The organism is Pseudomonas sp. LSJ-87 (genome assembly GCF_032971465.1).
Taxonomy (GTDB): domain Bacteria; phylum Pseudomonadota; class Gammaproteobacteria; order Pseudomonadales; family Pseudomonadaceae; genus Aquipseudomonas; species Aquipseudomonas putida_Z.
Genome location: NZ_JAWJYQ010000012.1, coordinates 56,888 through 110,641, shown reverse-complemented (window position 1 = coordinate 110,641; position 53,754 = coordinate 56,888). Strand labels below are relative to the sequence as shown.

Annotated in this window: 57 protein-coding genes (2 of these 57 only partly in view); 23 read left to right on the top strand and 34 right to left on the bottom strand. The window is 64.7% G+C overall.

From position 1 onward, the window contains the following. Together RYH74_RS09450 and RYH74_RS09445 are read left to right on the top strand one after the other, a co-directional pair. A protein-coding gene (locus RYH74_RS09450) for a hypothetical protein (protein WP_015271749.1) crosses the window boundary here: on the top strand, positions 1–135 show its 3' portion. It extends 330 nt beyond the left edge of the window; 135 of the gene's 465 nt are visible here — the last part of the coding sequence; the start codon falls outside the window, past its left edge; the stop codon is at positions 133–135. Positions 136–286: 151 nt separating this feature from the next. Continuing rightward, complete coding sequence (locus tag RYH74_RS09445) at positions 287–1,099, top strand: SDR family oxidoreductase (RefSeq protein ID WP_286918969.1); 813 nt, start codon at positions 287–289, stop codon at positions 1,097–1,099. 130 nt (positions 1,100–1,229) lie between these two features. On the opposite strand, the gene RYH74_RS09440 is transcribed toward RYH74_RS09445, so the two are convergent. From RYH74_RS09440 to RYH74_RS09420, 5 genes are all read right to left on the bottom strand, one after another. Next, positions 1,230–2,024: an SDR family NAD(P)-dependent oxidoreductase gene (locus tag RYH74_RS09440; RefSeq protein WP_075046294.1), complete on the bottom strand. Its 795-nt coding sequence runs from the start codon at positions 2,022–2,024 to the stop codon at positions 1,230–1,232. A 123-nt stretch (positions 2,025–2,147) separates the two neighbouring features. Next, complete coding sequence (locus RYH74_RS09435; RefSeq protein WP_075046295.1) at positions 2,148–3,599, bottom strand: efflux transporter outer membrane subunit; 1,452 nt, start codon at positions 3,597–3,599, stop codon at positions 2,148–2,150. Further along, positions 3,596–4,657, bottom strand: a complete 1,062-nt coding sequence (locus tag RYH74_RS09430) for an HlyD family secretion protein (protein ID WP_075046296.1) — start codon at positions 4,655–4,657, stop codon at positions 3,596–3,598. Before RYH74_RS09430 ends, RYH74_RS09435 begins: the two co-directional genes overlap by 4 nt. A gap of 27 nt (positions 4,658–4,684) precedes the next feature. Continuing rightward, on the bottom strand, positions 4,685–6,226 hold the full coding sequence (locus tag RYH74_RS09425) for an MFS transporter (RefSeq protein ID WP_025340593.1): 1,542 nt from the start codon (positions 6,224–6,226) through the stop codon (positions 4,685–4,687). A 236-nt stretch (positions 6,227–6,462) separates the two neighbouring features. Continuing rightward, positions 6,463–7,371 (bottom strand): LysR family transcriptional regulator, encoded by a 909-nt coding sequence (locus RYH74_RS09420; RefSeq protein ID WP_015271755.1) that lies wholly within the window; start codon positions 7,369–7,371, stop codon positions 6,463–6,465. Positions 7,372–7,642: 271 nt separating this feature from the next. On the opposite strand from RYH74_RS09420, the gene RYH74_RS09415 reads away from it, so the two are divergent. Then, a complete protein-coding gene (locus RYH74_RS09415) occupies positions 7,643–8,092 on the top strand; it encodes a universal stress protein (RefSeq protein WP_075046298.1) in 450 nt (149 codons plus the stop codon). Here RYH74_RS09415 and RYH74_RS09410 read toward each other — a convergent pair. From RYH74_RS09410 to RYH74_RS09390, 5 genes are all read right to left on the bottom strand, one after another. Continuing rightward, the gene (locus RYH74_RS09410; protein ID WP_237140956.1) at positions 8,089–8,571 is read right to left on the bottom strand and encodes a hypothetical protein; all 483 of its coding nucleotides are present in this window, start codon (positions 8,569–8,571) and stop codon (positions 8,089–8,091) included. The two genes, RYH74_RS09415 and RYH74_RS09410, sit on opposite strands and share 4 nt — an antisense overlap. Positions 8,572–9,017: 446 nt before the next feature. Beyond that, entirely contained in the window at positions 9,018–9,878 is an 861-nt protein-coding gene (locus tag RYH74_RS09405; protein ID WP_025340596.1) for an HlyD family secretion protein, read from the bottom strand. Between the two features lie 10 nt (positions 9,879–9,888). Continuing rightward, entirely contained in the window at positions 9,889–10,089 is a 201-nt protein-coding gene (locus RYH74_RS09400; protein ID WP_008097766.1) for a DUF1656 domain-containing protein, read from the bottom strand. A 4-nt stretch (positions 10,090–10,093) separates the two neighbouring features. Then, on the bottom strand, positions 10,094–12,271 hold the full coding sequence (locus RYH74_RS09395; protein ID WP_025340597.1) for an FUSC family protein: 2,178 nt from the start codon (positions 12,269–12,271) through the stop codon (positions 10,094–10,096). After that, positions 12,268–13,797: an efflux transporter outer membrane subunit gene (locus tag RYH74_RS09390; protein WP_317409313.1), complete on the bottom strand. Its 1,530-nt coding sequence runs from the start codon at positions 13,795–13,797 to the stop codon at positions 12,268–12,270. The genes RYH74_RS09395 and RYH74_RS09390 overlap by 4 nt, the downstream gene beginning before the upstream one ends. Positions 13,798–13,988: 191 nt before the next feature. Here RYH74_RS09390 and RYH74_RS09385 point away from each other — a divergent pair, with 191 nt between their 5' ends. Next, positions 13,989–14,936: a LysR family transcriptional regulator gene (locus RYH74_RS09385; RefSeq protein ID WP_317409312.1), complete on the top strand. Its 948-nt coding sequence runs from the start codon at positions 13,989–13,991 to the stop codon at positions 14,934–14,936. A gap of 179 nt (positions 14,937–15,115) precedes the next feature. After that, positions 15,116–16,090, top strand: coding sequence for a 2-hydroxyacid dehydrogenase (locus RYH74_RS09380; RefSeq protein ID WP_075046300.1), 975 nt, complete (start codon positions 15,116–15,118; stop codon positions 16,088–16,090). 133 nt (positions 16,091–16,223) lie between these two features. Here RYH74_RS09380 and RYH74_RS09375 read toward each other — a convergent pair whose 3' ends face one another. Next, positions 16,224–17,126: a DMT family transporter gene (locus tag RYH74_RS09375; RefSeq protein WP_317409311.1), complete on the bottom strand. Its 903-nt coding sequence runs from the start codon at positions 17,124–17,126 to the stop codon at positions 16,224–16,226. A 264-nt stretch (positions 17,127–17,390) separates the two neighbouring features. Here RYH74_RS09375 and RYH74_RS09370 point away from each other — a divergent pair, with 264 nt between their 5' ends. Further along, the gene (locus RYH74_RS09370; protein ID WP_075046302.1) at positions 17,391–18,266 is read left to right on the top strand and encodes a helix-turn-helix domain-containing protein; all 876 of its coding nucleotides are present in this window, start codon (positions 17,391–17,393) and stop codon (positions 18,264–18,266) included. 90 nt (positions 18,267–18,356) lie between these two features. Here RYH74_RS09370 and RYH74_RS09365 read toward each other — a convergent pair whose 3' ends face one another. The 6 genes from RYH74_RS09365 to RYH74_RS09340 form a co-directional block, all read right to left on the bottom strand. Continuing rightward, positions 18,357–20,744 carry a TonB-dependent receptor gene (locus RYH74_RS09365; protein WP_317409310.1) on the bottom strand — a complete coding sequence of 796 codons (2,388 nt, stop codon included), beginning with the start codon at positions 20,742–20,744 and terminating at the stop codon, positions 18,357–18,359. Between the two features lie 218 nt (positions 20,745–20,962). Continuing rightward, positions 20,963–21,946, bottom strand: a complete 984-nt coding sequence (locus tag RYH74_RS09360) for a FecR family protein (protein WP_286100555.1) — start codon at positions 21,944–21,946, stop codon at positions 20,963–20,965. Then, on the bottom strand, positions 21,943–22,500 hold the full coding sequence (locus tag RYH74_RS09355; protein ID WP_317409322.1) for an RNA polymerase sigma factor: 558 nt from the start codon (positions 22,498–22,500) through the stop codon (positions 21,943–21,945). Before RYH74_RS09355 ends, RYH74_RS09360 begins: the two co-directional genes overlap by 4 nt. A gap of 22 nt (positions 22,501–22,522) precedes the next feature. Beyond that, positions 22,523–22,849: a DUF3325 domain-containing protein gene (locus RYH74_RS09350; protein ID WP_317409309.1), complete on the bottom strand. Its 327-nt coding sequence runs from the start codon at positions 22,847–22,849 to the stop codon at positions 22,523–22,525. Continuing rightward, positions 22,849–24,426, bottom strand: a complete 1,578-nt coding sequence (locus tag RYH74_RS09345; protein ID WP_317409308.1) for a PepSY-associated TM helix domain-containing protein — start codon at positions 24,424–24,426, stop codon at positions 22,849–22,851. Before RYH74_RS09345 ends, RYH74_RS09350 begins: the two co-directional genes overlap by 1 nt. Then, positions 24,423–24,728: a DUF3649 domain-containing protein gene (locus tag RYH74_RS09340; RefSeq protein ID WP_317409307.1), complete on the bottom strand. Its 306-nt coding sequence runs from the start codon at positions 24,726–24,728 to the stop codon at positions 24,423–24,425. The genes RYH74_RS09345 and RYH74_RS09340 overlap by 4 nt, the downstream gene beginning before the upstream one ends. Before the next feature lie 232 nt (positions 24,729–24,960). On the opposite strand from RYH74_RS09340, the gene RYH74_RS09335 reads away from it, so the two are divergent. Continuing rightward, a complete protein-coding gene (locus RYH74_RS09335; RefSeq protein ID WP_003260689.1) occupies positions 24,961–25,308 on the top strand; it encodes an HPF/RaiA family ribosome-associated protein in 348 nt (115 codons plus the stop codon). 120 nt (positions 25,309–25,428) lie between these two features. After that, the gene (locus tag RYH74_RS09330; RefSeq protein ID WP_025340607.1) at positions 25,429–25,719 is read left to right on the top strand and encodes a DUF3509 domain-containing protein; all 291 of its coding nucleotides are present in this window, start codon (positions 25,429–25,431) and stop codon (positions 25,717–25,719) included. A 3-nt stretch (positions 25,720–25,722) separates the two neighbouring features. On the opposite strand, the gene RYH74_RS09325 is transcribed toward RYH74_RS09330, so the two are convergent. Then, complete coding sequence (locus RYH74_RS09325; RefSeq protein ID WP_025340608.1) at positions 25,723–26,193, bottom strand: phosphate-starvation-inducible protein PsiE; 471 nt, start codon at positions 26,191–26,193, stop codon at positions 25,723–25,725. 587 nt (positions 26,194–26,780) lie between these two features. Here RYH74_RS09325 and RYH74_RS09320 point away from each other — a divergent pair. After that, entirely contained in the window at positions 26,781–27,044 is a 264-nt protein-coding gene (locus RYH74_RS09320) for a YebG family protein (RefSeq protein WP_003260692.1), read from the top strand. Positions 27,045–27,311: 267 nt separating this feature from the next. Here RYH74_RS09320 and RYH74_RS09315 read toward each other — a convergent pair whose 3' ends face one another. Beyond that, positions 27,312–28,331 carry a Leu/Phe/Val dehydrogenase gene (locus RYH74_RS09315; protein WP_075046347.1) on the bottom strand — a complete coding sequence of 340 codons (1,020 nt, stop codon included), beginning with the start codon at positions 28,329–28,331 and terminating at the stop codon, positions 27,312–27,314. Positions 28,332–28,455: 124 nt separating this feature from the next. Between RYH74_RS09315 and RYH74_RS09310 the strand changes: the two genes are divergently transcribed. Continuing rightward, positions 28,456–29,262 carry a SirB1 family protein gene (locus RYH74_RS09310; RefSeq protein WP_085593040.1) on the top strand — a complete coding sequence of 269 codons (807 nt, stop codon included), beginning with the start codon at positions 28,456–28,458 and terminating at the stop codon, positions 29,260–29,262. Here the strand turns inward: RYH74_RS09310 and maiA are convergent. From maiA to hmgA, 3 genes are read right to left on the bottom strand one after another with little or no spacing between them, the layout of a single operon-like run. Continuing rightward, positions 29,256–29,888, bottom strand: a complete 633-nt coding sequence (gene maiA, locus RYH74_RS09305) for a maleylacetoacetate isomerase (RefSeq protein WP_317409306.1) — start codon at positions 29,886–29,888, stop codon at positions 29,256–29,258. The two genes, RYH74_RS09310 and maiA, sit on opposite strands and share 7 nt — an antisense overlap. Before the next feature lie 12 nt (positions 29,889–29,900). Further along, on the bottom strand, positions 29,901–31,193 hold the full coding sequence (fahA, locus tag RYH74_RS09300; protein ID WP_075046349.1) for a fumarylacetoacetase: 1,293 nt from the start codon (positions 31,191–31,193) through the stop codon (positions 29,901–29,903). A 3-nt stretch (positions 31,194–31,196) separates the two neighbouring features. Then, positions 31,197–32,498, bottom strand: coding sequence for a homogentisate 1,2-dioxygenase (gene hmgA / locus RYH74_RS09295; protein WP_075046350.1), 1,302 nt, complete (start codon positions 32,496–32,498; stop codon positions 31,197–31,199). 174 nt (positions 32,499–32,672) lie between these two features. On the opposite strand from hmgA, the gene RYH74_RS09290 reads away from it, so the two are divergent. Further along, positions 32,673–33,455, top strand: a complete 783-nt coding sequence (locus RYH74_RS09290; protein WP_025340615.1) for an IclR family transcriptional regulator — start codon at positions 32,673–32,675, stop codon at positions 33,453–33,455. A 351-nt stretch (positions 33,456–33,806) separates the two neighbouring features. Here the strand turns inward: RYH74_RS09290 and RYH74_RS09285 are convergent, their stop codons facing one another. From RYH74_RS09285 to RYH74_RS09270, 4 genes are all read right to left on the bottom strand, one after another. Then, positions 33,807–34,721, bottom strand: a complete 915-nt coding sequence (locus tag RYH74_RS09285; protein ID WP_317409305.1) for an SDR family oxidoreductase — start codon at positions 34,719–34,721, stop codon at positions 33,807–33,809. A gap of 220 nt (positions 34,722–34,941) precedes the next feature. Then, positions 34,942–35,847 carry an alpha/beta fold hydrolase gene (locus RYH74_RS09280; RefSeq protein WP_075046353.1) on the bottom strand — a complete coding sequence of 302 codons (906 nt, stop codon included), beginning with the start codon at positions 35,845–35,847 and terminating at the stop codon, positions 34,942–34,944. A gap of 176 nt (positions 35,848–36,023) precedes the next feature. Further along, on the bottom strand, positions 36,024–36,710 hold the full coding sequence (locus RYH74_RS09275; RefSeq protein ID WP_024087732.1) for an LrgB family protein: 687 nt from the start codon (positions 36,708–36,710) through the stop codon (positions 36,024–36,026). Next, positions 36,700–37,086, bottom strand: coding sequence for a CidA/LrgA family protein (locus RYH74_RS09270; RefSeq protein WP_075046354.1), 387 nt, complete (start codon positions 37,084–37,086; stop codon positions 36,700–36,702). Before RYH74_RS09270 ends, RYH74_RS09275 begins: the two co-directional genes overlap by 11 nt. Positions 37,087–37,182: 96 nt before the next feature. Here RYH74_RS09270 and RYH74_RS09265 point away from each other — a divergent pair, with 96 nt between their 5' ends. Further along, positions 37,183–38,079, top strand: a complete 897-nt coding sequence (locus tag RYH74_RS09265; protein WP_317409304.1) for a LysR family transcriptional regulator — start codon at positions 37,183–37,185, stop codon at positions 38,077–38,079. Between the two features lie 127 nt (positions 38,080–38,206). On the opposite strand, the gene RYH74_RS09260 is transcribed toward RYH74_RS09265, so the two are convergent. Beyond that, complete coding sequence (locus tag RYH74_RS09260) at positions 38,207–38,662, bottom strand: flavodoxin (RefSeq protein WP_075046356.1); 456 nt, start codon at positions 38,660–38,662, stop codon at positions 38,207–38,209. Positions 38,663–38,790: 128 nt separating this feature from the next. On the opposite strand from RYH74_RS09260, the gene RYH74_RS09255 reads away from it, so the two are divergent. Together RYH74_RS09255 and RYH74_RS09250 are read left to right on the top strand one after the other, a co-directional pair. Next, positions 38,791–39,219 (top strand): PAS domain S-box protein, encoded by a 429-nt coding sequence (locus RYH74_RS09255; RefSeq protein WP_054572763.1) that lies wholly within the window; start codon positions 38,791–38,793, stop codon positions 39,217–39,219. A 56-nt stretch (positions 39,220–39,275) separates the two neighbouring features. Beyond that, positions 39,276–39,893, top strand: a complete 618-nt coding sequence (locus RYH74_RS09250; RefSeq protein ID WP_025340622.1) for a hypothetical protein — start codon at positions 39,276–39,278, stop codon at positions 39,891–39,893. Here RYH74_RS09250 and RYH74_RS09245 read toward each other — a convergent pair. Further along, entirely contained in the window at positions 39,878–40,813 is a 936-nt protein-coding gene (locus tag RYH74_RS09245; RefSeq protein WP_274120974.1) for a MerR family transcriptional regulator, read from the bottom strand. The genes RYH74_RS09250 and RYH74_RS09245 overlap by 16 nt on opposite strands. 199 nt (positions 40,814–41,012) lie before the next feature. Here RYH74_RS09245 and RYH74_RS09240 point away from each other — a divergent pair, with 199 nt between their 5' ends. From RYH74_RS09240 to RYH74_RS09225, 4 genes are read left to right on the top strand one after another with little or no spacing between them, the layout of a single operon-like run. After that, positions 41,013–41,573, top strand: coding sequence for an antibiotic biosynthesis monooxygenase (locus RYH74_RS09240; RefSeq protein WP_317409303.1), 561 nt, complete (start codon positions 41,013–41,015; stop codon positions 41,571–41,573). A 33-nt stretch (positions 41,574–41,606) separates the two neighbouring features. Then, positions 41,607–42,344 (top strand): dihydromonapterin reductase, encoded by a 738-nt coding sequence (gene folM, locus RYH74_RS09235; RefSeq protein WP_075046361.1) that lies wholly within the window; start codon positions 41,607–41,609, stop codon positions 42,342–42,344. A 9-nt stretch (positions 42,345–42,353) separates the two neighbouring features. Continuing rightward, positions 42,354–42,650 carry a DUF1244 domain-containing protein gene (locus RYH74_RS09230; protein WP_003260708.1) on the top strand — a complete coding sequence of 99 codons (297 nt, stop codon included), beginning with the start codon at positions 42,354–42,356 and terminating at the stop codon, positions 42,648–42,650. Further along, the gene (locus RYH74_RS09225) at positions 42,643–42,984 is read left to right on the top strand and encodes a HopJ type III effector protein (RefSeq protein WP_003260709.1); all 342 of its coding nucleotides are present in this window, start codon (positions 42,643–42,645) and stop codon (positions 42,982–42,984) included. The genes RYH74_RS09230 and RYH74_RS09225 overlap by 8 nt, the downstream gene beginning before the upstream one ends. Positions 42,985–43,113: 129 nt before the next feature. Here the strand turns inward: RYH74_RS09225 and RYH74_RS09220 are convergent, their stop codons facing one another. The 3 genes from RYH74_RS09220 to RYH74_RS09210 all read right to left on the bottom strand — a co-directional run bounded on the left by RYH74_RS09220 (position 43,114) and on the right by RYH74_RS09210 (position 46,513). Beyond that, positions 43,114–44,022, bottom strand: coding sequence for an alpha/beta fold hydrolase (locus RYH74_RS09220; protein ID WP_317409302.1), 909 nt, complete (start codon positions 44,020–44,022; stop codon positions 43,114–43,116). A 167-nt stretch (positions 44,023–44,189) separates the two neighbouring features. Next, positions 44,190–45,401: an enoyl-ACP reductase FabV gene (gene fabV, locus RYH74_RS09215; protein WP_075046363.1), complete on the bottom strand. Its 1,212-nt coding sequence runs from the start codon at positions 45,399–45,401 to the stop codon at positions 44,190–44,192. 251 nt (positions 45,402–45,652) lie between these two features. Next, entirely contained in the window at positions 45,653–46,513 is an 861-nt protein-coding gene (locus RYH74_RS09210; protein WP_317409301.1) for a LysR substrate-binding domain-containing protein, read from the bottom strand. Between the two features lie 135 nt (positions 46,514–46,648). Between RYH74_RS09210 and RYH74_RS09205 the strand changes: the two genes are divergently transcribed. The 4 genes from RYH74_RS09205 to RYH74_RS09190 are packed head-to-tail and all read left to right on the top strand — an operon-like array spanning position 46,649 to position 50,783. Next, positions 46,649–47,689 (top strand): agmatine/peptidylarginine deiminase, encoded by a 1,041-nt coding sequence (locus RYH74_RS09205; protein WP_085664448.1) that lies wholly within the window; start codon positions 46,649–46,651, stop codon positions 47,687–47,689. Further along, positions 47,686–48,582: an N-carbamoylputrescine amidase gene (gene aguB, locus RYH74_RS09200; protein WP_025340629.1), complete on the top strand. Its 897-nt coding sequence runs from the start codon at positions 47,686–47,688 to the stop codon at positions 48,580–48,582. The genes RYH74_RS09205 and aguB overlap by 4 nt, the downstream gene beginning before the upstream one ends. 2 nt (positions 48,583–48,584) lie before the next feature. Next, positions 48,585–49,670: an extracellular solute-binding protein gene (locus RYH74_RS09195; protein WP_317409300.1), complete on the top strand. Its 1,086-nt coding sequence runs from the start codon at positions 48,585–48,587 to the stop codon at positions 49,668–49,670. 3 nt (positions 49,671–49,673) lie between these two features. Then, a complete protein-coding gene (locus RYH74_RS09190; RefSeq protein WP_317409299.1) occupies positions 49,674–50,783 on the top strand; it encodes an agmatine deiminase family protein in 1,110 nt (369 codons plus the stop codon). Positions 50,784–50,900: 117 nt separating this feature from the next. On the opposite strand, the gene RYH74_RS09185 is transcribed toward RYH74_RS09190, so the two are convergent. Then, positions 50,901–51,434, bottom strand: coding sequence for a cytochrome b/b6 domain-containing protein (locus RYH74_RS09185; protein ID WP_075046368.1), 534 nt, complete (start codon positions 51,432–51,434; stop codon positions 50,901–50,903). Beyond that, entirely contained in the window at positions 51,431–51,697 is a 267-nt protein-coding gene (locus RYH74_RS09180; RefSeq protein ID WP_025340633.1) for a PepSY domain-containing protein, read from the bottom strand. The genes RYH74_RS09185 and RYH74_RS09180 overlap by 4 nt, the downstream gene beginning before the upstream one ends. Before the next feature lie 175 nt (positions 51,698–51,872). On the opposite strand from RYH74_RS09180, the gene RYH74_RS09175 reads away from it, so the two are divergent. Beyond that, positions 51,873–53,051, top strand: coding sequence for an acetyl-CoA C-acetyltransferase (locus RYH74_RS09175; protein ID WP_238066925.1), 1,179 nt, complete (start codon positions 51,873–51,875; stop codon positions 53,049–53,051). A 135-nt stretch (positions 53,052–53,186) separates the two neighbouring features. Here the strand turns inward: RYH74_RS09175 and metE are convergent, their stop codons facing one another. After that, positions 53,187–53,754: the end of a 5-methyltetrahydropteroyltriglutamate--homocysteine S-methyltransferase gene (gene metE / locus RYH74_RS09170; protein WP_317409297.1), read on the bottom strand. It continues 1,724 nt past the right edge of the window; only the last 568 of its 2,292 coding nucleotides appear in the window; the start codon falls outside the window, past its right edge; its stop codon occupies positions 53,187–53,189.

Sequence of the window (53,754 nt, the reverse complement as noted above, 5' to 3'; positions counted from 1 at the left end):
TACCGTGGGCCGGGTGAGCTGCAGCCAGGGGCCGAGTGGAAAGACTGCCTGCCACTGCCGCCACTGCGCTCCGGGTACAGGCCGCAGACCCTGGAGTTTCGGGCAGAGCATCTGCAAGGTACGTTTGCCAACTAATGTATCGCCTGTGCCGGCCTCTTCGCGGGTAAACCCGCTCCCACAGGGACTACACAGGTCTCAAATTCTGTGGGGTACCTGTGGGAGCGGGTTTACCCGCGAAGAGGCCAGCACAGGAAAAACCAATCCTCCCTGACAACAGGCCCCAACCATGCCCACCGTCCTGATCACCGGTTGTTCCAGCGGCATCGGCCGCGCCCTGGCCGACGCCTTCCGCGATGCCGGCCACCACGTCTGGGCTACCGCCCGCAAACCTGAGGATGTCGAGCAACTGAACGCCGCCGGCTTCACCGCCCGGCAACTTGATGTGAACGACAGCGAGGCACTGGGCCGCCTGGCCGAGGAACTGGAAAACCTCGATATCCTGATCAACAACGCCGGCTACGGCGCCATGGGCCCGCTGCTCGATGGCGGTGTGGATGCCCTGCGCCAACAGTTCGAAACCAATGTCTTCGCCGTGGTCGGCGTTACCCGCGCATTGTTCCCACAGCTACGCCGCTCACGGGGCCTGGTGGTGAACATCGGCAGCGTATCAGGCGTGCTGGTCACGCCGTTCGCCGGCGCTTACTGCGCCTCGAAAGCAGCCGTGCATGCCCTGAGCGATGCCTTGCGCCTGGAACTGGCGCCGTTTGGTGTGCAGGTAATGGAAGTGCAGCCAGGAGCGATTGCCTCGCAGTTCGCCAGCAATGCCCAGCGCCAGGCCGAGCAGGTGCTGGCGACGGATTCGGCGTGGTGGCCGTTGCGCGAGCATGTGCAGGCACGGGCGCGGGCTTCGCAGGACAAGCCGACCTCGGCGGCGGTGTTTGCCCAGGGCGTGTTGGCTGCGGTCGGGAAGTCGCCGGTGCCAGCGGTGGTGCGGTTGGGGAACGGCAGTACGGCGTTGCCGTTGATGGCCCGGTTACTGCCGCGGCGGGTGCTGGATTGGGCGTTGCGCAAGCGGTTTGGCCTGCTGCGCCCGCTCTGATTGTTTGGTTGCCTGTGCTGGCCTCTTCGCGGGTGAACCCGCTCCCACAGGTACCCCACAGAATTTGAGTCCTGTGCCATCCCTGTGGGAGCGGGTTTACCCGCGAAGAGGCCGGCACAGGCAATACAGATCAGGCAATGGAACGCAGCACCCCGCCATCCACCCGCAAGGCAGCCCCGGTAGTGGCACTGGCCTGCATCGATGCCAGGTACACCACCATGTTCGCCACCTCCTCCACCGTCGCCAGCCGCTTGATCAGCGAGGTCGGCCGGTGCTCAGCCAGGAAGTTGGCTTCCAGCTCTTCAGTCGATACCCCCTGCTCCTCGGCCAGCTTGGCAAAGAAGTCGCCCACACCTTCCGAACGCGTAGGCCCAGGCAACACCGAATTCACCGTCACCCCGGTGCCGGCCAGGGTCTCGGCCAGCCCGCGCGACACCGCCAGCAACGCAGTCTTGGTCATGCCGTAATGAATCATCTCGGTCGGGATCTGCAGCGCCGACTCACTGGACAGGAACACCACCCGCCCCCATTTGCGCTCGGCCATGCCTTGGGCATAGTGGCGCGACAGGCGAACGGCGCTGAGCACATTGACGTCGAAGAAACGCTGCCAGTCATCATCCTCGATCTCGAAGAACGGCTTGGGCTCGAAGATGCCCAGGTTGTTGACCAGGATGTCGGTGTGCGGCACCTGGTTGAACAACTTCTGCGCACCGGCCTGGGTGCCCAGGTCGGCAGCGATGCCGATGATGCGCGCCTGCGGCAGGCGTTCGCGCACAACTTTGAGGGCTTCATCGACCCGGGCCTGGGTGCGACCGTTGAGGACCACTTCGGCCCCCGCCTCGGCCAGGCCGATGGCGATGGCCAGGCCGATGCCCGCGGTGGAGCCGCTGACGATGGCGCGCTTGCCGTTCAGGGAAATGTGCATCTGTGCCTCCTCATCTGTCTGGAAAATCGCTGGGGCTGCTCCGCAGCCCTTCGCGGGCACGCCCGCTCCTACAGGTTTAACTGTGGGAGCGGGCATGCCCGCGAAGGGCCGCTGGGCGGCCCCCTATGCCTTCTTCACAGGCTGCTCATCAAACGCCTGCCAGCCACCACCCAGGGCCTTATACAGCCCCACCAACGCCTGCGACACCGCCGCCGAACTGTCGATCCACTGCTCCTCGCTGGCTAGCAAGGCCCCCTGCACCGTCAGCACATTGAGAAAGTCCACCGCCCCTTCCACATACTGGCGCTGGGCAGTTTCCAGGGCGATGCGGTTCTGCCGCACCGCCTCGGCCAGGTGGTCGCGGCGTAGCTGGCTGGCGTTGTACAGGCGTAGCACATCGTCGATTTCATGCCAGGCACCCAGCACCACCTTGCGGTAGTTCAGCGCCGCTTCCTGCTGCTGCGCCTCGCGCAGTTCCAGGGTGCCCTTGAGCCGGCCACCCTCGAAGATCGGCAGCGACAGCTGTGGCCCGAAGGCGAACCGGCGTGAATCCCAGGCGCCGAAATCGGACAGCTGCATGGCCTGGAACCCGACACTGCCCGACAGCCGGATGCTGGGGTAGAAGTCGGCCTTGGCCTCGCCAATGCTGGCAGTGGCGGCATGCAGGCGGGCCTCGGCCTGGCGAATGTCCGGGCGGCGCTCGGCCAGTTCGGACGGCAGGCCAATGGCGAACTTCTGCTGCGGCGCAGGCAGTTCGCCGCCCTGCAGCAACTCGGCCTGCAGGCTGCGCGGTGGTTCGGCGGCAAGCAGGCTGAGGGCGTTGATCAAGTCGTCGCGCCGCGCTTCCAGGCTTGGCAGGCGCGACTCGATCGAGGCGACCTGGGCACTGGCCTGGGCCACATCCAGGCGCGTGGCGACACCTTCGGCCTGGCGGTTTTCGGACAACTTCAGGCTGTGCTGGGCGACCTTGAGGTTGTCGCGGGTCACGTCGATGGTGTGCTGCACGGCGCGCAGCTGGATGTAGTTGCCGGCGGTTTCCGAGAGCAATGCCAGCAGCACGCCGCGGCGGTCGTTCTCGGCCACTTCGACCGTGGCATCGGCAGCCTCGACCTGGCGCCGCACACGGCCCCACAGGTCCAGCTCCCAACCGGCCACCAGGTCGCCCTGCCAGAGGTTGAAGGCTTCCTTGCCCGCCTTGCCGGACGGGTCACTCAGGCCTTCGGCACTGTTGCGCGAGCGGCTGTAGCCAGCGTTCACATCCACCGACGGTACTTGGTCGGCAGCCACGGTGCTGCGCAGGGCGCGGCTTTGCAGCAGGCGGGCACTGGCCATCTGCAAGTCGAGGTTGCGCTCGGCAACGCGCTGGATCAAGGCACTCAGGCGGGCATCGTGGAAGCTCTCCCACCAGCGCAGTTCCAGCGGTTCGGCCTGCGGCTGGCTGGCCGCCGCTTCACCTTGCAGCGGCGCCCACTGTTGCGGTGCCTGGCTGTCAGGGCGCTGGAAGTCCGGCCCCAGGGTGCAGCCAGCCATCAATACGGCCAGCAGCAACGGGCTCAAGCGTAATGCCGGTTTCATCGTGCGCTTACCTCTTTGCCGTCCAGCTTGTCGCCACGGGTGTCGATGGTCGCTTCCACCGACATGCCCACGCGCAGGCGGGCAAGCAGCGGCTGGCCGTCATCGAAAACGATCTTCACCGGGATGCGCTGCACCACCTTGGTGAAGTTGCCGGTAGCGTTGTCCGGCTTGACCGCGGCGAAGGTCACGCCGGTGGCCGGGGCGATGCTTTCCACATGGCCTTGCAGCTTCTCACCGGCAAAGGTGTCGACGCTGATGCTCACGGCCTGGCCAGGCTGTACGTGGGTCAGCTGGGTTTCCTGGAAGTTGCCGACCACGTAGGCCTGCTGCAACGGCACCACCGACAGCAGGCGGGCGCCCGGGTTGACGTAGGCACCGACACGCAAGGCGCGCTCGCCGACCATGCCGTCCACCGGCGCGGTGATGCGGGTGTAGGACAGATCGAGCTGGGCCTTTTCCAGCCCTGCCTCGGCCCGCTTCAGTTGGCCGTCGGCACTGGCTACCTGAGCGGTAAGGATATCCACCTGCTTGCGCGCCGCTACCAGCGCCGCCTGGGCATTGGCCAGGCGTGCGCGGGCCTGGTCGACACCGCTGCGCGCCTGCTGGGCGTTCTGCACGGTGCCGGCGCCCTGCTCGGCCAGGCGGCTGTAGCGGTTGACCTCATGGTCGGCGAACGCAGCTTCGGCCTGGGCCGCTTTCACTGCGGCCTCAGCCTGGGCAATCAGCGACGCCTGGCGCTCGAGGGTGGCACGGGCATCGGCGCTTTGCGCCTGGGCCACCAGCAACTGCGCCTGCGCGGCATCCAGCGCGGCCTGGTAGTCACGGGCATCGATGGTCGCCAGCAACTGGCCGGCCTTGACCTGCTGGTTGTCCTCCACCAGCACCTCCTTGATGAAGCCGGCGATCTTGGGCGCGACCACGGTGTAGTCGGCGATCACATAGGCGTCATTGGTGCTCTGCCGGTGGTCACTGCCGAACATCCAGGGGCCAGCGATGCCGGCCAGGACGGCCACGGCAAGCACCGAGCCGATGAACAGGGTTTTGCGGTTGTTGGTCATTTCAGTGTTCTCGAATTCATCCAGGGTTCAGGCCACCGCGCGCGGCGGATAGACCCGGGTAGGCACGAAAGGAATCAGGCAGATCAGGGCCACGGCAATGCAGGCCATGACCAGGTAGAGGTCGGCCGAGGTCAGCACCAGCGCCTGGTCGTGGATGCGCCTGGCCAGGCCGGCTGCGTTACCGTCGACCAGCGGGGCGTTGCCCAGGCTGTCCACCAGGTGGTTGGAATGGAAGTGCCGGCGCAGGGTGCCAAGGGCGTCCAGCAGGCCACCGGCGATCACCGCGGCCAGGCCCTTGACGGTGTTGAACCAGCTGGAGGCGAACGGGCCTTCCTGCGGGGTCATGCCGTTGGTGGACAGCATCAGCAGCGGCAGCACTGCCATTGGCTGGCCGAACACCTGCAGCAGGTAGAACGGGTAGAAGTCGCCACGGATCCACTCGCTGGTCAGCAGGCTGCTGCCGACACAGGACGCCGCCAGCATCGCCAGGCCGATGCCCAGCACCCAACGGCAGTCCACCGCGCGGATGTTGCACAGCGCCGCCGTCAGCGGCAGGGCGATCAACTGCGGCATGGCCACCAGCATCATCAGCGGGCTGGTCTGCGCCGGGCGGTATCCCTGAATCTGCGCCAGGTAGGCCGACGGAATGCTGCCAACGCCCGAGAGCACGATCAGCACACCGGCCAGGGTCACCAGGGCGAAACTCAGGTTGCGCCGTGACAGCATGCGCAACTGGAAGAACGGCAGCGGCTCGGACCATTCGTTGTACATGAACAGCACCAGCAACAGCAGGCCACCGCCGAGCAGCCAGCAGATCAGCGGCGAATCGAACCAGCCCCAGCGGTCACCCAGCGACAGGCCCAGCACGATGCAGCTGATGGCGGGCAAGCCGAGCAGCACGCCGCGCCAGTCGAACTGCTTGAAGCGCTCCAGGCGCAGCGGGTCCTGCGGCAGGCCCCAACCGACGCAGAACATGGCCAGCGCCGAGGGCAGGATGATCTGCCAGAACGCCCACTGCCAACCGACGTATTCGGTCCACAGCCCTGCCAGCGGCGTGCCGAGGTTGGGGCCGAAGGTGGCGGTGAGGGCATAGCAGGCCAGGCCATAGACCTTGATGCCCGGTGGCAGGAAGCGCAGGGCCACGCTCATCAACATCGGCGGCAAGGCGCCAGAGGCGAAGCCCTGGAGCACACGCAGCAGCATCAGGCTGTGCAGGTTGGGGGCGAACGGTTGCAGCAGGCCGAGCACGGCGAACAGGCCGATGGCGCTCATGGTGAAGCGGCGCAGCGAGAACGTGGTGGCCAGCCATGGCGCGAAGGCCATGGCCGAAACCGAGGCGGCGCTGTAGACCGCCAGCAGCCAGGCGCCTTCGTCGGCACCGATGCCCATGGCCCCACGGATATCGGCCAGGGAGATCTTGGTCACCGACTCGTTGAGGCCCGCGCACAACACGGCCAGCAGCACACCGAACAGCCCGACCACTACCTGCAGGCCGAACGCAGTCTGCGCAGGCGCGGCCGGCGCGGGGGCGGCGGCAATCGCGGCAGACGGGGCGGACAGGGAACTCATGGGCAGACATCTCCAGCAACAAATTTGCGACTGGAGCAAGTCTAAGAAGGTCGAATGCTGACGAAAACTGACTTATCGGTAGGTTTATGTTGCGTCAGGCGCAATCCACTTCAAAACCCAGTCGCCTGCTTCGCGGGTGAACCCGCTCCCACAGGGAAATCACAAACCTTGAGAGGTGTGTTGTACCTGTGGGAGCGGGTTCACCCGCGAAAAGGCCGGCCCAGGCAGAACATCACTTAAGGGTCGACACTGCAGCAAGCCTTCAGGGTCTGCCGCAGCCACCGATGTGCCGGGTCATTGTGAAACCGGGGGTGCCATGCCTGCAGCACGGTCACTCGCTCCAGTGGCACCGGGATCTCGAACGAGCGCAGCGGCAGCCCGAGCTTGTGCACGCTGTTGAGGATGTTGGCCGGCATCGGCAGGATCAGGTCGGAATCCGGCAGCGAGAACAGCGCCGAGTGAAAACTCGGGGTAATCAGCGCCACCCGCCGCTGCACCTTGAAGTTGGCAAGTTCCACATCGATCGGCCCATTGGCACGGCCACGGCGGGACACGCTGATCTGTGGATAACTGGCAAAACTGTGCGCCGTGATCGGCTGCTCGAAAATCGGGTGGTCGCGCCGCGCCAGGCCCACGTAGTAGGTCTGGAACAGGCTCTGCACCTTGATCTCCGGCCCCAGGTCCACGGTCGAGCTGATGATCAGGTCGGTACGCCCGTCGCGCAGCACGCTGTCATCATCGCCGCCGGGGCTTTCCGGCACGAAGCGCAGCACCGTGCGCGGTGCCTGCTCGTGCATGCGCCGCAGCAGCTGGGCACCGTAGAGGGCGATGAACAGGTCGTTGGTGCGGATGTTGAAGGCCCGGTCAAGCTTGGGCAGGTCGACCTCGTCGCCACTGCGGAACACCTCGCCGGCCTGCTCCACCAACGCCGCCACCTGCTCGCGCAGGGCCAGCGCCCGCGGCGTTGGCACCAGGCCGCGACCGGCGCGCACCAGGATCGGGTCACCCAACGCATCGCGGATACGCCCCAGGGTCCGGCTCATCGCCGCCGGGCTGAGGTTCATGCGCTGCGCCGCGCCGACCACGCTGCCCTCGTCGAGCAGGGCATCGAGGGCGACGAGCAGGTTCATGTCCGGGAGTTGCATGGCCGTTTTCCGTTACAGCTGTGGGGGATGGCGATGGTAGCAGGTTGCTGGATTGCACCAGACGCAATGCGCTCGTGCGTGGTGGGGCATTTATCCTGAGGGTGGATTGAGCCAAGAATGAGGGATGGCAGGTTCGGCCTCTTCGCGGGTGAACCCGCTCCCACAGTGACTGCACAGGCTCTGAATACTGTGGCGCACCTGTGGGAGCGGGTTTACCCGCGAAGAGGCCAGAACAGACAACCCTTTAGCCAGCCTGAAACAAGGATTCCGCATGCCCAGCCCCGTCCTGATCGCCATCGACGCCTCCCCTGCATCCACTGCCCTGCTCACCCTCGCCCGCCGCTACTGCCGCCCCGACGAGCACGAACTGCATGTGCTGCTGGCCATCGACTCTACCTTCGCCGTCCACGACCAACCCGCGCCTTACACCGCAGAAGAACTGGAAGAATACCCCGCCGCCTGCGAAGAGCAGCACCAGGCCGACCAGGCCGTGGCCGAGGCGGTGCGCGAGTTGCAGCAAGCCGGCTTCGCCAGCCGGGGCTGCATGGTGGCCGGGCAGCCGGTCGAGGCGATCGTGGCCAAGGCGCAGGAACTGAATTGTGAACTGATCATCATGGGCCACCGCCACCTTTCGCGGCTGGGGCGGATGCTGGACCCGTCGATCAGCGCGAAGGTGATTGATCGGGTGAAGGTACCAGTATTGGTGGGGGCTGCTGGTTAGCAGTCACAGGCGGTGCAACAAACCCAGTTTGACCATGCGTCGGGAAAACCATCATAGCGGGTAAGCCAAGGCTTCAACTCCGGGCTTACCCAACCAATAACTTCCAGGCAGAGCAGATGCCGTTGCCGAATATCGGGTTCCAACCAGAGCAAGGCATCGTGGTGAGCTGCTCGATTGCGTAGATCCCGAAGCAGGTTCAATACCTTTGAGATTTCATTTCTTTGGCGCCTTTTCTTCGGGCACCGGGGGAAGGCAAGGCGTAACTCCTTCCAGAACGCCTGCTCGTGCCTGGTGTTCAGCAGGGAGACCCAAAAACCAAAGCTAAGATCAGAAATGATTTTGTCCGGTGTTGCGGCATGGCGCTTCACCTTGATCGATGCCTTGGCCTTCTCGATTTCTGACCTGTCGACAGCGGTGAGTGACTCCGCCGCCTCCCACCAATCGGCTCGCCCGTACTTGAGCCGCAAAGCCTGATGCATGGCGTTGCGCAGGCTGACTTCCAGTACGTGCAGTCACGGGTAGATTGCTTGCCCAAGCAGCATGTTATGGGCATACGCAGTAGCGGCGGCGGTTTTACGAGGGTTGATGGCGTATCGAGCAAGGCGAGGCTTGGAAAAAGCCTGCTCAAGAAATTGGCTCCAGTCCTGGTTTGTCAAACTCGTCCTTCCTGTATTAGCATTCGCGATGCAGCCCTATGTCGCCCTCTCCCAGAAGACCTGATGGTCATGCTGGTGATGACGCTAGGTACGTATCAATGGCCCCGCATTGCGGGGCCATTCCTTTTCCGACTCGCTGCCAGAACAAGCTGCAGGCGACTCGAAAACGGCATTGTGCAGCGCGAGCTACAGGCGACTCATGACATCCGCTTCCTACCCTCGTGTAGTCCTTTTCCTGAAGACGCCAAAAAGTCCAACCTAAGCTGTGATCACCCCTCGCTCGGCTTCACCACCACCGTACAAGTCGTCCCCGCCGCCAGCAAAAACCCGTCCGGCACCTCATCGATATGAATGCGCACTGGCACCCGCTGCGCCAGCCGCACCCAGTTGAAAGTCGGGTTCACATCGGCGATCAACTCGCGGCTCTGTGGGTTGTCGCGGTCGTAGATGCCGCGGGCGATGCTCTCCACGTGGCCCTTGATGCGCTCGCCGCTCATCATCTGCAGCTCGGCCTGGTCACCCACCTTCACATGCGGCAGCTTGGTCTCCTCGAAGAACCCGTATACCCAGAACGAGTTCTCGTCGACCACCGCCATCACCGCTTCACCGGTACGCGCATAGTCACCCTTGTGGATATTCAGGTTGGTCACGTAGCCGTCCACCGTGGCCACGATATGCGTGCGCTTGAGGTTCAGTTCGGCGGCGGCCAGTTCGGCAAGGGCCTGCTGGTAGTCCGCCTGGGCGGAGTTGGCGATGTTGCTGGCGTCGTCGCGGTTTTCCTTGGAGATCACCAGGTTGTCCATGTCGGCACGGCGCTTGGCGTTGACCTTGCGCATCTCCCAGGTGGCCTTGCGCGAAGCGACCAGCGCCTTGGCCTGGTCGACCGCCAGTTGGTAGTGCTCGGGGTCGATCTGGATCAGCAGGTCGCCCTTCTTCACCCGCTGGTTGTCCTTGACCGGTACGTCCACCACATAGCCAGGCACGTCGGCAGCGACGTTGATGATGTCGGCACGCACACGGCCGTCGCGGGTCCATGGCGTGGTCATGTAGTGCAGCCACAACTGGCGACCGATCACCACGGCAGCGGCAAGCACCAACAGGGTGGCGATCAGGCTGAAGAACTTTTTCATCGAAGGATTCTCACCAGTAGAGCGACAGCGCCAAAGCGCCGAACAGGCAGACGAACAGGCTCAGGCGCAGCAGCGCCGGGTGCCAGAAGAAGCGGTAGCCATCATGGCTGGCAATGAACCGGTCCAGGCCCCAGGCCAGGCCCAGGGCGAACAGGAACATCAAGGTCATGGTGGGCATGTACACGCCATGGAAGGCGATTTCACGGGGCATGGTTTCACGGAGCATCGTGCAGTCCTTTCGCCGGTGCCAACGGCGACTGTGGGTCGAGCAGGGAAGAACGGATGAAGTGCAGGTAGCTTTGCGCGCGGCGCAGCACCGAAGTGTCGAAGTGGCGGGCGAAGGGCTCGTCGGTGGCCTGCACGCGGGCGATGGCGTGGTCCACCGCCACCAGCGCGCGTTCGTGGTTGCTGGCGCTGGGCTGCAGGAACAGCCGGGCCAGGGCACGGCCCATCACGCGGATCGCCTGGCGCCAGGGCTGCGACTCGGCGTAGGCCGGGTGCACCGGCGCACGGGCCTGTTCCTTGCGCAGCTCGATGATGGCGTGGCCGATTTCCAGCACGGTGAACATCCAGCCCATCAACTGGCTCTGTACCTGCGGCTTGCCGGCTGCCAGGCCATAGGCCTGGTGCAGCAGGTCACGGGTGCGGCTTTCGAAGGCCGTGCCGATGCCGCGCAGGCGGCCGCTGATGGCGAACAGCACCTGCTCGCGCAGTTCCTGCTCCAGGCGGCTCCACAGCCAGCGGCTGTTGGGCGGCAGGATGATCGCACCGGCAGCGGCACAGACGAACATGCCGATGACCATGCCGATGTAGTCGTTGATGAAGGTGTATGGGTCATACACGGTGAGGTTGTTCGGCACCGAACCGATGGCGAAGAACACCAGCAGGCCGATGCCGTAGCCAGCATAGGCCGGCCGTGACGAAAGGAACGCGCCCAGCACGAACACTGGTGCCAGGACCATGCACAGCAGCGGGAAACCGTCGATCCAGGGGAACACGAAGAAGGTTTCGAAGAAGCCGACGAAGGCACCAATCGCCGTGCCGCAGGCCATCTGGAACGACATGCGCTTGGGGTTCGGCGAGGCTGCCGACAGGCCCACGGTGACGGTGGCGATCAGGGTCATCATGGCGCCGCTGGGCCAGTCGCTGAACAGCCAGTAGCTGCCCAGCAGCAACAGCACCGCCGAGGCGCGCACACCGGCGGCCAACGATACCAGCCAGCTGGTCTGCGCCACGTAGGGCTCATCCCACTGCTCGCGTTCGTGCCGGTGCGCAGCCAGCGAAGCGTGGGTTTCGGCGTAGCCGTACATCTCGTCGACGAAGCGGTAGAGCAGCTCGAAGGCGGTGTGGAAGTCGAGCAGGTCGGACTCGCTCGGCTCGGTTGCCAGGTACTCGGCGCGCAGGCCGCGCACCTGTGCCTGCAAGCCTTCCTTGTAGGCGGCCAGCTCCAGGGTCAGGCGCAGCGCATCGGCGTCGGTCAGCGCCCGGCCCACGTAGGGCTGCAACAGCTCCACCAGGGTGTTCAGGCCCGGCTCGATGGCGCCGACGATCTGCAGCGGGCCGCGGGCGCGCAGGCGCTCCAGCAAACGGTGCAGGGCATTGAAGCGCGTGGTGATGGCCATGAACTCGCTGTTCATGCGCACCAGGCGACCAGAGCGCCGGCGCATGTGCGGGTCTTCGAAGGCGGTGACGTTGCGCAGGCTCTCGAGCCCCACTGCTTCAGCGACGAAGCGCACGTTGCTGCTCTCGAAGCGGTCCCGCTGGCTTTCGCCGCGCAGGGCCTCGACCACCACCCCGGCGAACACGCCAAAGCGCTGGTATAGGGCGTTGCGCATGGCGGCACTGGCCGACTGCGGCAGGATCGCGGCGCTGACGAAGGTCGACACCAGAATGCCCAGGGCGATTTCCAGCACCCGCCATACCGCCGCCATGAACGCCTGGTCAGGGTGCTCAAGCACCGGCAGGCCGATCATCGCCGCGGTGTAGCCGGCCAGCACGAAGCCATAGGCGCGGAAGGTGCGGTAGCGCATGGCACCGGCCGAGCACAGGCCTACCCACAGGGCCAGGCTGGGCAGGAACAGCTCGGTGTTCTGCGGAAATATGGCGATCAGCGCCACCATCATCGCCGAGCCGGCCAGGGTGCCGAGCACCCGGTAGAAGCTCTTGGCGAACACATGCCCGCTTTGCGGCTGCATGACGATGAACACGGTGATCATCGCCGTACGCGGTTGCGGCAACTCCAGGCGCATGGCCAGCCACAGGGTGATGAACGCAGCGGCCAGCACCTTGAAGATGTACACCCAGGTCACCCCGTCGGTGCGCGCCCAGGCAAAGAAGCCCCGGCGCCATTCCAGGCTCTGCAGCCAGCGCACGGGCAAACTGGAAGTGCTCATTCGGCGTTATCCGGCTTCTTGTCGAGAATGGCCAGGGTGGCCGGGGTTTTCGGTACGGCCTGGCGCTCCTCTTTCGGCACGTCCTGGCCAGCCTGCAAGCCACCGCCCAGGGCGGTGACCAGCTCGGCATGGGCAATCAGGCGGGCAGCCTGCACCTGCTGTTGCACCTGCTGCTGGCGGAACAGCAAGGTCTGGGCGTTGAGCACGTTCAGGTAGTCGGTAAGGCCACGCTGGAAGGCGACCATGGCGATGTCGTAGGTTTTCTGCGCGGCCGCGACCGACTCGGCGGCGAAGTGCGACTGCTCCTTCATCGACTCACGGCGGATCAGCTGGTCGGAGATGTTCTTCAGCGCACCGACCACGGTCTGGTTGTAGCGTGCCACGGCCACGTCATAGCCCGCCGAGGCCACGCCCAGCTGCGAGCGCAGGCGGCCACCGTCGAAGATAGGCAGGCTGATGGCCGGGCCGACGTTGTAGTTGAACTTGCGCCCGGTGAGGAACTCCAGCGGGCCACCGCCGGTTGCCATGAAGCCAAGGCTGCCGACCAGGTCGACGTTGGGGAAGAAGCCGGCATGGGCGACATCGATGCCCCGCGCCTGGGCGGCCACCTGCCAACGGCTGGCGACCACGTCGGGGCGCTGGCCGACCAGTTCGGCCGGCAGGTTCGACGGCAGCTTCAGCGGCGCGGCCAGGGCCAGGCTCGGGCGCTGCAACTGCGCGCCCTCCCCCGGGCCCTTGCCGGCCAGGGCGGCCAGCTGGTTGCGGGCCAGGGCAATTTCTTCATCCAGGCTGTCGAGCTGGCGGTGGGTTTCCGGCAACGGCGCTTCGGCCTGGCTGACTTCGAAGTGAGTGCCGATGCCGGCATCCAGGCGGCGCTTGGCCAGGGCCAGGATCTGCTCCTGCTGTTCCAGCTCGGCCTTGACGATATCGCGCTGGGCGAAGTGCAGGCTCAGTTGGATGTAGGCGCGCACCACGTTGTTCTGCAGCTCCAGCTGCGCCTGGCGGGCCTCGGCAACGCTCATGTGCGCCTGGTCCACGGCCTGCTCGCTGGCGTTGCGTTCGCGGCCCCACAGGTCCAGTGCATAGCTGAAGCCAATGGCGGCGTTGTTGTCCCAGGTATTGGCGCCGGACAGCGCGCCCGGGCCATAGAACTGGTCTTCAGGCCAGTTGTGGCGCTTGAGCGTGGCCTGGCCGTTGGCCTGGAGTTTTTCTGCCGACTCGACCACGCCGGCCATGGCCTTGGCTTCGCGTACCCGCGCCGCAGCCATGGCCAGGCTCGGGCTGCCGGCCACGGCCAGGGCAACCCAGCGGTCAAGCTGTGGGTCGCCATAGGCGTGCCACCACTGCTGGTCGGGCCAGTGGGCGTCGGTCGCGGCTTCGCGTATGGCCGCGTCGGTGGTCAGGGTGTTGGCTTGCAGCGTCTTGCTTTGCGGGGCAATGCCCCAGGTTCCGATACAGCCGCTCAAGGTGAGGGCAAGGGCACAGGCACTGAACGCATTGAGCGTTCTGATGATGCGACGCGGCACAGCTGCGATTTCCCGAGGAAGAGGTAAAGGGGCCGGGCAATTCTAGGGGGCGGCAGCACTGGCGATAAGCGTGGATTCCTGCGAATCTTTGTTACCAAAACAGCGATAATCCGCCTTTGGTCGAAGGCAACTTTTCATCTCTTTTACGTTACTTCGTGACACAATTTTGTCCTCTACATCGAGAGTGACCCATGGACACCCTGCAAAACATGCGTGCTTTCAGTTGCGTAGCCCAACTCGGCAGCTTTACCGCTGCCGCCGGGCAACTGGATACGACCACCGCGAACGTGTCGCGGGCGGTCTCCAACCTGGAAGCCCATCTGCAAACAAGGCTGCTCAACCGCACCACCCGCCGCATTGCGCTGACCGAAGCCGGCAAGCGCTACCTGATGCGTTGCGAACAGATTCTTACCTATGTCGAAGAAGCCGAGGCCGAGGCCAGCGACGCCCATGCCCGCCCGGCCGGGCAATTGAAGGTGCACTCGATGACCGGGGTCGGTCAGCACTTCGTGGTCGACGCCATCGCCCGCTACCGCGAATCGCACCCGGACGTGACCTTCGACCTGACCATGGCCAACCGCGTGCCCGACCTGCTAGACGAGGGCTATGACGTGTCCATCGTGCTGGCCACCGAACTGCCCGACTCGGGGTTCGTGTCCCAGCGCCTGGGCATCACCTACAGCATCGTCTGCGCCTCGCCCGCCTACATCGCCCGCCACGGTATTGCGCACAAGCCTGCCGACCTGCTCAAGCACGCCTGCCTGCGCATGGTCAGCCCGGTGATCCCGTTGGAGAAATGGCTGTTCGACGGGCCGGAAGGCCAGGAGATGGTCAACATCACCAGCTCGCCGTTCATGGTCAATACTGCCGATGCCATGAAGACCGCCATCCGCAGCGGCATGGGCGTGGGCGTGCTGCCGATCTATTCGGCCATCGACGGCCTGCGCGATGGCAGCCTGGTACGGGTGCTGCCCGAGTACCGGCTGCAGGAGCTGAACCTGTACGCCATCTACCCGTCGCGGCAGTACCTGGATGCCAAGATCAAGACCTGGGTGGAGTACCTGCGCAACTCGCTGCCGGAGATTCTGGCAGCCCATGAGGCGGACCTGAAAACCCATCAGGTGATGATCGCCAACTAAAAAGCTGCTGCATTGCGGGGGCGGACAATGGTAGGTTGCTAACCATCGCCGGCCTCTTCGCGGGTAAACCCGCTCCCACAGGTACACCACTGCCTTCCAGGGCTGTGCAATACCTGTGGGAGCGGGTTCACCCGCGAAGAAACCACCACCGCCCCACCGCCTTGCAGAGAAGTTGCCCGATGAAAAAGACCGTCCTGGCCTTCAGCCGTATCACCCCGGCCATGGCCGAACGCCTACAGCAAGACTTCAACGTGATCGTGCCGAACCCCAAGCTCGGCGACATCAATGCCCAGTTCAACGAAGCCCTGCCCGAGGCCCATGGCCTGATCGGTGTTGGCCGCAAGCTCGGCCGGGCGCAACTCGAAGGGGCGGCCAGGCTGGAGGTGGTATCCAGCGTGTCGGTCGGCTACGACAACTACGACCTGGACTACTTCAACGAACGCGGCATCGCCCTGACCAACACCCCCGACGTGCTGACCGAAAGCACCGCCGACCTGGGCTTCTCGCTGATCATGGGCTGCGCCCGCCGCACCGCCGAGCTGGATGCCTGGACCAAGGCCGGCAACTGGCAGGCCACCGTGGGCCCGGCCCACTTCGGCAGCGATGTGCACGGCAAGACCCTGGGTATCGTCGGCATGGGCAACATCGGTGCCGCCATTGCCCGCCGCGGCCGGTTCGGTTTCAACATGCCGGTCATCTATTCCGGCAACAGCCGCAAGAGCGCGCTGGAGCAAGAGCTGGGCGCGCAGTTCCGCAGCCTGGAGCAACTGCTGGCCGAAGCCGACTTTGTCTGCATCGTGGTGCCGTTGTCCGATGCAACCCGCAAGCTGATCGGTGCGCGTGAGTTGCAACTGATGAAGCCGAGCGCGTTCCTGATCAACATCGCCCGTGGGCCGGTGGTGGACGAGGCGGCGCTGATCGAGGCACTGCAGAACGGCACCATTCGCGGTGCGGGCCTGGACGTGTACGAGAAAGAGCCGCTGAACGATTCGCCGCTGTTCAAGCTGCCCAATGCCCTGACCTTGCCGCACGTTGGCTCGGCCACTGCCGAAACCCGCGAGGCCATGGCCAACCGGGCAATCGACAACCTGCGTGCGGCGCTGCTGGGTGAGCGGCCGCGGGACCTGGTGAACCCACAGGTGTGGAAGGGCTGATAGGCCTCTACTGCCTGCACCGGCCCTATCGCCGGCAAGCCAGCTCCCACAGGTAACCCACAGGCCTGAGCCTTGTGCAGTACCTGTGGGAGCTGGCTTGCCGGCGATAGGGCCAGTGCAGGCAACCCATTACTTATTTGGCCACCACAACACCCTCAGCCACCCTGGCCTTGGGCTTGCGAAACACCAGCACATTCCCCGCCATCACCGCCACCAGCCCCAACAAGGCCGGTGCCGTCCACTGATACCCCTCGGCCACCGCCGACACATTCAGCGCCACCAACGGGAACAGCACCGTGCAGTACGCTGCCCGCTCCGGCCCCATGCGCCCGACCAGGGTCAAGTAGGCGGTAAAGGCAATCACCGAGCCCGGCACCACCAGGTACAGCAACGAGCCGATGTACCGCACGTTCCACTCCATGCTGAATGGCACGCCGCTGACCACGCAGAACACCGCCAGCATCGCTGCACCGTAGACCATGCCCCAGGCATTGGTGGTCATGGGTTTGAGCCCGGCCTTCTGCTGCATGCTCGACAGCATGTTGCCGGCCGAGAAGCACAGCGTGCCGAGCAGGGCCAGGCCAAGGCCGTACAGGGTTTCGCGGCTGGCCGCGTGGTGGGACAGCTCGGGCCAGAACAGTAGCCCCAGGCCAAGGAGCCCCAAGGCGCCGCCGCCGAGCACGTTGCTGGCGATCTTCTGGCCGAAGAAGATCCGCGCGTTGAGTGCATTCCACAGGGTGGCGGTGGAGAACACCACGGCGATCAGGCCGCTGGCAATCCACTGGCTGGCGCTGAGGAAGCAGATGAAGTTGACGCAGAACAGGCACAAGCCCTGGGCCAGACAGATCTGGTGGCCACGCCGGTTTATTGGCTGCAGGCGGCGGGTGAGCAGCAGGAAGGCGAACAGGATCAGCCCGGCCAGGGCGAAGCGGTAGACGATCGAGACCGGAATGGCGACCACGCCCAGCTGGAGTTTCAGGGCGATCCAGGTGGTGCCCCAGATCAGGACGGTTAGCAAGTAGAGTGACAGGTTCATGGCGGCGGTTCCTTGGGCCTTTCAGGATCGGTGCCCGGCGCTTCGCGGCTAAAGCCGCTCCCACAAGGACCGCGCTGCTCTCGAGGCTGGCGCGGTCCCTGTGGGAGCGGGTTCACCCGCGAATCGAGGGCGCAGCCCTCGCCGAGGCATTTCAGTGTTCTCCTGTCGAACACCCACGCGCTTGCACAAACTTGCGCATTTGTCCTGCGGGTAGCTGTAAGCCTGGCCAAGGCGCAGTAGGATGGCTGGCAAGAGGGACCGCCCATGACGCCACTCACCCAGCTGCAAGTGTTCAACGCCATGCACGCCTCGCCCCACGCCCGGCTGGAGCTGAGCGCGCACCTGGGCGACGGGCTGGCGGCGGCGTTGTGGAGCAACCGCGACGATGCCCGCGACTACCAGGCACCGAGCCATCACACCCTGTCGTGCTACATCGCCGACGGCACCGGCACCTTTCGCCGCCAGCGCCCCGGCGACAAAGGGGCGCCCGACAAGCTGTGCGTGATGCCGGCCGGGCAGGAATCGAACTGGGTGGTCAATGGCGCGATCCGCCTGGCGCACCTGTATGTCAGCGAGGCGCAATTCGCCCTGGGCTGCGTGCGCCTGCTCGACCGTGAACCGCGTGAGCTGCAACTGCAGGAGGCGACCTTTCTCGATGACCCGCAGCAGGCCAAGCGCTTTCGCCAGCTGATCACCCTGGACTGGGATGAACCTGGCGAGCGCTTGCTGGCCAGCAGCCTGGCGCACGAGATCGTCGACCATGCGCTGCTCAACCAGGTCGGGCTGCGCCAGGGCCTGCGGCTGAAAGGCGGGCTGGCACCGAGCCTGCGCCGGCAAATGGTCGACTACATCGAAGCGCATCTCGACCAGCCCATCACCCTGGGTGAACTGGCCTTGCGCTGCAACCTGTCCGAATACCACTTTGCGCGCATGTTCCGCGCCAGTTTCGGGCTGCCGCCGCACCAGTACCTGCTGGCCCGGCGGCTGCATCGGGCCTGCCAGCTGTTGCGGCTGGGGTTGATGCCTTTGGGGGAGATTGCCCTGTTGTGCGGGTTTGCCAGTGCCAGCCATTTCAGCAACCGGTTCCGCCAGGCGGTCGGTGCAACACCGGGCGAATACCGTTCGGCCATTCGCGGCTAAAGCCGCTCCCACAGGGACCGCGCCACCCTCAAGGGCAGTGCAGTACCTGTGGGAGCGGCTTTAGCCGCGAAGAGGCCGGTACAGGCTGGCCTAGAACTCGAAGGTACTGGACAAGCTCACCTGCCGCGCATCGCCAATGGCCACAAAGTACTGGTTCACCGCCGAGCTGTAGTAAACCTTGTCGAACAGGTTCTTCACGTTCAGTTGCAACAGCACCTTGTGCTCGTCGAGCCTGGTCTCGTAGCTGGCAAAGGCATCGGCCACGGTATAGGACGGCAGGTCGAAGGTGTTGGTCGGGTTGCCAGCGCGCTCGCCTACGTATCGGGCCCCCGCGCCAATGCGCAGGCGATCGCCGCCGAACAGGCTGCCATAGTCATACACCGCCGACAGCGAACCACTGTGGCGGGCCACGTTCTGCAGGCGGTTGCCCTTGAGGTCCGGGTCCTTGGTCACTTGCGCATCGGTGAAGGCGTAGCTGCCGATCAGGCTCCAGCGCTCGCTCAGCTGGCCAGTCAGGTCCAGCTCAACACCCCGTGAGCTGACCTCTCCAGCATTGCTGTACACCGTTTCGCGCGTACTGGTATCAAAGTTGGAAACCAGCACGTTGCGCTTGGTGATGTCGAACAACGCCAGTGTTCCGGTAAGGCGGCCTGGCATGTCGAGCTTGGCACCCAGCTCCCACGATTTGCCCTCCTCCGGCGCCACCGACGAGTCAAGCACCACATTGCCGACCAGCGGCGCGATGGTGGAGTTGGGCTTGAACGACTCGCTATAGCTGCCATAAAACGACAGCTGCTCGTCCACCTTGTAGACGATACCTGCATGCGGCACCCACGCCTGGCCATTGATGTCGGTGTTGGCCTTGAACGGGCGGCCGCGGCCGGCGTATTGGTCGAACTGCTGGAAGCGCGCACCGGCCACCAGGATCCAGTGATCATCCAGGTGCAGCGCGTCCTGCACGAACAACGCGTTGGTGCGTAGCTTGTCGGTCTGGTCGCTGTCACTGGCTTTGACGGTGGTGCCCTCCACTTCCTGCCCGTAGATCGGGTTCATGTAGCTGAAGGTAGATTGGGCGCTCTGCCGGATCAGGTCCCCACGAAAGACCTTGCGGTCTTCATGATCGACACCGAACAGCAGGTCGTTCTGCATCCCGGCCAGTTCCACATTGCCGGCCAGGCTCAGGGTGGCGAACTGGTCACGACTCATGGCGTTGTGGGTGCCGTCGATGCTGCGCGACAGCGTGCCGCTTTTTTCATTCACGCCGGTCACCCGCACCTGGCTGGCATCATAGGTTTCGCGGTTGAAGCTGTAGCCGAAGTGCAGCTTCCAGTCATCGGCCAGTTGGTGGTCGACTTCCAGACGGTACAGGTCGGAACGCCCCTCCATGTCGTTGAAGGGCTCGTCCAGGCGCCGCGTGGCTGGGATATCCAGCGGGTGGCCGTTGTTGCCGAACGCCGTGCCACGGTCGAAGGGGTAGAGAAATTCGCGGTGCTCGTAGGCCAGTACCACCTGGGTGTCTTCGCCCAGCCAGGCCAGCGACGGCGCTACCAGCGATTCGCGGTGCACGCCGTAGTTGCGCCAGTAGTCTTCATCTTCGTGGTCGACGATCAGCCGATAGGCGAAGTTGCTGTCGCCCAGCGCGCCGGTGCTGTCGAACCCGCCACCGCTGCCGTTCTTGCCGCTGCCGTAGGTCGACCCGCGCACGGTCAGGGCGTTGTACTGCTCGAGTTGCGGGCGCTTGCTGACAACGTTGATGACCCCGCCCGGGTCCTGGATGCCGTACAGCAGCGAGGCCGGGCCCTTGAGCACTTCGACCCGCTCGGTGTTGGCGTTGAGGCTGCGGCCCTGCACGATGGGCATGCCATCGCGCATGATCGAGCCGTCGCGGTTGTCGCCGAAGCCGCGCTTCATCACCGTGTCGGAGGTGCCACCGAAATTGTTGCCCTGGGTGATGCCGCTGACATTGGCCAGGGCGTCATCGAGGTTGCGCGGGGCCTGGTCACGGATGACCTGGGCCGGCACCACGTTGATGGCTTGGGGGATGTCCTGGCTAGGGCCCTGCCCGCGCATGATCGAGGCGGTAGCCGGGGGCTGGTAGCTGTCGTCCAGTTGCGAGGTCACGGTGATGGCCTGCAGGTTGAGGGCGCCGGAGGTGTCCACTGCTTCGAGGGTGAGCGTGCGTGCATCGACGCGGCGCCAGGCCAGCCCGGTAGAGCCCAGCAGCTGTTGCAGGGCCTGTTCGGCGCTGAACCTGCCGTTCAGCGCCGGCGCCTGCACGCCTGGCAGTTCCAGGGTGTAGACCACGCTCTGGCCGGTGGTGCGGCTGAAGGCGCCAAGTGCCAGGGCAAGGGGTTGCGCTGGCTGGGCGAAGGTGTACGCCTGCTGTTGCTCGGCGGCGCAGGCCAGGGGGGCGACAGCGAATGCCGGGAGCGCGGAAAGGCCGAGCCAGAGAGGGACGCAACGCGGGGTGAACTTCATGGACGCTGACCTGTGAGAGGGATATGACTGCGAATGAATCGCACTTCCACTCATTACACGGATGCCACGTCCTGTTACCTCACCCGCTATCTGAAAATATTTTTGCCTGTGCGGGCCTCTTCGCGGGTGAACCCGCTCCCACAGGTACTGCACAGGATTTGAAACTTGCGCCCTTCCTGTGGGAGCGGGTTCACCCGCGAAGAGGCCGGCACAGGCGACTACCGGATCAGGGTCAACCGCCCCAGCACTGTCTGCCGCGAAAAGCCCATCACCTTGCCCAGCGAATCCAGCGCCAGCAACGGCTCGGCCACGGGGAAGCTGCCACTGACCTTGCGCCGCCCCAACTCATCATCGAGCAGCAGGATGCGCCCCGGGTAATAACGCCCCAGGTCCTCGACCACCTGCGCCAGCGGCACCTGGTAGTAATTCAGCCAGCCCTGGCGCCAGGCCAGGCGGTTGTCGCTGTCCACCGCCAGGGTGTCGCCGACTCGGCCGGCAGCGTAGGCCGCCTGCTGGTTGGCCTTCAGTTCACGCGCTGCTGCGCCCGGTGCCGGGCTCACCGCCACGCGCCCACTGCGTACCGTGACCTGGGCGCCCTCGCCCTGCTCGCGCACTTCGAACTGAGTGCCAAGCACGCGCACCTCGCCGCCGGCAGCTTCCACCACGAACGGCGCGCCGGTATGCGTGACCTGGAAGAACGCCGCACCATGCAACAACCGCACGCGGCGCTCGCCCTGCACAAAATCGACTGCAATCGCGCTCCCCGCATCCAGCGTCACCTGTGACTGGTCAGGCAAGGTCACCTGGCGGATTTGACCAGCAGTGCTGTAGTCGGCCTGCAGGTCCTGCAGCCACAGGCCCGGGTGCCAACCACCGGCAACGCCCACGGCCAGTACCAGGCACGCAGCCACCGCCAGCGCCGCGACCCGCTGCCGCCAGGGGTGCCTGGCCGGCGGCCTGGCCATCGCATCCAGGTAACGTTGCAGGCTTGCCTGTTCTTCAGCGGCCAGGCGCGCCGCCGGGGCGGCGCTGTTCTGCCACAGCGCCTGGGCCTGGGCGTAGGCCTCACGGTGCCCAGGGTCGGCCAGCAGCCAGCGCTTGAACGCCGCGCCCTCGGCCTGCGCAGGTTGCTCGTTGATGCGGCTGAGCCATTGCAGTGCAGCCCGGGACTGCGCCTCGGTGATCGGCGGTAAACGGCTCATCGACGGGCACTCCCTGGCCGGCGCGGGGTGGACGCGGGCTCGGCAACACTCGCCTTGCACGCTTCGAGGGCGCGCATCATATGCTTTTCCACAGCACTCTGGGACAGTTGCATGGCCTTGGCGATCTCGCCGTACTTGCAGCCGTGGATACGGTTGAGCAAGAAGATCTGCCGGGTGCGCTCGGGCAAGGCGCGCAAGGCAGCGTCGATGCGCTGCAAGTCGTGATCGATCTCCACGGCCTGTTCCGGGGCCTGGGCCATGGCAGCCTCATCCAGCGGCAGCACAGCTTCAGCCACGCGCTCGCGGCTGCCTTCGCTGCGCAGGTGATCGATGGCCAGGTTGCCGGCGCAACGCAGCAGGTAGGTGTCCAGCGCCTCGACCTTGACCTCGGGGCGACGCCAGAAGCGCAGGAACAGTTCCTGGACCAGGTCCGATGCCGTCGCCCGGCAGCCGACCCGGCGGCTCACCAGGGCCTCCATTCGTGCCCGCTGGGCCTGGAACACCTGGACGAAGCGCGCACGCCCGCCGCCGCTTTCGGCATCCGCCTCGATCATGTCGCCCGGCTCGCTCACCTGATCACTCGGCGAACACGGCCAACAACGGCCCCAGCACCACGCTGGCGGCGGCCAGGCCCAGCAACAGGCGGGGCTGGTATGGCAGGCCGAACACCCACAGGGTCACCCCGGCCATCATCACTGCGGTCCACTCCACCAGCCCGTGGGCCCAGCCCCGCAGGTGCACGCTGAGCACCAGCGACAGCACCAGCAACAGCCAGCCGGCGCTTCGCAACAGGCGCAACTGCACGGGGCGCGGCTTGCGCGCGAGCAGGTCGACGAAGTGCTTCTCCATGGCCAGGCACAGGGCAACGAAGCCGGCGTAAGCGATCAGTGCATTACCCAGCATCAGCTCGCCTCCGCCGTTTCAGTACTCGGCTTCTTTGCTGCACGAGGGGCCCGCTTGGCCACAGGTTTCGGGCTGTGCAACATCTTGCCGGCCAGCCAGGCCAGGAACAGACCAGTGCCCAACGCTGTAAGGTCGAAGCCGGCCATCGCCCAGTCACCCGCCAACAGCGAATGGTTCAGGCCCTGGCCGGTGGTCAGGCCGTTGAGCAGCGGCAGCAAGGCGAAGGCCAGCGCGCCCAGCGCCAGTTGCTCGCCCCATGCCCGCCGCCCGCTGCGCAGCACAGCGTGCACCAGCGACAGGCCCCAGGCGCTGAAGAAGGCGTTGACCTCCCAATCGGCCCGGCCTTCGACACCCATCGGGATCAGGCAGTTGGCCCAGAAGAAGCCCGCCACGGCCAGCAACAGGCCGCTCATGCTGGCGATATTGAGCACCTCGACCAAGCGCAGTTCGCCCGGCAGGCGTTCGCTCTTCGCATGCTTGAGCTGACGCTTGCCCAGCCACATCACCAGCCCGGTGCCGATCACCGCGGTACCGGCCACGCCGAAGAAGAAGTACAGCCAGCGCAGCCAGGGCCCGGCGAAATTGCCCATGTGCAGGCCGGCAAAGCTGAAGGCGGTCATCATCGCCCCGCTCTCCGGCTTGCCCTGGCTCAACAGCACACCGCTGGCGCCATCGAAGGTCCAGTTGGCGCTACGTCGGTAAGCCACGTGGTCGGCAGCCGATTGCGTGAAGGTAACGCGGGCATTGCTGTCGCCGGCATTTTCCACCTGGATACGGCCGATACGCGCGCCCGGTTGCAGGTCCTGCACCTTGGCGTACAGGCTCGGCAACGGTACCAGCGGCGCGGCCACATGGGCCGCCTTGGGCGCATCGTTACGGCCGAACAGGTCGTTGAAGTACTTGCCGGTGTCATTGCCGTAGCTGGCCATGATGCCTGCCGGCATAACCATGTACATGAACAGCACCAGGCTGCTGTAGCTGATCATCAGGTGGAACGGCAGCACCAGCACGCCAATGGCGTTGTGCCCGTCCAGCCAGGAGCGCTGGCCCTTGCCGGGGCGGAAGGTGAAGAACTCCTTGAAGATCTTCTTGTGGGTGATGATGCCGGTGACCAGCCCCAACAGCATGATGAAGGCGCAGAACGTCGACAGCCAGCGGCCGAAGGGGTATGGCATCTGCAGCTGGAAGTGAAAGCGGTAGAAGAACTCGCCACCGCGACTGTCGCGTGCCTCCACCGGCTGGCCGGTCTGGGTATCGAGGGTCTTGGTGACGAAGCCGCGTGGCCCGCCATTGGGGTCGCGATAACCCACGCTCAAGGCGGCCTCGCGTGCGTTGGGCATGCGGATCAGCCAGGTGCCCGAATGCCCGGCGTTGTCCTGCAGGTACCGCTGGGCCACCTCCAGGCTATGGGTCGGGTCCAGTTCATGGCTGCGCACTTCTGGCTGCGACCAGTGGGTGATTTCTTCCTTGAAATACGACAGCGTGCCGGTGAGGAAGATGGCGAACAACAGCCAGCCGAAGATCAGGCCGGTCCAGGTGTGCAGCCAGGCCATGGCTTGGCGGAAGCCTTCTTTCATGGGGTTTTCATCCAGTAGGCCAACCCGCTGATCACCCCCAGCAGCACGCTTGGCGCCAGCACGCCCAGCCAGGCGCGCAAAGCGCTGCGGCAGGCGAAGCACCAGATGAACGCCAGCAGGTAGAAGACGAATGACAGCAGCAGGCCTGTGAGCGTGGCATCAACCTGTGGCAGCGGCGCTAGCAGGGTAATGCAGACGCTGGCCACGGACGCCAGCAGGTAGCCGCCCAGCAGCGCGGCCAGGCTGCGTGAAGTTACGGCCAGGCGATAGTTGAGCGAGAGACCGGCAGTTTTGCGCGTCATGGCGAAGGCCCGGGCGTTTTCGGGCCTGCAATAATAATGATTTCAATTCTCATAAGCAAAGGCCGAGCGATGAGCCGCCTGCTGCCTTGAATGCAACAAGAAATTTATTTTCAAAAAGGGCTTGAATTCGTTTCGCCGTTGCCTGACCTTAGAGTCAAGAGGCGCAGAAATTCCAAGGGTCTCAAAGGCCTAGGCGCGTCTCCATGCGAGCAAGCTGAATAAGGATTGAATCATGCAAATCCAGGTCAACAGCAGCAACCATTTCGAAGGCAACGCCCGGCTCGACCAGTGGGTCCGCAGCACACTGCAGAACTCGCTGGAACGTTACGAAGACGACCTCACCCGCATCGAGGTTCACCTGCGCGACGAGAACGGCGCCAAGCCCGGACCGCATGACAAACGCTGCCAGATGGAGGCTCGCCCCAAAGGCCACCAACCGATTTCCGTCACCCACACCGCCACTTCGCTGGACCAGGCGGTCGATGGTGCCGCCACCAAGCTCAACCACGCGCTGGAACACTTCTACGGCAAGCTGCGCAGCAAGCGCGGAGCCCTGGAACTGAGTGACCCGGACGCCTGATCGGCAATGCAAACGCCCGGCCTGATGCCGGGCGTTTTCGTTTGTATCGATCGATGGCGCTGAACCAACAGGTAATTTCCCCGGTCAACTTCTGCACTCATTCACCGCAGAAGCATGACCATGAACAACCCATTCGAACGAATCAGTGCTGCATTCGCCCCCGAATACCGGGTCAACCTGAGCATTGCAAACCTCGACGGCAGCATCATGTTGACCCTGTCCGACGACGCTGGCGTGGTCGCCAAGCGCCTCATCACCCAGGCCCAGCGCAATGACCCGGTGCGCCTGCAGCGGGTGATCGACAGCATCCGCCTGGGCCTGGCCATCGAACACAGCCAGAACCCTCTGCAGGTGCTGGCCGCGCTGACCCGTGACGCCCGCCACGAGCCGCGCCATTTCATCGCCAACTGAGGGCTACTTGCCCTCCTCCACTTCCTTGCCGTTGGCATCCAGCACCTTGGTCGAGGGGTAGCGGTACGAGGCGTAGCGCACCACCAGGATCGCGAACGCCAGCAACAGGATGCCACCGCACACGTACAACAGCCCTACGTCCGGCGCCTTGTGGTGCGAGACGTCGCCGATCAGCAGGCGGGTCAGCGCGGTGATGGCCACGTACAGCAGGAAGCGGATCGGCATGTGGTTGGTCTTGAAGTAGATACCGACCATCGCCCCCAGCTCCAGGTAGATGAACAGCAGCAGGATGTCATCGACACTGACCCCGCCCTTGCCGAGCATGTCCAGGAACGTCATCACTGCCGCATAGGCGGTGATCGCGCCAATGCCGAACAGCGCCAGGTAATGGAATGCCTCGACGCACAGGTTGCCCAGCGAGTCGGCCGAGCCGTGCAGGCCCTTGCGCAGCTTTTCTGCCCATTTGATGTTCACGATGTTCCATTCCCCGATACGTCTTGAAGGATGATACGTCACCGGCGTGACGCTTGTGCCATGCAGTTAAAAGGCCAGGGCCCCTGCCTTGGAAGGCGACCGATTGCCGCAAGGCACCTTCAGGCCTGGCAAGTTGCCAGAAGCGAGCAGCAACCGTGGTGCATCAGGCCTTGCTACTGCAGCCCAAATCGCCGGCTTCGATCCTGATGATGACCTCAATGCATGAGCTGGAGACGTTGCGGGCTTTGCTTGAGTCGGCACTGGTTCAGGTGCAGAGGCCCGCTGAGCCTCGGACTTTGCACTGAGGTTTGAGTGTTGCGTTGTCTGGGCTGGCCTCTTCGCGGGTAAACCCGCTCCCACAGGATCTCCACAGGCCTTTGAGGTAGATGGAGTACCTGTGGGAGCGGGTTCACCCGCGAAAGGGCCCGGATGGCCAAGGCGCTGATGGATGATGCTGAGTTGGGCATGAAGCAGTAAGCCCTCGTCACCACGCTACAATTTCTGCTTGCGAACCAATCTATATTGCCATTACTGTATATAGATACAGTAAACCGAAACACAACCAGCAAAAGGCATAGAGGTGATGAATGGCCGTCGAAGTGGTGTACCGCAGCAGCCGCGACCCGGAGCGCTTGTTCATGGATAAGGCCGAAGCAGACCGTCACGACAAGATGCTCGAACTGGCTGAGCGCCTGGCCGAAGTACTGCACAAGGCAGTGCCCTCGCTGAGCGAGAAACAGGTCGAGGAAGCCGGTATCTACATGGCCAAGAACCGCGATGTGTTCGCCCGGGCGTTCAAGAGCCAGCCGGATGCGCTGGCCGAGTTGCTCGAAGCGCCAGCGGCCGAGTAATTGCCTGCACTGGCCGCTTCGGCAGGTACGGCACAAGCGCTGGGCTCGGGCGCTATCCCTGTGGGAGCGGGTTTCCCCGCGAAACAGGCGACGCGGTGGATGGCACGGGCTACGCCCGTGTTCGCGGGTGAACCCGCTCCCACAGGGACCGCGGAGCTTTCAAGGTTTGGGGTGGAACAGTTGCTGCTTCAGGTACGGCACAAGCGCTGGGCCGGAGGTATTCCTGTGGGAGCGGGCGTGCCCGCGAAGAGGCCAGCAAAGCCGGCCTCAGCCGTAGAGCAACCGCTCCGCCAGCATCTGCGCCACCCGCGCCGGCGAGCGCTTCTCTGCCTGGGCATGGCCAAACACTTCGGTCAGCCGTGAAGGTATCCGCGCCAGGTGCGCAGTGATGGTGCCCAGGTCTTCGCCACGATGGGTAAGTGCCACGTAGATCAACCCACCGGCATTGATCACGTAATCGGGCGCATACAGTATCCCGCGCGACTCCAGCTGGTCGGCTACCTGCAAGGTGGTCAGCTGGTTGTTCGCCGCCCCCGCCACTGCCGCGCAACGCAACTGCATCACGCTCTGCCCGTTCAACACAGGGCCCACGCCGCAAGGGGCAAAGATGTCGCAAGGGGTGCTGATCAATGCATCATTGGTCACCGGCTTGGCATCGAACTGATCCATCGCCAGCCGCACGCGTCCCGGGTCCAGGTCGCTGACCAACAGTTCTGCGCCCACCGCATGCAATTGCTCCGCTAGTGCATAACCGACATTGCCCAGCCCTTGCACCGCCACCCGTAAGCCTTTCAAATCGTCGCTACCCAGCCGAAACGAGGTAGTGGCCCGGATGCCAGCGAACACCCCCATAGCCGCATGCGGTGAGGGGTCACCCGAGGCCGTGGTGCTGGTCACATGGGGTGTGCTCTGGGCAATGCAGTCCATGTCCAGGGTCGAGGTGCCGCTGTCCACGGCGATGATGAAGCGCCCTTGCAAGGTGTCGATGAAGCGGCCAAAGGCCTCGAACAGCGCGGCACGGTTTTCCACATGCGGGTTGCGCATGATCACCGCCTTGCCGCCCCCCAGTGGCAGGCCAGCCAGCGCCGCCTTGTAGCTCATGCCCTGGGCCAGGCGAATTGCGTCGGTCATGGCGCTTTCATCATCGGCATAAGGCAGGTAGCGGCAACCGCCCATGGCCGGGCCCAACTGCTCGCTGTGAATAGCCACCACGGCCTTCAGGCCGGTGGGCGGGTGGGTGAACAAGTGCAGCGACTGGGTACGGGTGCTTTGCATCAGCGCGAACATCGACAGGCTCCCCTACGAGGTGCTCTCTCCAGTATAGGCATGGCCCTTGGGCTGGCGCCGCCGCCGGACCACTGGACGAAACCGCGCGCCGCGGCTAATACTCAAGCGTGTGTGGAGAAGCCCCATGAAGCCACGTCAAGCCTGCCTGGCCTGCCTGGAACGCGAGCCCGTCGCCCTGCTGGAAGCCGCATTATGGATTGCCGCCGAGCACGACCGCAGCGTCGAGCCCGCGGCCAGCCTTGCCAAGCTGCATGACCTGCAGCGTGAGATCAGCGCCAACCTGCCGATGCTGCCGCTGTGCGAACTGGCCCAGCCACTGCTGCGCCAACTCAATGCCCTGGGCTTCCAGCAGGATGAATACCACCCGCTGCGCCCGCATGCCGCGATGATGGACAAGGTGCTGCAGCGCCGCCGTGGCCAACCGCTGGCCCTGGCCATCCTCGCCCTGGAACTGGCCCGGCGCCTGTCCATCCCCCTTGAGGGCGTAGGCTTCCCTGGCCATTTCCTGCTGCGCGTGCCAGGTGCGGATCACCTGCTCGACCCCTGTGGTGGCCGCCGCCTGTACCCCAACGATTGCCGTGAGCTGCTGGCTCGCCAGTTTGGCCCGCATGTAGCGCTGACCGCCGAGCACATGCGCAGTGCCAGCCCGCTGCAGATGCTGCAACGCCTGTCACGCAACCTGCGCCAGTTGCACATCAGCAACGACGACCACCTGGCGGCGCTGATCGATGCCGAGCGGGTCATGCAACTGGGCCCTGTGCAGGTCAGCGACTATGTGACCCGCGCCTCGCTTTACCAGCACCTGGATTGCCCGCAGGCCGAGCGCTTCGACCTGGAGCATGCGTTACTGCTGACGGAGGACCCGGTCCAGCGCCTGAAACTGTCCGAGCGTATCGGCAAGCTTCCGGCGGCGAACCGTTCCATTCACTGAGCCGGGCTGTCCGGCTGCTGTGCTGGGTGGGCCTGGGAAAACGCCGGGTGCCCCGCCGCCAGGGCGGCAACCCGCAGGATGCGCGGGAAGCTGTCGAGGTCGATGTTGAAGCGTTCGGCCGCGTACAACTGCGGGATCAGGTAGACATCCGCCAGGCCCGGCTCATCACCGAAGCAGAAGCCGTGATCGCCTATCAGCTGCTCCACTGCCGCCAGCCCCTGGCTGATCCAGTGGCCGATCCACTGGTTGACCTGGCTCTCGTCCTGGCCAGCCTGGCGCAGCCGGTTGAGCACGCTGACGTTGTGCAGCGGGTGGATGTCGCAGCCGATGATCGCCGCCACGCCCCGTACCTTGGCGCGCGCCTCGGCCGCAGCAGGCAGCAGGGCGGGCTGTGGATAAACCTCCTCCAGGTACTCGATGATCGCCGGCGATTGCACCAGCAGCTCACCGCCATCGGTGCGCAAGGCCGGCACACGGCCCTGCGGGTTGACCGCGACATAGTCCGCACCGCGCTGCTCACCCTGCAACAGGTTGACCGGCAGGGACTGGTAGGCCAGCCCCTTCAGTGCCAGGGCAATGCGCACCCGGTAGGACGAGGTGGAACGGTAATAGGTGTACAGCTCCATGCCCGTGCCTCCTCAGTTGGCCGCTAGGACCGTGCCGCGGCATTCGCCGAAACCAATGCTGGCCACGCCATCACGCACGCAGCGGGCACGCAGGATGATCTCGTCGCCGTCTTCGAGGAACTTGCGCACCTCGCCACTGGCCAGTTCCACCGGGTGCTTGCCGCCTTCAGTGATCTCCAGCAGGCTGCCGAACGAACCTGGCGTGGCGCCCGACAGCGTGCCCGAACCGAACAGGTCGCCCGGTTGCAGCTGGCAGCCGTTGACGCTGTGGTGCGCGACCAGCTGCGCCACGGTCCAGTACATGCTGCGGGTGTTGCTCAGGGTCAGGCGGTGCGGGGCAAGGCCCTGCTCACGCATGCGCTCGGTCAGCAGCAGTACCTCGAGCTCGATATCGAATGCACCGGCGGCCTGGTCGCGCTTGTCCAGCAGGTACGACAGTGGCTGCGGGTCGCCTTCCGGGCGTGCCGGCTGGGCACAGCGGAACGGCTCCAGCGCTTCGGCGGTAACCACCCAGGGCGAGATGGTGGTGATGAAGCTCTTGGACAGGAACGGCCCCAGCGGCTGGTATTCCCAGGCCTGGATATCGCGCGCCGACCAGTCGTTGAGCAGGCACAGGCCGGCCACGTGCTCGGCGGCATCGCCTACCGGGATCGCCTGGCCCATGTCGTTGCCCTGGCCGATCCAGATACCCAGCTCCAGCTCGTAGTCCAGGCGCGCGCAGGGGCCGAAGCTTGGCTCGGTGTGCCCGGCCGGAAGGGTCTGGCCCTTGGGCCGGCGCACATCGGTGCCGGACGGGCGGATGGTCGAGGCGCGGCCGTGATAACCGATCGGCACGTACTTGTAGTTGGGCAGCAGCGGGTTGTCGGGGCGGAACAGCTTGCCGACGTTCTTGGCGTGCTCGATGCCCACGTAGAAGTCGGTGTAGTCACCGATCTGCGCCGGTACATGCAGCTGGCAGGCGTTGGCCGGGTACAGGGCGGCCTGCAGTGCCGCCTGGTGTTCGCTGTGTTCGCCCAGCAGCACCTGCAGGCGCTCGCGCAGGGCAACGCGGGCATTGCGGCCGAGGGCGAAGAATGCGTTCAAGGCCCCACCACGGGTGGCCTCGACAGCGGCCTTGGCGGCACCGTCGAACAGGCCGGCGGCCAGCACCGCCTCCAGGTCAAGGATGGCGTCGCCGATGGCCACGCCACAGCGCTTGGCTTCACCCGGCCGGCTGAAGATGCCCAATGGCAGGTTCTGCAGCGGGAAGTCGCTGTGCCCGTTGGCATGCTCGACCCAGCTACGGGCAATGGCGGTCTGGTTCATGGGTTATCTCCGGTTCGGGTTGAAGGTGCTCGGCAAGGTGGCCCAGCAACTATCGTAGTCGGCCTGCAACTGCGGGCATTCAAGGGCTTGCAGGCTCGGGCGCAGCACCTGGCTGGTCTCGAACATGAAGGCCATGGTGTTGTCGATCTTGTGCGGCGCCAGGTCGGCGGCAATAGCCTTTTCGCAGGTTTCGGCGTCGGGGCCGTGAGCACTCATCACTCCGTGCAGCGAGGCACCGCCCGGCAGGAAGCCCTCGGCCTTGGCGTCGTAGGCACCGTTGATCAGGCCCATGAACTCATTCATCAGGTTGCGGTGGAACCATGGTGGACGGAAGGTGTTCTCGGCCACCATCCAGCGTGGCGGGAAGATCACGAAGTCCATGTTGGCCAGGCCATGCACGCTGGTCGGCGAGGTAAGTACGGTGAAGATCGATGGATCCGGGTGGTCGAAGCTGACCGTACCGATGGTGTTGAAGCGGCGCAGGTCGTACTTGTATGGCACGTTGCTGCCGTGCCAGGCGACCACGTCCAGTGGCGAGTGCTGCAGTTCGCAGGCCCAATGTTCGCCCAGGAACTTCTGCACCAGCTGCACCGGGCCATCGGCCTCTTCGTAGTGCGCCACCGGGGTGAGGAAGTCGCGCGGGTTGGCCAGGCCGTTGCTGCCGATCGGGCCCAGGTCCGGGATGCGCAGCGGCGCGCCGTGGTTTTCGGCGATGTAGCCGCGGGCCTCGCCGTCGAGCAGTTCGACGCGGAACTTCATGCCACGCGGGATAACCGCGATTTCCAGCGGCTCGACTTCCATCACCCCCAGTTCGGTGGCAATGCGCAGGCGGCCCTGTTGCGGCACCAGCAGCAGTTCACCGTCGGCGTTGAAGAACACCCGCTCCATGGACCGGTTGGCGCGGTAGATGTAGATGCTCACGCCGGCCGGTTTTTCCGCAGCGGCGTTGGCCACCATGGGCAGCCAGCCCTCGATGAAATCGGTCGGTTCGACGGGGATCGGCTGGGGGTTCCAGCGCAGGCGGTTGGGGGTGATGGCCCCCAGCGGGCCGGTCAGCGGCTGACGCGCCAGGCGTTCGAAACGCGGGTGCAAGGCAGACGGACGAATACGATACAGCCAGGTGCGGCGCAGCTCGCTGCGGGTCATGGTGAACGCCGTGCCCGAGAGCAGCTCGGCATACAGCCCATAGGGCGCCTTCTGCGGCGAGTTCTGCCCGACCGGCAAGGCCCCTGGCAGCGCTTCGCTGGCAAACTCGTTGCCGAAGCCGCTGAGGTAGTGAAGGTCGGGTGACGTATCGCGATTCATCGATGCCTCCGGGCTCTGGCCGAGCCGTTGCTGGCAGCTGGCTGCTGGCCCGGGGCGGGGTGGCAGCGCGTCTGCATTGTTTTTATCGTAATCAGATTACGAATAACGTAATTTGCTACGGGCAATGCGTCAAGCTATAAAGGCGCGACTCGACGAATCCGGAAGAAGATGTCCATGGCCAAAGCCAGCTCCCCCGCCGACAACGGCAAGCAGAAAGTCCGCTCGGCGGAGGTCGGCACCGACATCCTCAAGGCCCTTGCCGAGCTCTCCCCGTCCACCTCCCTGTCACGCCTCGCGGAACATGTGCAGATGCCGGCGAGCAAGGTGCACCGTTACCTGCAGGCATTGATCGCCAGCGGTTTTGCCGAGCAGGATGCGGCCACCAACCATTACGGCTTGGGGCGCGAGGCACTGCGGGTGGGGCTGGCGGCGCTGGGCAGTATCGATGTGCTGAAGATTGCCGCGCTACCGTTGTCGCAGCTGCGCGATGAACTGAACGAGAGCTGCTTCGTTGCCGTATGGGGCAACCAGGGCGCGACAGTGGTCAGCATCGAGCCGGCGGTACGCGCGGTCACCGTGGTAACGCAGATCGGCTCGGTACTGCCGCTGCTCACGTCGTCCACCGGGCTGGTGTTCGCCGCCTACCTGCCCGAGCGCGAGACCGTGGAGTTGCGTGACCGGGAACTGGCCGCCCTGCAGCACAGCGCCGCCGACTACCAGGCGGTACTGGCGGGCATTCGTGAACGTGGCCTGCACCATGTGCACGGGCTGTTGATGCCGGGCGTGGATGCGCTGTCGGCCCCGGTGTTCAATGCCATGGGGCAGGTCGCCGCGGTGATGACCGTGGTCGGGCCGACGTCGATCTTCCATGCCGACGAGCATGGCCCGGCGGCGCAACGGCTGCTGGCGGCAGCGCGGGAAACCAGCTGGCGCATGGGCTATTCGCCCGCCGGCTGAGCGCTTGCGGCACTATTGCCCGATACGTAAAGGTGAATGTCATAAGCGGCTATTTTTCCTACAGGATCAGGCGCTTATTCTTAACTCACTGGCCGGCATGAAGGGCTCTCCCCCCCGCCTTTCAGGCCTGCGAGGTTCACCGACGTAGATTTTGAAGCTCCTTGATCTGACGTCTCGATTGGCCGCTGCGGCTTGCAGCGGCCTTTTTTATTTGCCCTGAAAAACTCTTCGCCCGTGCTGGCCTCTTCGCGGGTAAACCCGCTCCCACAGAGATATCACTACCCCAAAGGCTTGTGGTGTACCTGTGGGAGCGGGTTTACCCGCGAAGAGGCCGGCACAGGCATACAAGTTTCAGCCCAGCGGATACTTCTGCAAGTTCGCCATCATCTGCTGCAACGCCTGCAAGCTGTCCTGTGGGTGCACTGCCCCGTCGAAGTCGCCAATCCGTGCCCAGTTCTCCGCCACCTGCTCCGGGGTAAAGCCTTCACGCGGATCGAAGCCTACCCCCAGGCTACGCTCCCACCGCACCTTGCCCACCCAGCCACCGCCCACTTCGAACAGCTCACCGCTGCCCTGGCACTGCTCGCTGCCCAGGTACACCACCAGCGGGCTGACCAGCTCTGGCTTGAGCCGCTCGAATACCTGGGGCGGGATCAACCCTTCGGTCATGCGGGTACCACCGGTGGGGGCGATGGCGTTGACCAGGATGCCGTGCTTGCGCCCTTCGATCGCCAGGGTACGAGTCAGCCCATACAGGCCCAGCTTGGCCATGCCGTAGTTGGCCTGGCCGAAGTTGCCGTAGATGCCGGACGTGGAAGCGGTGAAGATCACCCGCCCCCAGTTCTGCTCGCGCAGGTGCGGCCAGGCGGCGCGGGTGACCTTGTAAGCCCCCTCGACATGCACCTGATACACCTGCTCCCAGTCGCTGTCTTCCATCTTGTGGAAGGTCTTGTCACGCAGGATGCCGGCATTGTTCACCAGCACATCGACCCGGCCGAAGCTGTCCAGGGCCTGCTCGACAATACGCGCGCCGTGGCTGACCGAGTCATGGTTGGCAATGGCACTGCCACCAGCGGCGCGGATCTCCGCTACCACCCGATCGGCGGCGGAGGTGCTGGCGCCTTCACCGTGGGTGGAGCCGCCGAGGTCGTTGACCACCACCTGCGCACCACGCGCAGCGAACAGCAGCGCATGGGCACGGCCCAGGCCGCCCCCGGCTCCGGTGACGATCACCACGCGATCTTGCAGACGGACAGGCTCGCTCATGCTCATGGCTCCAGGCAGGTTCAGGTCAGCCGAGTGTCCGCCGCCAGCGGCGGGCGGACAATCAAGCTCACGCAGGCTGAATGCCTGGCAATAACGCAGCACGATGGTTATGGGGCCGCTGTGCGGCCCATCGCCGGCAAGCCAGCTCCCACACCAACCGCGCCGGCCTCCAGGCCTGCGCTGTACCTGTTGAAGCCGGCTTGCCGGCGATGAGGCCCTGTCAGTACCAGGCCACTTTCTGCTGGAAACAGCTCAGCGGTTGTTCACGAAAGGCCAGGTAATGGCGCAGCACCTGCACTGGCGCTTCGGTATGCGGGTAATGGCCGATGCCCTGCAACTGCACGGTGTCCGGCTCCGGCACCAGTTGCCGGTAGCGCTCCACCATGTGCGCGCCGGACAGCGGGTCGACCACGCCATTGATCAAGCGCAGCGGCACGCCTTCGTGCTGCATCGCGCCAACCCAGCGTTCGCGGTGCAACCTGCGCTCCGGCATGTACCCCACCAGTTTGTGCAGGATGCGCGTGCCACGGTTGGCGGCGATCAAACTCCAGAAGTCATCCAGTACGCTTTCACTGGGTTGGGTGCAAGAGCCGTAGACCTGGATCACGCTGCGCACCAGGTCGTCACGCCCGAACGAACGTCCTACCAGCCAGCCCAGACGGCTGAGCAGCAACTTCTGGATCAGCAGCATGCGGCAGCTTTCGGGGAACAGCCCGCTGTTGAGGAACACGCAGCTGGCGATGTTGGCGCGCTGTTCATGATGCCGCGCCAGCAGTTCCTGCGCCACACTGCCGCCGTAATCATGGGCCAGCAGATGCACCGGCTGGTCGACCTTGAGCTCGGCGAGCAAGGCCTGCTGCAGGTCGGCCTGCTCCATCAGGCTGTACAGGTGATCGACCGGTTTGGCCGAATCACCAAATCCGAGCATGTCGCAGGCGATCAACCGGAAGCGCTGGGCCAATGGCCCCCACAGGTAGCGCCAATCCCAGCTGGCAGTGGGGAAGCCGTGCAACAGAAGCAGGGGCTCTCCTTGCCCTGCGGTCCAGTAGCGGATGCTCTGGCCCCGGAAGCTGAAACTCTGTCCCCGGGTACGCCAGACGCACAATGGAATTTCGGCCATGGGCATCAGAACGGTCCCGGTGAAGTGGTGTTGGTGGAATAGAGCAAGGCTGCGGTCATTGCATGTCACCTCGGCACTTACATGTGCTCTCTATGTCGAGGCAGAGTCTAGCCAGCAGCCCATTGGCTGGAACTTGCGTTTCCAGCCAGCTTGATGACTTGGCGAGTCAGTGGCACGAACGGTCAGAGCAGCATGGCCAGCAGCGGTGCCGCGAACAGGTTCAACAACCCGGTCAGGACCATGACCAGGCCGGCCACCGAGCCTTCCTCGCGGCCCACCTCCTGTGCCCGGCTGACCCCGGCACCATGGGCACCGACGCCGAACAGCGCGCCCCGCGCCAGCGGCGTGCGCAACGGCAACCAACGCAGCAGCACGCCGCCGAACATGGCGCCCAGCACGCCGGTGAACATCACGAACACCGCCGTCAGCTCCGGTACGCCACCCAGGTCATGGGCCAATGGCATGGCAAAGGGCGTGGTGATCGAACGCGGCACCAGCGACAGGCTGGTCGCGCTGTCCAGCGCCAACATATGTGCCAACCCCCAGGAACTGGCGATCGAAGCGCTGCTGCCGGCGACCATTCCCACCATCAGTGCCGGCCAGTGGCGCGCCAGCATGGCCCGTTGTTGCCAGATCGGCACCGCGAAGGCCACGGTCACCGGGCCAAGCACGCTCATCAGCCAGTGGGTGTTGCGGGCGTACTCGGCATAGGCGGTGTGCAGCGGCACGGCCACCGCCAGCAACAGAACCGGCACCAGGATCAGCGGCGACAGCAGGTAACGCCCGCTGCGCCGGTATAACCAGCGGCTGCCCAGGTACGCCAGCAAGGTCAGGGCCAGCCAGAACAGCGGCATGGGTTCAAGGCTCATGGCGCAAGCTCCAGCGGCACACCAGTTCCACGGTCAAGGCGGTCACCACCATTACCATCAGGGTGCTCACGGCGATCACCAGCAGGATGCGCCAGCCCTCGTCACGGATCAGGGCGCCGTAATCGAGCAGGCTCATCAGCGCCGGGATGAAGAACAGCAGCATCTCAGCCATCAACCAGCCGGCGCCCAGTTGCAGCATGGCCGGCTTGAGCACACCCGAGGCGAACAGCAACAGCAGCAATGCCAGGCCCATCACACCGCCAGGAATCGGCCAGCCCAGCCAGGTGGCAAGCTGGCCACCGAACAGGAACAAGGCACAGAGGATCGCCAGCTCGACGAGCAAGCGCAGGGCTTTTTTCAATAACGCGGGTTTCATGGGGGGTTCCTCGACAGGCCCTCATTTTAAGATTTGGCTGCCTAGGCCAGAAGCGAATTGTTAGACTGAACACCATTCCAGAATGGAATTGCGATCATGGAATTCAAACAGCTGCGCAGCTTTATCGAAGTGGTCCACCGCGGCGGTTTTACCCAGGCGGCGCAAACCCTGCACATCAGCCAGTCGGCGGTGAGCAAACAGGTGGCCCAGCTGGAGCAAGATGTGGGCCAGCCGCTGCTGGAGCGCCAGGCCTCACAGCTGCACCTGACCGCTGCCGGGCGCATCGTGCTGGAGCGTGGCGAAGCCTTGTTGCGCCAACGTCAGGCGCTGCTCAGCGAACTGGACGACCTCAGCCAGATGGGCCGCGGTGAACTGCGCCTGGGCTTGCCGATGCTGGGCAGCGACGCGCTGTTCGCCGGCTTGTTTGCCGAGTATCGGCAGCGTCACCCGAACATCGCGGTCCAGTTGCTCGAAGGCGGCAGCCGCAGCATCGAACAGGCAGTCAAGAGTGGCGAACTGGAACTGGGTGGCAGCCTGACGCCCAGTGACGAGGCGTTCGACTACCAGCCGTTCTGCAACGAACCACTGGATGCCCTGTTGCCTGCCGGCCACGAGCTGGCGGGCCAGGACGGGGTGGACCTGCAGCAGCTGGCCGATACCCCGTTCCTGCTTTACCAGCGCAGCTTCGTGCTCAATGACCGGTTGCTGAAGGCGTGCCAGCAGCAGGGTTTTACCCCCAAGGAAGGCGGGCGCAGTGGCCAGGCGGACTTCCTCGCGGCGCTGGCGGCGGCGGGCCAGGGAGTGGTGCTGCTGCCCCGTGTGGTGGCGAAAGCGCTGGAGCGCCCCGGTGTGGTGCGCTTGCCGCTGCGCTCGCCGGGGGATTTGCGTTGGGATATCGCGTTCATCTGGCGGCGCGGGGCGTATCTGTCACGGGCGGCGCAGGCGTGGTTGGCGTTGGTGAGCGAGTGGCCGGTGCTCGCCAGCAAGGGATGAGTTGCCCTTGCCGGCCTCTTCGCGGGTAAACCCGCTCCCACAGGAACACCACAGCCTCTGAAATCTGTGCAGTACCTGTGGGAGCGGGTTCACCCGCGAAGAGGCCGGTACAGGCGAAAAATACCCGTCAGGCTTTAAGTGTACTCACCAACTCAGCCAACCAAGGCTCTGCATCCGCCTCCGGAGTCACCGTCTCGCTGGCATCCAGGCGCAGCATCGGCTGCACTTCGCGCACGCCCAGTTCGGCAAACAGCTCGCGCATCTGCTCGCCACCACCGCAATAGGTATCGCCATAACTGCTGTCACCCAGCGCAATCACCGCTCCCGGCAGGCCACGCCAGGCCGCAGGCAGGGTATCGCGAATGCTGCTGTACAACGGCATGAGGTTGTCCGGCAGTTCGCCCATGCCAGTGGTCGAGGTCACGGCCAGCAAGGCGTCGGGGGCGAAACCTTCAAGGTCCTGCAAGGTGGCGCGCGCCGCATGCCAGGCCTCCAGGCCCGCAGCCTTGAGCAGCGATTCAGCGTGACGGGCGACTTCTTCGGCGGTGCCGTAGACCGATCCGGAAATAATGGCGACTTTCATCGGGTAGAGGATTCCGAAACTGAGTGAAAACGTAGGATACTAGCATCCGGCGCTGGCAAAAGGCCGCCTCTACCAAAGTCACCCTCCTCAGCCCTGCTTCGCACCCTTGTTTATTCAATGGCCCGAACATGATCAACGCGCAACTACTGCAATCCATGGTCGATGCGTCCAATGACGGCATCGTGGTCGCCGAGCAGGAAGGCGACGACACCATCCTCATCTACGTGAACGCGGCCTTCGAACGCCTGACCGGCTACAGCCGTGACGAAATCCTCTACCAGGATTGCCGCTTCCTGCAGGCCGACGACCGCGACCAGCTTGGCCGCGCCCGCATCCGCAAGGCCCTGGCCGAAGGCCGGCCGTGCCGCGAAGTGCTGCGCAACTACCGCAAGGATGGCAGCGCTTTCTGGAACGAACTGTCGATCACCCCGGTAAGGCACGACGCCGAACAACGCACCTACTTCATCGGTATCCAGAAAGACGTCACTCGCCAGGTCGAACTGGAGCGGGAACTGGCGCAACTGCGCGTTCGTCCGAAACCCGACGAACGCACCTGAACCAAGTACGCCACGCACGGTCAATCCCGTTGAAGAAATCGCCATCGAGTTCGATCATGCAAGCAGAAGCGCTCCTGACCCAGGACGAGCTGGATTTCATACAGAACATGCAGCATTCGCCGCAGTTGAACCTGGCCGACCCCATGTCGAGCCTGCTGGTCAATGGCGACCGCCGCATCCAGAGCTTGCTCACCCGCTTGGTGGCCAACGAGCAGGTAACCCTGCAGGCCCAGTTCAACAACCAGCAGATCAGCTTCCCGCTGCAACTGGTGGAAGACGAGTTCCACGCCCTGCACCTGCAACTGGGCTCACCGGAAATCTACGAAGACGGGCCCATGCTGCGCCCCTGGCGCCTGTCGATGGAGCAGCCGAGCGCGCTGCTCGATGCCCATGGGCAGGAAAGCGGCCTGTGGGTTCGCGATATTTCGTTCAAGGGTACATTGCTGGAAGTCCGTGGCCTGCCAGCGGCACCAGCCCGCTTCGAACTGCGCTTCGCCCCTGGCGGCATCCCCCCCATCGAACTGCATGGCGTGCTGGGCCGGCGCATCGGCCCGGACCTGGCCGCCTATGACCTCAGCCAAAGCCCGGCCGAAGAGATCGAACGCCTGCGCGACTACATTCTCCAGGCCCATCGCCGGGCCCACCCCGAGCTACACACTCAGGTATCGAACTGACCGGCCAGAAACTGCCGCAAACGCTGGCGCATCACGCTACCCTGCGCGCCCAGGCAGGCGATAGGGCTGCCAGCCAGGCTGTCCTGTGCCAGTTCCGCCGCTTCACCCGCCAGTAACAACGGGCATTCCAGCCCTGCCACCAAGCGCGTCAGGCGCCGGGTGAGTTCCGCCGTGGGCGGCTGGTGGGAGAACAGCACCAGGGCATCCGGCTTCAGGCGCTCGCAGACCAGTGCCAGTTCTGCCAGCGGCTGCCCGCTCGCCAGTGGCGTCACGCCAAATTCATCACTGCTCAGGATCAGGCTGGTCACCAGCAACTCCAGTTCGTGGCACTGCCCCGGCAACGGCGCCAGCAGCACCATGCGGCTGCGCGGTGCACGGGCAAGTTGCAAGCGGGCCAACACCCGGCCACGCAGGAACTGATCGAGGAACAGCCATTCGCTGGCCTGCCCGTAGCCGCCCTGCCCGACCGCCAGGTCATGCCACACCGGCATGAACACTTCGCTGAATACCTGGTCCAGTGTGCAAGCGGCAAACACCTCGTCGAACAGGCGGTCCAGGCTGGCCAGGTCAAAACGTTGCAGCGCCTGGCGGATCTGCTGCTGCCAGCGCACCCAGGCGCCCGTCGCGCCACCTGCCTGCCCAGCTAGGGCATGGTCGCGGGCGAGGATGCTGGCGACCTTGCTTACCGCCACGCCGCGCTCCAGCCAGCCAAGGATGCGGCGGATGTCATCGATGTCGGCCTGGGAGTACAGGCGGTGACCACTGTCGGTGCGGGTTGGCTGGATCAGGCCATGGCGGCGCTCCCAGGCGCGCAAGGTCACGGCATTGACGCCGGTCAGGCGGGAAACCTCACGGATCGGAAACAGGTCCTGCTGCGCGAGGCTCGCATCGATTACCGGGTTCAGTCCCTGTTCGTTCATCTGCAAGGGGTACCCTGTGTGCCCAAGTTGAACACCTAGTCTACTACGGCAACCGTTTGCCGGCTGACAGTTGCCGAAGATCGCACATGGGCGATAATCCGCGCCCGATTCTTGCATGCACGCCTGCGTCGCCCACCACCCCGGGCGACACAGCCAAAGGGGCCGGCTACCCGCCAGCCCCGTTGCCAGGAGATACACGATGTCTACCCCACCCGTCACCCTGATGGTGTCGCGCCGCGCCGCCCATGGCCGCTACCAGGACCTGCTGGCCTGGCTGCATGAAGGCGAACAGCTGGCCACCGACTTCCCCGGCTACCTTGGCTCGGGCATCCTGGCGCCACCCCGCGACAGCGACGAATTCCAGATCATTTTCCGTTTCAGCGACGAGCCGACCCTGCATGCCTGGGAGCATTCCGCCTCGCGCCGGGCCTGGTTGCAGCGCGGCAACGGCTTGTTCGAACGCCCCAAAGAGGCGCGCGTAAGCGGCATCGACGACTGGTTTGGCACCAATATGGTGCAAAAACCGCCACGCTGGAAGCAGGCCGTGGCCATTTGGCTTGCCTTCTTCCCGGTCTCGCTGGTGTTCAACCTGGTGTTCGGCCACTGGCTGCCAGCACTGGACCTGCTACCCCGGGTACTGCTCAGCACCCTGGGCCTGACGCCGGTGATGGTCTACCTGTTCATCCCCCTTTCCACCCGCCTGCTGGCCGGCTGGCTGCATGCATCCCCGGCCCCGGCTGGCGCCCTGCGCAGCCGCTGAGGCCAGGCCGTACACGCGGTAGACAGTTCGGGTATGCTGGGCGGCAATCAAAGGACAGACAAGTTGACCGCCCCGAACATGAACAGCCCCATTCTCGTTACCGGAGCCAGCCAGCGCGTCGGGCTGGCCCTGGCCCTTGAACTGGCACAGGCCGGCCATACGGTGGTCAGTGCCAGCCGCAGCGTCCAGCCACAGGCGGCCCACCCGAATATCGTGCAGTTCCAGGCCGACCTGTGCCAGGCGGCCGACCGCCAGGCCCTGATCGAGTATCTGCACAACCATTACGACGGCCTGCGCGCGATCATCCACAACGCCTCGCTGTGGCTCGACGATGGCCTCGACAACCTCGAGACCATGTTCCGCCTGCACGTCGAAGCGCCCTACCACCTCAACCTGGCCCTTGGCGACCTGCTGGCCAAGGTGGAAAAGGCCGACATCATCCACATTTGCGACGAAACCTCTTCACGCGGCAGCAAAAGCCACATCGGCTACGCCGCGACCAAGGCCGCGTTGCAGAACATGGTGCTGTCGTTCGCCGAAAAATATGCGCCCAAGGTGCATGTGAACGGTATCCTGCCGGGGCTGCTGATCCTCAAGGAAGGAGGTGACGAAACCTACCGCCAGCAGACCCTGAAAAAGGCCCTGCTGGAGTTCGAACCCGGCGCCGGCCCGCTGATCGAGACGGTCAAGTACCTGCTCGCCAGCCAGTACAGCACCGGCAGCCAGGTGGTCATCAACGGTGGCCGCCACCTGAAGAACCGCATGACCTGAGAGAAGCCCATGACCCCACAGCAACAGCTCGAACTCGAGGCCGCCGCGTTCCGGCGCCTGGTCGAACACCTGCAGAAGCGCACCGACGTGCAGAACATCGACCTGATGAACCTGTCCGGCTTCTGCCGCAACTGCCTGTCCAAGTGGTACAAGGCCGCGGCTGACGAGCGCCAGCTCGACCTGAGCCTGGATGACGCCCGCGAAGCGGTGTACGGCATGCCTTACGCCGAGTGGAAAGCCCAATACCAGAAAGAAGCCAGCGCCGACCAACAAGCGGCGTTCGAAAAAGGAAAACCCCGTGACTGACCTGAACACCCTGCGCGCCAGCCTGGCCAGCGGCCAACACGTGTTTGCCGACACCCTGGCGTTCATTGCCGACAACTACAGCTACCAGCCACAGGCCTTCGACAATGGCGGCGTGGCGAATGCGGCCGGGCAGAACGAAGGTTCGTGCAAGACCCTGGGCCTGGCACTGCTGGAAGGGCTGAGTGACCAGGAAGCGCTGCTGGCCTTTGGTGAGCACTACCGTGACGTGGTGGCCACGCCCGAGGGCAGCGACCATGGCAATATCCGTGCGCTGATCAAGCATGGGCTGGCGGGCGTCAAGTTTGCCGAGCTGCCGCTTGCGCGCAAGGCTTGAGATTTTGGGGCCGCTCCGCGGCCCTTTCGCGACGCAAGGCCGCTCCCACAGAAGAAATGCGATCCCTTGTGGGAGCGGCCTTGCGTCGCGAAAGGGCTGCAAGGCAGCCCCAGATTCTCCAACCCACTATCAATCCATGATGGTTCCCGGCACCCCACCCGCCAACCCACCCTGCCGCAACCACTGCAAGGCCACCGGCCACAAACTTTCGCGAAAGCGGTCATGGAAGAACGCGAAATGGCCAATTTCATCGACCGAGATATCCACAGGCGCAATGCGCAGGTGCTGACGCTCGGCGCCCTGCAGATAACCCAGCAAACGCTCGGTCGCTGCCACGGTACCAAAGGGGTCATCGGTCAGGCTGATGGCCAGCGTCGCCGCCCGCACCTGGGCGAATGGTAGTGCCTCCAGTGCACGCCCGCTGGGTCGGTGCTCATAGCGCGGGGTACGGGTGGTCCAGTCGTGCACCACGCCGGATGGCGTGTCCTCCAGCCAACCCAGGCGCTTGCCGGGAAAGTAACCGAACACCCGGGTGAGCAGCGGCATTACCACATGCCACTTGCCGAACAGTTGCCAACGCTGGTCAGCCGCGTAATCGCGCCAATAGGCGAATTGCGCGCCAACCATCACCACCCGGCGAACCTTGCTCGCCGACGGTGCCAGCCCCACTGCGCAGCCGCCAAAACTGTGCCCCACCACGTCCACCGGCTGGTCGGGGAAATGTTCTGCGGCGTGCACCAGCATGGCTTCGAAATCCAGCCGGCCCCAGTCGCTCCAGGATGCCTGGAAGCCACGCAGCGAGGCCGGGCGGGATTCGCCGATGCCACGGTAGTCGTAGGTCAGCACATCGCAACCTTGGGCGAACAGGTAGTCGGCGAAACGCGAGTAGTAGCGGCAGCGTACCGAGGTGGCAGCGTTGATGATCACCAGCGGGCGCTGGGGGTCAGGTCGGGCGTGGCGCCAGCGGAAGCCGCCGAGGCTGTAGCCGTCGGCTGCGGTGTGGCGAAAGGCAGTGGCGGGTTGGGTGAGGCTGCTCATGGCACATTCCCTGTTGTTGTGCGCCAAAGCTAGCAAAGATTTTATAGCCTGTACCGGCCTCTTCGCGGGTAAACCCGCTCCTACAGGTACTCCATTTCCCTCAAGTTAAAAGGGATCCCTGTGGGAGCGGGTTTACCCGCGAAAGGGCCGGTACAGGCCGACAGCGATTACAGCTCGACGCAGTCGAACTTCACATCGGTAGCCACGTCTTCGTCGTAGTTGACGTCAGCGCGCTCGAAGCCGAACAGGTTGAGGAACTGCTTCTTGTAGCCGGCATAGTCGGTCAGCTCGAACAGGTTCTCGGTGGTCACCTGTGGCCACAGCGCCTTGCAGGCGTCCTGCACGTCATCACGCAGTTCCCAGTCGTCCAGGCGCAGGCGGCCCTTCTCGTCGACCTCGGCCGGCGCGCCGTCGGCACGGTACATGCGGTCGCGATACATGCGGTCCAGCTGGTCCTGGGTGCCTTCGTGAACACCCTTCTCCTGCATGATCTTGAACACCATGGACAGGTACAGCGGCATCACCGGGATGGCCGAGCTGGCCTGGGTAACCACCGACTTCAGCACCGCCACGTTGGCGCCGCCCTTGACTTCACCGGCCAGTTTCTTGTCCAGGCGCAGGGCGGTTTCGTCCAGGTCCTGCTTGGCCTGGCCCAGCGCACCGTGCCAGTAGATCGGCCAGGTGATATCGCTGCCGATGTAGCTGAAGGCCACGGTGCGGGCACCTTCGGCCAGCACGTTGGCGCCAGCCAGGGCGTCGATCCACAGCTGCCAGTCCTGGCCACCCATGACGGTGACGGTGTCGGCAATTTCCTGCTCGGTAGCCGGCTCGATGCTGGCCTCGATGATGGTGTCCTTGTTGGTGTCGATGGCGGTCGACTTGTACGGCTGGCCGATCGGCTTCAGGGCCGAACGCACCAGTTCACCGGTCTGCGGCAGCTTGCGCACTGGCGAGGCCAGCGAGTAGATGACCAGGTCGACCTTGCCGCCCATTTCGTTCTTGATCAGTTCGATGACCTTGGCACGGGCTTCGTCGGAGAAAGCGTCACCATTGATCGACTTGCTGTACAGGCCTTCGGCCTTGGCGAACTTGTCGAAGGCTGCAGCGTTGTACCAGCCAGCGGTGCCGGCCTTGGTCTCGGTGCCTGGTTTTTCGAAGAACACGCCCAGGGTGTCGGCCTTGAAGCCGAACGCCGCGGTGATGCGGGCTGCCAGGCCGTAGCCGCTGGAAGCACCGATGACCAGGACCTTCTTCGGGCCATCCTCGCGCACGCCCAGCTTGCGGGTGGCTTCGATCTGGTCACGGACGTTGAGCTCGCAGCCCTTCGGGTGAGTCGTGGTGCAGATGAAACCGCGGACCTTAGGATGAATGATGGCCAATGTCTGTACCTCGTCAGGTTTATGCCGGGGGAAGCGCCGCCATGGGCGATTCCGGTTGATCAGAGGGTGAGACTACCCCCGCAGGTTATCCGACACATATTACGGGGTGATCTTGGGGATGCAAAACGGTGGATTACCTGTACCGGCCCTATCGCCGGCAAGCCAGCTCCCACAAAGACGGCGCAAAACTTGAGCCCTGTGAGGGACCTGTGGGAGCTGGCTTGCCGGCGATAGGGCCAGTGCAGGCAACATCAATCTGACAAGAGAGCCCCTTTCAGCCATTCCAGGAACTGCCGGGCCAGCGGATCATCCTGGCTATCCCGATGCACCAGGCACGCCCACGCCGGCCCACGCACGCGCTGCGCCGACAAAGCCTGCAAACGCCCCTCCTCCACCGCCCGCCGCGCCAGCAACTGGCTGACCAGGGCCACCCCCAACCCCTCGCTCGCCGCATCCAGCAGCAGCCCGGGGTCGGAAAAGTTCAGCCCCTTGCCCTGCTGCCCCACATCCTCGCCACCCTCCAGCTGCCAGTGGCTCCAGTCCATCTCGCGCTCGCCATGCAAGGTGGTGCGCCGCGACATCGGCGTTTGCAGCAACGCCGGGTGGCAGGCCGGGAACAGCTGGTCCTGGTGCAGCACGTTGAAGCTGCACTCGGCCTGGGCACTGAGGTCGTCGCGGATGGCCAGGTCGATGGTCTCGGTCGCCATGTCCGGCACCTCGAAACTGGTGAACAACCACAAGTCGACATCCGGGCAGCGCTGGTGAAAGTCGGCCAGCCGCGGCAGCAGCCAGTGCCTGGCAAAGGCCGGGCTGGTGTTGACCACCAGTTGGTTGGGCTTGCGGTACTGGTCGAGCCGGCGAATGCCCACCGCCAGGTGCTGCAGCAGCGACTGCGTGGTGCTGAGCAGGTCGTGCCCGGCGTCGGTCAGGCTCACGCTGCGGCCACTGCGGTGGAACAGCGGCTGCTCCAGGTAGGTTTCCAGGCTGCGAATCTGCTGGCTGATGGCCGACTGGGTCAGGTTCAGCGCTTCGGCGGCCTTGTGGAAGCTGCCCAGCCGCGCAGCGGCTTCGAAGCCGCGCAGGGCATTCAGGGGTGGCCAGTTTTTGAGCATGATTGATAAGCCCTGCTGATCAGATGTGCGCTAAATCTATCGTTTGTCGCAGGCCAAGCCTAGCCATAGCATGGACATCAACACCCGCGACGGCGGGCTTCGTTGATAAAAATCCTTAATTGATCGGAGTTCACTATGCACCTGTCCCTCGACAGCGGCTGGCGCATGCCCGCCGAATGGGCCCGCCACGCTGCCACCTGGATGGTCTGGCCACACAACCAGGCCCTGTGGGAAAGCGGCTGGCACGTGCGCCTGGCCGACGTACAGCAGGACTACGCCCGGGTCGCGGCGGCCATCGCCCGTTTCGAGCCGGTGAAGATGGTGGTCGACCCGTCGGCCTTGCAGAGCGCACGTGCCCTCTGCGGCGCCAATATCGAACTGGTCGAAATGGCCGTGGACGACAGCTGGTGCCGGGACAGCGGCCCAAGCTTCGTCTGCCACCCTCAACATGGCCTGGCCGGCCTGAGCTGGCGCTTCAACGCCTGGGGAGGCAAGTCGCAACACGGCCAGGACCGCAGCCTCGGCCGGCGCATCCTCGACCACCTGGGCCTGGATGGCTTCAGCACGGCGCTGTGCAACGAAGGCGGCGCGATTCATGTGGACGGCGAAGGCACCCTGATCACCACCGAGTCGGTGCTGCTCAACCCCAACCGCAACCCTGGCGTGAGCAAGGCCGAGTTCGAGGCCTGCTTCGCTCGCTACCTGGGCATCCGCAAGACCATCTGGCTACCGGGCGACCCACAATACATCACCGGCGACATGACCGACGGCCACGTCGACGGTGTATGCGCCTTCGCCCGCCCTGGCGTGCTGCTGGTCGACGCCACCCATGACCAGCATTCGGTGTACGCCGAAGTCGTGCGGGAAAACCGCCGCGCCCTGGAACTGGCCACCGACGCGCAAGGCCGGCACTTCGAGCTGCTCGACCTGTATGAAGCCAGCGCCGCCGTCGACCAGGACGCCGAGGTATTCTGCGCCTCTTACACCAACTTCTACATCGCCAACGGCGCGATCATCATGCCGGCCTACGGCATCGCCGCCGACCAGGAAGCCGCCGCGCAACTGGCCCACGCCTTCCCGGGCCGGGAGATCGTACCGGTGCGCATCGACCACATCGCCCATGGCGGTGGCGGCATTCATTGCATCACCCAGCAACAACCCGAGGTGCAGCCATGAGTCTGCTACGCATCGCCACCACCCAGATGCCATGCAGCTGGGACCTGCCAGGCAACCTCGACCGCGCCGAACAGCTGGTTCGCCAGGCTGCCGCCAAGGGGGCCCAGGTGATCCTGCTGCAGGAGCTGTTCGCCACCCCGTACTTCTGCATCGAACAGGACCACCAGCACCAGGCCCTCGCCCAGCCCTACCCCGCCAGCCCGATCCTGCAGCGCTTCGCCGCACTGGCCGGCGAGCTGGGCGTGGTGCTGCCGCTGAGCTGGTACGAGCGCGCCGGCAATGCCTTCTTCAACTCGCTGACCGTGGCCGATGCCGATGGCCGCCTGCTTGGCGTCTACCGCAAGACCCACATCCCCAACGCCATCGGCTACCAGGAAAAGGAATACTTCAGCCCCGGCGATACCGGCTTCAAGGTCTGGGACACCGCCTTCGGCCGCCTGGGCATCGGCATCTGCTGGGACCAGTGGTTCCCCGAGACCGCCCGCTGCCTGGCACTGATGGGCGCCGAAGTGCTGCTGTTCCCCACCGCCATCGGCTCCGAGCCCGGCTGTGCCGAACTGGACTCGCGCGACCACTGGCAGGTGGCCATGCGCGGCCACGCCGCCGCCAACCTGTTGCCGGTGGTGGCGGCCAATCGCGTGGGCGAAGAAGTCGCAGCCAGCGACGCATCGTTGGCCATGCGCTTCTATGGCTCGTCGTTCATCTGCGACCACAAGGGCGCCATGCTCGCCGAAGCCGACCGCGACAGCAGTGGCATCTGGCTGCACGACCTGGATCTGGCCGGCATGCGGGAAGACCGCCTGAGCTGGGGCATCTACCGCGATCGCCGCCCGGAGATGTACGCACCGCTGCTGACCCTGGACGGCACCCACCCACACACCCTGAGGGCATGAGCATGAAACGCCACATTCTGGCCGCCTTGGCGCTGGCCGTCTGCGCCTGCCAGGCTCAGGCCGAGCAGCCCGTGCTGCGCCTGTACAACTGGGCCGACTATTTTGCCGAGGACACCCTCAAGCAGTTCACGGCCGAAACCGGCATCCAGGTGATCTACGACGTGATGGATGGCAGCGAAGTGCTCGAGGCCAAGCTGATGTCCGGGCGCAGTGGCTACGACCTGGTCTTCCCCGGTGATACCGTTGCCGAGCGCCTGATGCGCGCCGGCAGCCTGCAGCCACTGGACCACAGCCGCCTGGAGGCCCTGGACGACATCGAGCCCGGGCTGCGTCAGCTGCACGCCCGGTACCCCAAGGCCAGCCAGGCGACCGTGCCCTACACCTGGGGCACCATCGGCCTGACGGTGAATGCCGACAAAGTCCGCCAGCGCATGCCCGATGCACCGCTGGACAACCTCGACCTGCTGTTCAAGCCGGAGCTGGCCGCCAGATTCGCCGACTGCGGTATTTCAGTCATCGATTCGCCCGACGAAGTGCTGGCAGTGGTCCTCAACTACCTGGGCCGCGAGCCACGCAGTGCCAAACGCGAAGACCTGGCCGCAGCCAGCGAACTGCTCAAGGCGATTCGCCCGTACGTGCGCAAGTTCCAGTCGCAACCAGTGACCGAACTGGTCAACGAGAACCTGTGCCTGTCACTGGGCTACAGTGGCGACGTGATCCAGGCGCAGCGTACCGCCGACGCCGCGGGCAAGCATCTCGACTTCCAGTACCGCGTGCCGCGCCAAGGCACCACGGTATGGATGGATACCATGGCCATCCCGGCCGATGCCAAGCACCCGGAATACGCCTATCGTTTCATCAACTTCGTCATGCGCCCGGCGAACATGGCGGCCATCAGCAACTTCACCGGTTACCCTACCGCCAGCGCCAAGGCACGCCAGGCAGTGGACCCGCGCATGCGCGACAACCCTGATATCTACCTCGACCAAGCCACCTATGCCCGGCTGATCCCGGGCCGCGATATCCCACAGGCCGACATGCGTGCACGCATGCGCGTGTGGACCCGCTTCAAGACTGCACAGGACTGAGCCATGCCAAGCCGTAGAACCTTCCTGCAACTTTCGCTGGCCGCCGGCCTCGGTGCCAGCCTCGGCCTGCCGCTGGGCCTGGCCCGCGCCGAAGAACCGGTGCGCTGGTTCATGCCGGACGAAGGCGAGCCGCAGCAACGCGCATTCATCGCCTTCGGCGCCCAGGATGCGATCTGGGAGGACTTCACCGCCGATGTGCAGGCCGCCCTCGGTCGCATCGCCCAGGCCATCGCGCGCTATCAGCCAGTGACGGTGTTCTGCCGGGCCAGCGAGCGCGAGCTGGCCGAGCAACACTGTGCCAGCCAGCGCACAAGTTTCGTCGAGTGCGAGCTGGACGACATCTGGATGCGCGACATCGGCGCCAACTTCGTCGTCGATGATGACGGAGCCCTGGCGGCGGTGGACTTCAACTTCAATGGCTGGGGCAACAAGCAACGTCACCTCAACGATGCCCAACTGGCCAGGCGCGTAACCACGCTGGCTGGCGCCCGCTACCAGCGCAGCGACCTGGTGGGTGAAGGCGGCGCCATAGAGGTGGACGGCCACGGCACGGGCATCATGACCGAGAGCAGCTGGGTCAACGCCAACCGCAACAAGGGCTGGAGCAAGGCCGAGGTCGAGGCGGAGCTCAAGGAGCGCCTGGGGCTGAGCAAGATCATCTGGCTACCGGGCATCGCCGGCCAGGACATCACCGACGGGCACGTGGACTTTTATGCCCGCTTCGTCAGGCCGGGGGTGGTGATTGCCAACCTGGATAACGACCCGGACTCGTATGACTACGCCGTGACGCGCAAGCATCTGGAGATCCTCAAGCGGGCCACCGATGCCGAGGGCCGCAGGTTGCAGGTGCATGTCGTGTCGCCGCCGCTGCACGGGCGGCGCAACAGGTTCAGCAAAGGCAATGACGACTTTGCCGCTGGGTACATCAACTACTTCGTGATCAATGGCGCGATCATTGCGCCACAGTTTGGCGATGGGGCAGCGGACGAGAAAGCGCGGGGGCTGCTGGCGGCGTTGTATCCGGGGCGGGATATCGTGCAGCTGGATATCGATGCCATTGCTGCGGGGGGCGGGGGGATTCACTGTGTGACCCATCAGTGCCCGGCTGTGTAGCAGAGTTGCCTGTGCTGGCCTCTTCGCGGGTAAACCCGCTCCCACAGGTACTGCGCAAACCTTGAGTTTTGTACAGTCCCTGTGGGAGCGGGCTTGCCCGCGAAGAGGCCGCCACAGTCAATCGCGGTGCCGACGGCGCCCCGTGATCATCGACCACGGCAGGTTTTCCCGCATGCGCACGCTCTCGTAGATGGCCGCCAGCACATGCACGCAAACCAGCACCAGCAGCGCGTTGGCCAGCCAGCTGTGCAGGTCCATCGGCCAGTCGACACCAAACAGCGCGTCCACCTCCTGCGACGCCCACCCGGTAAGGCCCAGACCGGCAATGCAGGTCAGCATCAGCACCATCACCAGGGCGCCAATCGGCGAATGCCCCATGTGATGGTCAAGCTCCCCATGCAGCAGCGCCCGGGCATGCCCGACCAGGCTTGCCGGGGTTGGCCAGAAGTCGGCCCAACGCGCGCTGCGTGGCCCGACAAAGCCCCAGATCACACGCACCACCACAACGGCCAGTGCGTAGTAACCCAGCCACTGGTGCCAGTCTTCACCCTCTTCGTTGAAGAAGTAGTTGGCGAAGAACACCACGGCGATCGACCAGTGACACAGCCGCAGCAGGGGGTCCCACAGCTGTACCGTGCCGTCGCTGTTCAATCGTGGTACTCGGTCTTGACTGCCTTGCCCGTCACTGGGTCATGGTAGATCTCGACCTTCTTGCCATCCTTGTCGAAACCGTAGATCTCGTAGCAGTTACCCTTGGTGACCTTGAACTTGTTGATCTTGTAGCCCTGCTCCTTGAGCTGCGCCTGGAATTTTTCCTGATCCTGCCAGGTGCTTTTGTCAGCGGTGGTGCATTCGGTTGCGGCGAATGCAGTGCTGCTGGCGATCAAGAGGGTCATGGCGATCAATGTACGCATGGGCATGAACTCCATTCAGATGAGTGTAAAAGCGCATCCCTCAGCATAGTTCTGCATGCCGCTTTACGCTCATTCATTTGCTTTACACATCAATCGCAAAGAAAAACAAACTTAACAAATGAGCCAAAGCCACCGATGCTTGAGGCACTACGCCCATCGCACGGAGAACAACAACATGAACGACGTGGTCATCGTCGCCGCAACCCGCACCGCCATCGGCAGCTTCCAGGGCGCCTTGGCCACTGTGCCTGCAGTAGACCTGGGTGCCGCCGTGATCAAGCGCCTGCTGGAGCAGACCGGGCTGGCCCCGGAGCAGGTCGACGAAGTCATCCTCGGCCAAGTGCTTACCGCCGGTGCCGGGCAGAACCCGGCACGCCAGGCCGCGATCAAGGCCGGCCTGCCCTTCAGCGTACCGGCAATGACCCTGAACAAGGTTTGCGGCTCGGGCCTGAAGGCACTGCACCTGGCCGCTCAGGCCATCCGTTGCGGTGACGCCGAGGTAGTCATCGCCGGCGGCCAGGAGAACATGAGCCTTGCCCCCTACGTGATGCCGTCGGCCCGCACCGGCCAGCGCATGGGCCATGGCCAGCTGATCGACAGTATGATCACCGACGGCCTGTGGGATGCCTTCAACGACTACCACATGGGTATCACTGCCGAAAACCTGGTGGACCAGTACGGCCTCAGCCGTGAGCAGCAGGATGCCTTTGCCGCCGAGTCGCAGCGCAAGGCGGTAGCGGCGATGGAGGCCGGCCGCTTCGATGATGAAATCACCCCGATCGTGCTGCCGCAGAAAAAGGGAGAACCCAAGGTGTTCGCGCGGGACGAGCAGCCACGCCCGGACACCACCGCCGAATCCCTGGGCAAACTGCGCCCGGCGTTCAAGAAGGATGGCAGCGTCACCGCCGGCAACGCCTCGAGCCTGAATGACGGCGCCGCCGCCGTGCTGCTGATGAGCGCCGCCAAGGCCAAGGCCCTGGGCCTGCCGGTGCTGGCCAGGATCGCGGCTTATGCCAGTGCTGGTGTAGACCCGGCGATCATGGGCATCGGCCCGGTTTCGGCCACCCAGCGCTGCCTGGACAAGGCCGGCTGGCAATTGGCTGAACTGGACCTGATCGAAGCCAACGAAGCCTTTGCCGCGCAGGCGCTAGCCGTGGGCAAGGCGCTGGAATGGGATGCCGCGCGGGTCAACGTGAATGGCGGGGCGATTGCCCTTGGCCACCCGATTGGTGCGTCCGGGTGCCGGGTGCTGGTGACCCTGCTGCACGAGATGATCAAGCGGGACGCCAGGAAAGGCCTGGCAACCCTGTGCATTGGTGGCGGGCAAGGCGTGGCCTTGGCAATCGAGCGTTGATCTCGGGCTGATTCAAGCAGGCCCGGCCTCTTCGCGGGCTTGCCCGCTCCCACAGGGCCCCACTGAGGCTGAATCCAGTGGGGGCCCTGTGGGAGCGGGTTTACCCGCGAAAGGGCCGGTACAGGCAGCGAAAAATCAGGCAGTGGCACGCAGCTCGCGGGCAGCTGCGACCATGTTCACCAGCGCTGCCTCGGTCTCCGGCCAGCCACGGGTCTTCAGCCCGCAATCCGGGTTGACCCACAGGCGCTCGGCCGGGATACGCCGGGCAGCCTTGCGCAGCAGCTTGACCATTTCCTCACGGGTCGGCACCCGTGGCGAGTGAATGTCATACACACCCGGACCGATCTCGTTGGGGTAGGCGAACCGCTCGAAGGCCGCCAGCAGCTCCATGTCGGACCGCGAGGTCTCGATGGTGATCACGTCGGCATCCATCGCCGCGATCGACTCGATCACGTCGTTGAACTCGCTGTAGCACATGTGGGTGTGGATCTGGGTTTCGTCACGCACCCCCGAGGCACACAGGCGGAAGGCCTCGGTGGCCCACTCCAGGTAATGGGCCCAGGCGCCGTGGCGCAGCGGCAGGCCTTCACGGAAGGCCGCTTCGTCGATCTGCACGATCCTGATACCCGCTGCTTCCAGGTCGACCACTTCGTCGCGGATCGCCAGCGCCAGTTGGCGCGCCTGCACTTCGCGGCTCACGTCT

What these genes read in the sequence shown, in the direction of transcription:
- RYH74_RS09445 (WP_286918969.1), top strand. Translation starts at nt 287, where the DNA reads ATGCCCACCGTCCTGATCACCGGTTGTTCCAGCGGCATCGGCCGCGCC.
- RYH74_RS09440 (WP_075046294.1), bottom strand. Translation starts at nt 2,024, where the DNA reads ATGCACATTTCCCTGAACGGCAAGCGCGCCATCGTCAGCGGCTCCACC.
- RYH74_RS09435 (WP_075046295.1), bottom strand. Translation starts at nt 3,599, where the DNA reads ATGAAACCGGCATTACGCTTGAGCCCGTTGCTGCTGGCCGTATTGATG.
- RYH74_RS09430 (WP_075046296.1), bottom strand. Translation starts at nt 4,657, where the DNA reads ATGACCAACAACCGCAAAACCCTGTTCATCGGCTCGGTGCTTGCCGTG.
- RYH74_RS09425 (WP_025340593.1), bottom strand. Translation starts at nt 6,226, where the DNA reads ATGAGTTCCCTGTCCGCCCCGTCTGCCGCGATTGCCGCCGCCCCCGCG.
- RYH74_RS09420 (WP_015271755.1), bottom strand. Translation starts at nt 7,371, where the DNA reads ATGCAACTCCCGGACATGAACCTGCTCGTCGCCCTCGATGCCCTGCTC.
- RYH74_RS09415 (WP_075046298.1), top strand. Translation starts at nt 7,643, where the DNA reads ATGCCCAGCCCCGTCCTGATCGCCATCGACGCCTCCCCTGCATCCACT.
- RYH74_RS09410 (WP_237140956.1), bottom strand. Translation starts at nt 8,571, where the DNA reads ATGCATCAGGCTTTGCGGCTCAAGTACGGGCGAGCCGATTGGTGGGAG.
- RYH74_RS09405 (WP_025340596.1), bottom strand. Translation starts at nt 9,878, where the DNA reads ATGAAAAAGTTCTTCAGCCTGATCGCCACCCTGTTGGTGCTTGCCGCT.
- RYH74_RS09400 (WP_008097766.1), bottom strand. Translation starts at nt 10,089, where the DNA reads ATGCCCCGTGAAATCGCCTTCCATGGCGTGTACATGCCCACCATGACC.
- RYH74_RS09395 (WP_025340597.1), bottom strand. Translation starts at nt 12,271, where the DNA reads ATGAGCACTTCCAGTTTGCCCGTGCGCTGGCTGCAGAGCCTGGAATGG.
- RYH74_RS09385 (WP_317409312.1), top strand. Translation starts at nt 13,989, where the DNA reads ATGGACACCCTGCAAAACATGCGTGCTTTCAGTTGCGTAGCCCAACTC.
- RYH74_RS09380 (WP_075046300.1), top strand. Translation starts at nt 15,116, where the DNA reads ATGAAAAAGACCGTCCTGGCCTTCAGCCGTATCACCCCGGCCATGGCC.
- RYH74_RS09375 (WP_317409311.1), bottom strand. Translation starts at nt 17,126, where the DNA reads ATGAACCTGTCACTCTACTTGCTAACCGTCCTGATCTGGGGCACCACC.
- RYH74_RS09370 (WP_075046302.1), top strand. Translation starts at nt 17,391, where the DNA reads ATGACGCCACTCACCCAGCTGCAAGTGTTCAACGCCATGCACGCCTCG.
- RYH74_RS09365 (WP_317409310.1), bottom strand. Translation starts at nt 20,744, where the DNA reads ATGAAGTTCACCCCGCGTTGCGTCCCTCTCTGGCTCGGCCTTTCCGCG.
- RYH74_RS09360 (WP_286100555.1), bottom strand. Translation starts at nt 21,946, where the DNA reads ATGAGCCGTTTACCGCCGATCACCGAGGCGCAGTCCCGGGCTGCACTG.
- RYH74_RS09355 (WP_317409322.1), bottom strand. Translation starts at nt 22,500, where the DNA reads ATGATCGAGGCGGATGCCGAAAGCGGCGGCGGGCGTGCGCGCTTCGTC.
- RYH74_RS09350 (WP_317409309.1), bottom strand. Translation starts at nt 22,849, where the DNA reads ATGCTGGGTAATGCACTGATCGCTTACGCCGGCTTCGTTGCCCTGTGC.
- RYH74_RS09345 (WP_317409308.1), bottom strand. Translation starts at nt 24,426, where the DNA reads ATGAAAGAAGGCTTCCGCCAAGCCATGGCCTGGCTGCACACCTGGACC.
- RYH74_RS09340 (WP_317409307.1), bottom strand. Translation starts at nt 24,728, where the DNA reads ATGACGCGCAAAACTGCCGGTCTCTCGCTCAACTATCGCCTGGCCGTA.
- RYH74_RS09335 (WP_003260689.1), top strand. Translation starts at nt 24,961, where the DNA reads ATGCAAATCCAGGTCAACAGCAGCAACCATTTCGAAGGCAACGCCCGG.
- RYH74_RS09330 (WP_025340607.1), top strand. Translation starts at nt 25,429, where the DNA reads ATGAACAACCCATTCGAACGAATCAGTGCTGCATTCGCCCCCGAATAC.
- RYH74_RS09320 (WP_003260692.1), top strand. Translation starts at nt 26,781, where the DNA reads ATGGCCGTCGAAGTGGTGTACCGCAGCAGCCGCGACCCGGAGCGCTTG.
- RYH74_RS09315 (WP_075046347.1), bottom strand. Translation starts at nt 28,331, where the DNA reads ATGTTCGCGCTGATGCAAAGCACCCGTACCCAGTCGCTGCACTTGTTC.
- RYH74_RS09310 (WP_085593040.1), top strand. Translation starts at nt 28,456, where the DNA reads ATGAAGCCACGTCAAGCCTGCCTGGCCTGCCTGGAACGCGAGCCCGTC.
- maiA (WP_317409306.1), bottom strand. Translation starts at nt 29,888, where the DNA reads ATGGAGCTGTACACCTATTACCGTTCCACCTCGTCCTACCGGGTGCGC.
- fahA (WP_075046349.1), bottom strand. Translation starts at nt 31,193, where the DNA reads ATGAACCAGACCGCCATTGCCCGTAGCTGGGTCGAGCATGCCAACGGG.
- hmgA (WP_075046350.1), bottom strand. Translation starts at nt 32,498, where the DNA reads ATGAATCGCGATACGTCACCCGACCTTCACTACCTCAGCGGCTTCGGC.
- RYH74_RS09290 (WP_025340615.1), top strand. Translation starts at nt 32,673, where the DNA reads ATGGCCAAAGCCAGCTCCCCCGCCGACAACGGCAAGCAGAAAGTCCGC.
- RYH74_RS09285 (WP_317409305.1), bottom strand. Translation starts at nt 34,721, where the DNA reads ATGAGCGAGCCTGTCCGTCTGCAAGATCGCGTGGTGATCGTCACCGGA.
- RYH74_RS09280 (WP_075046353.1), bottom strand. Translation starts at nt 35,847, where the DNA reads ATGCCCATGGCCGAAATTCCATTGTGCGTCTGGCGTACCCGGGGACAG.
- RYH74_RS09275 (WP_024087732.1), bottom strand. Translation starts at nt 36,710, where the DNA reads ATGAGCCTTGAACCCATGCCGCTGTTCTGGCTGGCCCTGACCTTGCTG.
- RYH74_RS09270 (WP_075046354.1), bottom strand. Translation starts at nt 37,086, where the DNA reads ATGAAACCCGCGTTATTGAAAAAAGCCCTGCGCTTGCTCGTCGAGCTG.
- RYH74_RS09265 (WP_317409304.1), top strand. Translation starts at nt 37,183, where the DNA reads ATGGAATTCAAACAGCTGCGCAGCTTTATCGAAGTGGTCCACCGCGGC.
- RYH74_RS09260 (WP_075046356.1), bottom strand. Translation starts at nt 38,662, where the DNA reads ATGAAAGTCGCCATTATTTCCGGATCGGTCTACGGCACCGCCGAAGAA.
- RYH74_RS09255 (WP_054572763.1), top strand. Translation starts at nt 38,791, where the DNA reads ATGATCAACGCGCAACTACTGCAATCCATGGTCGATGCGTCCAATGAC.
- RYH74_RS09250 (WP_025340622.1), top strand. Translation starts at nt 39,276, where the DNA reads ATGCAAGCAGAAGCGCTCCTGACCCAGGACGAGCTGGATTTCATACAG.
- RYH74_RS09245 (WP_274120974.1), bottom strand. Translation starts at nt 40,813, where the DNA reads ATGAACGAACAGGGACTGAACCCGGTAATCGATGCGAGCCTCGCGCAG.
- RYH74_RS09240 (WP_317409303.1), top strand. Translation starts at nt 41,013, where the DNA reads ATGTCTACCCCACCCGTCACCCTGATGGTGTCGCGCCGCGCCGCCCAT.
- folM (WP_075046361.1), top strand. Translation starts at nt 41,607, where the DNA reads ATGCTGGGCGGCAATCAAAGGACAGACAAGTTGACCGCCCCGAACATG.
- RYH74_RS09230 (WP_003260708.1), top strand. Translation starts at nt 42,354, where the DNA reads ATGACCCCACAGCAACAGCTCGAACTCGAGGCCGCCGCGTTCCGGCGC.
- RYH74_RS09220 (WP_317409302.1), bottom strand. Translation starts at nt 44,022, where the DNA reads ATGAGCAGCCTCACCCAACCCGCCACTGCCTTTCGCCACACCGCAGCC.
- RYH74_RS09210 (WP_317409301.1), bottom strand. Translation starts at nt 46,513, where the DNA reads ATGCTCAAAAACTGGCCACCCCTGAATGCCCTGCGCGGCTTCGAAGCC.
- RYH74_RS09205 (WP_085664448.1), top strand. Translation starts at nt 46,649, where the DNA reads ATGCACCTGTCCCTCGACAGCGGCTGGCGCATGCCCGCCGAATGGGCC.
- aguB (WP_025340629.1), top strand. Translation starts at nt 47,686, where the DNA reads ATGAGTCTGCTACGCATCGCCACCACCCAGATGCCATGCAGCTGGGAC.
- RYH74_RS09195 (WP_317409300.1), top strand. Translation starts at nt 48,585, where the DNA reads ATGAAACGCCACATTCTGGCCGCCTTGGCGCTGGCCGTCTGCGCCTGC.
- RYH74_RS09190 (WP_317409299.1), top strand. Translation starts at nt 49,674, where the DNA reads ATGCCAAGCCGTAGAACCTTCCTGCAACTTTCGCTGGCCGCCGGCCTC.
- RYH74_RS09180 (WP_025340633.1), bottom strand. Translation starts at nt 51,697, where the DNA reads ATGCGTACATTGATCGCCATGACCCTCTTGATCGCCAGCAGCACTGCA.
- RYH74_RS09175 (WP_238066925.1), top strand. Translation starts at nt 51,873, where the DNA reads ATGAACGACGTGGTCATCGTCGCCGCAACCCGCACCGCCATCGGCAGC.